Annotated in this window: 59 protein-coding genes, 1 tRNA gene and 2 riboswitches (2 of these 62 cut by a window edge); of the genes, 48 read left to right on the top strand and 12 right to left on the bottom strand. The window is 39.3% G+C overall.

All coding sequences use genetic code 11. From position 1 onward, the window contains the following. A protein-coding gene (locus O3607_RS05595) for a hypothetical protein (RefSeq protein ID WP_371443526.1) crosses the window boundary here: on the bottom strand, positions 1-1,343 show its 5' portion. 40 nt of this gene lie to the left of the window's left edge; the window shows 1,343 of its 1,383 coding nt (coding positions 1-1,343); it begins with the start codon at positions 1,341-1,343; its stop codon lies beyond the left edge, outside the window. Positions 1,344-1,988: 645 nt separating this feature from the next. Here O3607_RS05595 and glmS point away from each other — a divergent pair. From glmS to O3607_RS05640, 9 genes are all read left to right on the top strand, one after another. Continuing rightward, complete coding sequence (glmS, locus tag O3607_RS05600; RefSeq protein ID WP_371443527.1) at positions 1,989-3,821, top strand: glutamine--fructose-6-phosphate transaminase (isomerizing); 1,833 nt, start codon at positions 1,989-1,991, stop codon at positions 3,819-3,821. A gap of 58 nt (positions 3,822-3,879) precedes the next feature. Beyond that, complete coding sequence (gene trpS / locus O3607_RS05605) at positions 3,880-4,866, top strand: tryptophan--tRNA ligase (protein WP_005387758.1); 987 nt, start codon at positions 3,880-3,882, stop codon at positions 4,864-4,866. 36 nt (positions 4,867-4,902) lie between these two features. Then, the gene (locus O3607_RS05610) at positions 4,903-5,379 is read left to right on the top strand and encodes a hypothetical protein (RefSeq protein WP_129823660.1); all 477 of its coding nucleotides are present in this window, start codon (positions 4,903-4,905) and stop codon (positions 5,377-5,379) included. 199 nt (positions 5,380-5,578) lie between these two features. Beyond that, a complete protein-coding gene (locus O3607_RS05615; RefSeq protein ID WP_129823661.1) occupies positions 5,579-6,391 on the top strand; it encodes an amino acid ABC transporter substrate-binding protein in 813 nt (270 codons plus the stop codon). Positions 6,392-6,514: 123 nt separating this feature from the next. Continuing rightward, entirely contained in the window at positions 6,515-7,171 is a 657-nt protein-coding gene (locus O3607_RS05620) for an amino acid ABC transporter permease (RefSeq protein WP_005387763.1), read from the top strand. Positions 7,172-7,284: 113 nt separating this feature from the next. Further along, entirely contained in the window at positions 7,285-8,043 is a 759-nt protein-coding gene (locus O3607_RS05625; protein WP_060923854.1) for an amino acid ABC transporter ATP-binding protein, read from the top strand. Between the two features lie 8 nt (positions 8,044-8,051). Continuing rightward, the gene (locus tag O3607_RS05630; RefSeq protein WP_316067034.1) at positions 8,052-9,323 is read left to right on the top strand and encodes a hypothetical protein; all 1,272 of its coding nucleotides are present in this window, start codon (positions 8,052-8,054) and stop codon (positions 9,321-9,323) included. Positions 9,324-9,492: 169 nt separating this feature from the next. After that, positions 9,493-9,939 carry a universal stress protein gene (locus tag O3607_RS05635; protein ID WP_060923852.1) on the top strand — a complete coding sequence of 149 codons (447 nt, stop codon included), beginning with the start codon at positions 9,493-9,495 and terminating at the stop codon, positions 9,937-9,939. Between the two features lie 182 nt (positions 9,940-10,121). Next, positions 10,122-10,412, top strand: a complete 291-nt coding sequence (locus tag O3607_RS05640) for a metalloregulator ArsR/SmtB family transcription factor (protein WP_005387769.1) — start codon at positions 10,122-10,124, stop codon at positions 10,410-10,412. 74 nt (positions 10,413-10,486) lie between these two features. Here the strand turns inward: O3607_RS05640 and O3607_RS05645 are convergent, their stop codons facing one another. Beyond that, the gene (locus O3607_RS05645) at positions 10,487-11,476 is read right to left on the bottom strand and encodes an AEC family transporter (protein ID WP_178884426.1); all 990 of its coding nucleotides are present in this window, start codon (positions 11,474-11,476) and stop codon (positions 10,487-10,489) included. Between the two features lie 292 nt (positions 11,477-11,768). Between O3607_RS05645 and modA the strand changes: the two genes are divergently transcribed. The 3 genes from modA to O3607_RS05660 all read left to right on the top strand — a co-directional run bounded on the left by modA (position 11,769) and on the right by O3607_RS05660 (position 13,983). Beyond that, positions 11,769-12,557, top strand: a complete 789-nt coding sequence (gene modA / locus O3607_RS05650; RefSeq protein WP_178884428.1) for a molybdate ABC transporter substrate-binding protein — start codon at positions 11,769-11,771, stop codon at positions 12,555-12,557. Between the two features lie 119 nt (positions 12,558-12,676). After that, positions 12,677-13,345, top strand: a complete 669-nt coding sequence (modB, locus tag O3607_RS05655) for a molybdate ABC transporter permease subunit (RefSeq protein WP_129823922.1) — start codon at positions 12,677-12,679, stop codon at positions 13,343-13,345. A gap of 8 nt (positions 13,346-13,353) precedes the next feature. Continuing rightward, positions 13,354-13,983 carry an ATP-binding cassette domain-containing protein gene (locus O3607_RS05660; protein ID WP_178884430.1) on the top strand — a complete coding sequence of 210 codons (630 nt, stop codon included), beginning with the start codon at positions 13,354-13,356 and terminating at the stop codon, positions 13,981-13,983. Between the two features lie 262 nt (positions 13,984-14,245). Here O3607_RS05660 and cytX read toward each other — a convergent pair whose 3' ends face one another. Then, positions 14,246-15,439 carry a putative hydroxymethylpyrimidine transporter CytX gene (gene cytX / locus O3607_RS05665; RefSeq protein ID WP_295232453.1) on the bottom strand — a complete coding sequence of 398 codons (1,194 nt, stop codon included), beginning with the start codon at positions 15,437-15,439 and terminating at the stop codon, positions 14,246-14,248. Between the two features lie 55 nt (positions 15,440-15,494). Next, a riboswitch (TPP riboswitch) is annotated at positions 15,495-15,600 on the bottom strand. A gap of 82 nt (positions 15,601-15,682) precedes the next feature. Next, positions 15,683-15,777, top strand: a riboswitch (TPP riboswitch). A 63-nt stretch (positions 15,778-15,840) separates the two neighbouring features. Here cytX and thiW point away from each other — a divergent pair. The 3 genes from thiW to thiM are packed head-to-tail and all read left to right on the top strand — an operon-like array spanning position 15,841 to position 18,684. Then, positions 15,841-16,320 carry an energy coupling factor transporter S component ThiW gene (gene thiW / locus O3607_RS05670; RefSeq protein ID WP_265138495.1) on the top strand — a complete coding sequence of 160 codons (480 nt, stop codon included), beginning with the start codon at positions 15,841-15,843 and terminating at the stop codon, positions 16,318-16,320. Continuing rightward, positions 16,320-17,162 carry a bifunctional hydroxymethylpyrimidine kinase/phosphomethylpyrimidine kinase gene (thiD, locus tag O3607_RS05675; protein ID WP_287512803.1) on the top strand — a complete coding sequence of 281 codons (843 nt, stop codon included), beginning with the start codon at positions 16,320-16,322 and terminating at the stop codon, positions 17,160-17,162. Before thiW ends, thiD begins: the two co-directional genes overlap by 1 nt. A gap of 4 nt (positions 17,163-17,166) precedes the next feature. Beyond that, positions 17,167-18,684, top strand: coding sequence for a hydroxyethylthiazole kinase (thiM, locus tag O3607_RS05680; RefSeq protein WP_371443528.1), 1,518 nt, complete (start codon positions 17,167-17,169; stop codon positions 18,682-18,684). Positions 18,685-18,940: 256 nt separating this feature from the next. On the opposite strand, the gene rbr is transcribed toward thiM, so the two are convergent. After that, entirely contained in the window at positions 18,941-19,486 is a 546-nt protein-coding gene (gene rbr, locus O3607_RS05685; protein ID WP_060923843.1) for a rubrerythrin, read from the bottom strand. A 603-nt stretch (positions 19,487-20,089) separates the two neighbouring features. Between rbr and O3607_RS05690 the strand changes: the two genes are divergently transcribed. The 7 genes from O3607_RS05690 (at position 20,090) to O3607_RS05720 (ending at position 23,975) form a co-directional block, all read left to right on the top strand. Further along, the gene (locus O3607_RS05690) at positions 20,090-20,293 is read left to right on the top strand and encodes a DUF951 domain-containing protein (RefSeq protein ID WP_060923842.1); all 204 of its coding nucleotides are present in this window, start codon (positions 20,090-20,092) and stop codon (positions 20,291-20,293) included. A gap of 9 nt (positions 20,294-20,302) precedes the next feature. Next, positions 20,303-21,334, top strand: coding sequence for a selenide, water dikinase SelD (gene selD, locus O3607_RS05695; RefSeq protein ID WP_316120429.1), 1,032 nt, complete (start codon positions 20,303-20,305; stop codon positions 21,332-21,334). A 155-nt stretch (positions 21,335-21,489) separates the two neighbouring features. Next, positions 21,490-22,089: a sulfurtransferase-like selenium metabolism protein YedF gene (yedF, locus tag O3607_RS05700; protein ID WP_024064788.1), complete on the top strand. Its 600-nt coding sequence runs from the start codon at positions 21,490-21,492 to the stop codon at positions 22,087-22,089. Between the two features lie 111 nt (positions 22,090-22,200). After that, a complete protein-coding gene (locus O3607_RS05705; protein ID WP_060923933.1) occupies positions 22,201-22,458 on the top strand; it encodes a DUF3343 domain-containing protein in 258 nt (85 codons plus the stop codon). Positions 22,459-22,570: 112 nt separating this feature from the next. Then, complete coding sequence (locus O3607_RS05710) at positions 22,571-23,281, top strand: NAD(P)H-dependent oxidoreductase (protein ID WP_371443530.1); 711 nt, start codon at positions 22,571-22,573, stop codon at positions 23,279-23,281. Between the two features lie 152 nt (positions 23,282-23,433). Next, positions 23,434-23,673 carry a GlsB/YeaQ/YmgE family stress response membrane protein gene (locus tag O3607_RS05715; protein ID WP_060923839.1) on the top strand — a complete coding sequence of 80 codons (240 nt, stop codon included), beginning with the start codon at positions 23,434-23,436 and terminating at the stop codon, positions 23,671-23,673. A gap of 65 nt (positions 23,674-23,738) precedes the next feature. Next, positions 23,739-23,975, top strand: a complete 237-nt coding sequence (locus O3607_RS05720) for a CsbD family protein (RefSeq protein WP_302209551.1) — start codon at positions 23,739-23,741, stop codon at positions 23,973-23,975. 70 nt (positions 23,976-24,045) lie between these two features. Here O3607_RS05720 and ychF read toward each other — a convergent pair whose 3' ends face one another. Next, positions 24,046-25,152 carry a redox-regulated ATPase YchF gene (ychF, locus tag O3607_RS05725; protein ID WP_371443531.1) on the bottom strand — a complete coding sequence of 369 codons (1,107 nt, stop codon included), beginning with the start codon at positions 25,150-25,152 and terminating at the stop codon, positions 24,046-24,048. Positions 25,153-25,343: 191 nt separating this feature from the next. Then, on the bottom strand, positions 25,344-26,318 hold the full coding sequence (locus tag O3607_RS05730) for a diaminopimelate dehydrogenase (protein ID WP_371443532.1): 975 nt from the start codon (positions 26,316-26,318) through the stop codon (positions 25,344-25,346). 282 nt (positions 26,319-26,600) lie between these two features. On the opposite strand from O3607_RS05730, the gene O3607_RS05735 reads away from it, so the two are divergent. Further along, entirely contained in the window at positions 26,601-28,823 is a 2,223-nt protein-coding gene (locus O3607_RS05735) for an autotransporter outer membrane beta-barrel domain-containing protein (protein ID WP_371443533.1), read from the top strand. 163 nt (positions 28,824-28,986) lie between these two features. Here O3607_RS05735 and O3607_RS05740 read toward each other — a convergent pair whose 3' ends face one another. After that, positions 28,987-30,216: an LL-diaminopimelate aminotransferase gene (locus tag O3607_RS05740; RefSeq protein WP_371443534.1), complete on the bottom strand. Its 1,230-nt coding sequence runs from the start codon at positions 30,214-30,216 to the stop codon at positions 28,987-28,989. 335 nt (positions 30,217-30,551) lie between these two features. On the opposite strand from O3607_RS05740, the gene O3607_RS05745 reads away from it, so the two are divergent. The 7 genes from O3607_RS05745 to O3607_RS05775 all read left to right on the top strand — a co-directional run bounded on the left by O3607_RS05745 (position 30,552) and on the right by O3607_RS05775 (position 35,762). Further along, positions 30,552-31,736 (top strand): multidrug effflux MFS transporter, encoded by a 1,185-nt coding sequence (locus O3607_RS05745; protein ID WP_371443535.1) that lies wholly within the window; start codon positions 30,552-30,554, stop codon positions 31,734-31,736. A 142-nt stretch (positions 31,737-31,878) separates the two neighbouring features. Then, positions 31,879-32,163, top strand: coding sequence for a 30S ribosomal protein S6 (gene rpsF, locus O3607_RS05750; protein WP_371443536.1), 285 nt, complete (start codon positions 31,879-31,881; stop codon positions 32,161-32,163). A 19-nt stretch (positions 32,164-32,182) separates the two neighbouring features. Further along, positions 32,183-32,581, top strand: a complete 399-nt coding sequence (locus O3607_RS05755) for a single-stranded DNA-binding protein (RefSeq protein WP_004693797.1) — start codon at positions 32,183-32,185, stop codon at positions 32,579-32,581. A gap of 39 nt (positions 32,582-32,620) precedes the next feature. Beyond that, a complete protein-coding gene (gene rpsR, locus O3607_RS05760) occupies positions 32,621-32,851 on the top strand; it encodes a 30S ribosomal protein S18 (protein ID WP_004693795.1) in 231 nt (76 codons plus the stop codon). A 415-nt stretch (positions 32,852-33,266) separates the two neighbouring features. Next, complete coding sequence (locus tag O3607_RS05765; protein WP_024065963.1) at positions 33,267-34,130, top strand: substrate-binding domain-containing protein; 864 nt, start codon at positions 33,267-33,269, stop codon at positions 34,128-34,130. After that, complete coding sequence (locus O3607_RS05770; protein WP_129823815.1) at positions 34,123-34,929, top strand: 4Fe-4S binding protein; 807 nt, start codon at positions 34,123-34,125, stop codon at positions 34,927-34,929. Before O3607_RS05765 ends, O3607_RS05770 begins: the two co-directional genes overlap by 8 nt. 2 nt (positions 34,930-34,931) lie before the next feature. Further along, entirely contained in the window at positions 34,932-35,762 is an 831-nt protein-coding gene (locus O3607_RS05775) for a radical SAM protein (protein WP_024065965.1), read from the top strand. Between the two features lie 48 nt (positions 35,763-35,810). Here the strand turns inward: O3607_RS05775 and O3607_RS05780 are convergent, their stop codons facing one another. Further along, complete coding sequence (locus tag O3607_RS05780) at positions 35,811-36,968, bottom strand: aminotransferase class V-fold PLP-dependent enzyme (RefSeq protein WP_371443537.1); 1,158 nt, start codon at positions 36,966-36,968, stop codon at positions 35,811-35,813. A 120-nt stretch (positions 36,969-37,088) separates the two neighbouring features. On the opposite strand from O3607_RS05780, the gene yedE reads away from it, so the two are divergent. Beyond that, positions 37,089-38,150, top strand: a complete 1,062-nt coding sequence (gene yedE / locus O3607_RS05785) for a YedE family putative selenium transporter (protein WP_285365116.1) — start codon at positions 37,089-37,091, stop codon at positions 38,148-38,150. A 17-nt stretch (positions 38,151-38,167) separates the two neighbouring features. After that, on the top strand, positions 38,168-38,416 hold the full coding sequence (locus O3607_RS05790; protein ID WP_060923827.1) for a DUF3343 domain-containing protein: 249 nt from the start codon (positions 38,168-38,170) through the stop codon (positions 38,414-38,416). A gap of 95 nt (positions 38,417-38,511) precedes the next feature. On the opposite strand, the gene O3607_RS05795 is transcribed toward O3607_RS05790, so the two are convergent. Beyond that, positions 38,512-39,009 (bottom strand): MerR family transcriptional regulator, encoded by a 498-nt coding sequence (locus O3607_RS05795; RefSeq protein ID WP_024065969.1) that lies wholly within the window; start codon positions 39,007-39,009, stop codon positions 38,512-38,514. Positions 39,010-39,221: 212 nt separating this feature from the next. Between O3607_RS05795 and O3607_RS05800 the strand changes: the two genes are divergently transcribed. The 13 genes from O3607_RS05800 to O3607_RS05860 all read left to right on the top strand — a co-directional run bounded on the left by O3607_RS05800 (position 39,222) and on the right by O3607_RS05860 (position 50,944). Next, on the top strand, positions 39,222-39,380 hold the full coding sequence (locus O3607_RS05800) for a 1-deoxy-D-xylulose-5-phosphate synthase N-terminal domain-containing protein (protein WP_314109368.1): 159 nt from the start codon (positions 39,222-39,224) through the stop codon (positions 39,378-39,380). Then, entirely contained in the window at positions 39,355-39,723 is a 369-nt protein-coding gene (locus O3607_RS05805; RefSeq protein WP_314362331.1) for a hypothetical protein, read from the top strand. The genes O3607_RS05800 and O3607_RS05805 overlap by 26 nt, the downstream gene beginning before the upstream one ends. A gap of 278 nt (positions 39,724-40,001) precedes the next feature. Further along, positions 40,002-40,685 carry a carboxymuconolactone decarboxylase family protein gene (locus tag O3607_RS05810; protein WP_024065972.1) on the top strand — a complete coding sequence of 228 codons (684 nt, stop codon included), beginning with the start codon at positions 40,002-40,004 and terminating at the stop codon, positions 40,683-40,685. A 171-nt stretch (positions 40,686-40,856) separates the two neighbouring features. Beyond that, positions 40,857-41,516, top strand: a complete 660-nt coding sequence (gene trmB, locus O3607_RS05815; protein WP_105085248.1) for a tRNA (guanosine(46)-N7)-methyltransferase TrmB — start codon at positions 40,857-40,859, stop codon at positions 41,514-41,516. A 1-nt stretch (position 41,517) separates the two neighbouring features. Next, positions 41,518-42,861, top strand: a complete 1,344-nt coding sequence (locus O3607_RS05820) for an FtsW/RodA/SpoVE family cell cycle protein (RefSeq protein WP_024065974.1) — start codon at positions 41,518-41,520, stop codon at positions 42,859-42,861. Between the two features lie 110 nt (positions 42,862-42,971). Continuing rightward, positions 42,972-44,255 (top strand): uracil permease, encoded by a 1,284-nt coding sequence (gene uraA / locus O3607_RS05825; protein ID WP_060923823.1) that lies wholly within the window; start codon positions 42,972-42,974, stop codon positions 44,253-44,255. A gap of 239 nt (positions 44,256-44,494) precedes the next feature. Continuing rightward, positions 44,495-44,959 carry an NfeD family protein gene (locus O3607_RS05830; RefSeq protein ID WP_060923822.1) on the top strand — a complete coding sequence of 155 codons (465 nt, stop codon included), beginning with the start codon at positions 44,495-44,497 and terminating at the stop codon, positions 44,957-44,959. A 36-nt stretch (positions 44,960-44,995) separates the two neighbouring features. Then, positions 44,996-45,952, top strand: coding sequence for a flotillin-like protein FloA (gene floA / locus O3607_RS05835; RefSeq protein ID WP_129823811.1), 957 nt, complete (start codon positions 44,996-44,998; stop codon positions 45,950-45,952). Positions 45,953-45,960: 8 nt separating this feature from the next. Continuing rightward, complete coding sequence (locus tag O3607_RS05840) at positions 45,961-46,701, top strand: hypothetical protein (RefSeq protein WP_371443538.1); 741 nt, start codon at positions 45,961-45,963, stop codon at positions 46,699-46,701. A 244-nt stretch (positions 46,702-46,945) separates the two neighbouring features. Then, a complete protein-coding gene (locus O3607_RS05845) occupies positions 46,946-47,677 on the top strand; it encodes a sortase (RefSeq protein ID WP_371443539.1) in 732 nt (243 codons plus the stop codon). Positions 47,678-47,731: 54 nt separating this feature from the next. Then, complete coding sequence (locus tag O3607_RS05850) at positions 47,732-48,670, top strand: hypothetical protein (RefSeq protein ID WP_371443540.1); 939 nt, start codon at positions 47,732-47,734, stop codon at positions 48,668-48,670. 147 nt (positions 48,671-48,817) lie between these two features. Continuing rightward, a complete protein-coding gene (locus O3607_RS05855) occupies positions 48,818-49,411 on the top strand; it encodes a Mug protein (RefSeq protein WP_024065713.1) in 594 nt (197 codons plus the stop codon). Positions 49,412-49,693: 282 nt separating this feature from the next. Further along, positions 49,694-50,944 carry an MFS transporter gene (locus O3607_RS05860; RefSeq protein WP_213467667.1) on the top strand — a complete coding sequence of 417 codons (1,251 nt, stop codon included), beginning with the start codon at positions 49,694-49,696 and terminating at the stop codon, positions 50,942-50,944. A 184-nt stretch (positions 50,945-51,128) separates the two neighbouring features. Here the strand turns inward: O3607_RS05860 and pepT are convergent, their stop codons facing one another. Next, entirely contained in the window at positions 51,129-52,352 is a 1,224-nt protein-coding gene (gene pepT / locus O3607_RS05865; RefSeq protein WP_156719026.1) for a peptidase T, read from the bottom strand. Between the two features lie 244 nt (positions 52,353-52,596). On the opposite strand from pepT, the gene O3607_RS05870 reads away from it, so the two are divergent. The 3 genes from O3607_RS05870 to mmuM all read left to right on the top strand — a co-directional run bounded on the left by O3607_RS05870 (position 52,597) and on the right by mmuM (position 56,790). Beyond that, complete coding sequence (locus O3607_RS05870; RefSeq protein WP_371443541.1) at positions 52,597-54,534, top strand: OPT family oligopeptide transporter; 1,938 nt, start codon at positions 52,597-52,599, stop codon at positions 54,532-54,534. 369 nt (positions 54,535-54,903) lie between these two features. Continuing rightward, complete coding sequence (locus O3607_RS05875; RefSeq protein WP_371443542.1) at positions 54,904-55,689, top strand: basic amino acid ABC transporter substrate-binding protein; 786 nt, start codon at positions 54,904-54,906, stop codon at positions 55,687-55,689. An 87-nt stretch (positions 55,690-55,776) separates the two neighbouring features. Then, the gene (gene mmuM, locus O3607_RS05880; protein WP_371443575.1) at positions 55,777-56,790 is read left to right on the top strand and encodes a homocysteine S-methyltransferase; all 1,014 of its coding nucleotides are present in this window, start codon (positions 55,777-55,779) and stop codon (positions 56,788-56,790) included. A gap of 195 nt (positions 56,791-56,985) precedes the next feature. On the opposite strand, the gene O3607_RS05885 is transcribed toward mmuM, so the two are convergent. Together O3607_RS05885 and O3607_RS05890 are read right to left on the bottom strand one after the other, a co-directional pair. Then, positions 56,986-57,076: transfer RNA gene (locus tag O3607_RS05885), tRNA-Ser, on the bottom strand. A 147-nt stretch (positions 57,077-57,223) separates the two neighbouring features. Further along, positions 57,224-57,671: the end of an FprA family A-type flavoprotein gene (locus tag O3607_RS05890; protein WP_371443543.1), read on the bottom strand. 788 nt of this gene lie beyond the right edge of the window; 448 of the gene's 1,236 nt are visible here — the last part of the coding sequence; its start codon lies beyond the right edge, outside the window — the gene reads right to left on this strand; its stop codon occupies positions 57,224-57,226.

Here is a 57,671-nt window from a genome sequence, read left to right on the forward strand (position 1 = left end):
ATGTTACTGTTTGTTGTGTCTTCGTTTGTTAAGGATTTTACATAGCTGTCGCCTGTGAGTGTCCAGGTAGAGTCTTTGCTGAGTTTCATTGTAATTTCTTTAGCTGTGTTGTTTGTGTTTACAGCGCCAACGAGACTAGATCCATTTGTCATGTCTAGTGAGACAGTGCTGATGGAGTCAGCTACGATGTTACCGTTAAGTTCTTGGTTGGATGCGCGAAGTGTGAGGTGACCACCGTTTTCACCATCTTTACCCCAACGGGAGTCTGCCGCAGCTTTCACCAGTGTAGTAGTGTTTGGCATTAAGATTGTGTTGCCTGTAAGGTCTGCTTCAGTAGTGGTGTTGTTTACATAGATGAACGCACCTGTACCATGAGTTGTAAGTGTGTTATTTTCCGCTTTTAAACGAGCGATACCGCTTTCAGCATCACCGGAGAAACTTTGGTAAAGCATAAAGCCATTATCGTGGTAGCCTGTTACATTAGAGTTGGTAAGGGTAATAGAGTTTTTACCTTCTACGACACCAATTTCACTCTTGTTGGCCACGCCGTTCACATTGTTAGCTGTAATATTGCCAGTGGAGTAGATAACAGGACTGCCTGTGCCAGAGGTTGTAAGCTTAGCTGCTTCTGCAGTAATAGTGCCTTCACCACGGTCTGTAGCAAGGGTTGCGGAGTGAGCACCTTCGGTAGTGATAGTTAGGTTTTTACCGTTTACAGTGCCTTTGTATGTTGCATCTAAGCCGCGAGAGGAATCACCTTTTGTGTGAATATTAGTGTTCTCTACGTTGATAACAGATCCTTCGCCAGTGGCAAATACCGCATTAGATCCAATGCTATTAGATGTAATATTACTATTTTTAATGCTCGTTTGACTGCCTTCGATGCCGAGCACTACTGCGTTTTGTCCGCGAAAGTTACTGTTATCATCATTTGTGGTATTGCCTTGTTTATCAAATACGCTACTATCGATGATAATAGTAGCTTTGTTTTTTCCGATGAAAGCATTTTGGTCGCTTGTAGTATTGTCGAACCGTTGGTGTTCTAATGTTTGACTTTCACTAATCACAGATGTGCCTTTGAAAGTACTAGGATCGCCTTCCTTATGAGGCGTTGGTTCATTAATTTCTCCTGTCTTTACATCATCTGGTCTAGGTACATCGTTTTTAGGTGTATTAGCGTTAGGCACATCAGCCTTAGGGGCAGATATGCTTTGTGTTGGAACATTAGCTTGTATTGGTTCTGCACCAAAGGTAGGGGCGAATGCGAGTGCTGCGAGGGCGCCACCCGCTAAAGCGGGAACGATGAAACGTCTTAAAGTTTTATAATTACGTGAATGTGTCATATATAATAACCTCCAAATATTTATTGCGCGATAAAATCGAATTGTGTAAAATTAAGATTGTAAGAAGTATAGTAATTATCTGTGAAAATAGTATGAATGATACATTGGGTTTATAAACGAATACTAAATATGTAATCTATAGATATATATGAATATTACGTAAGGTTATATAGGTCATAGAATTCATAGATTCCTAGAATTTAATAGTTCATGATATCCATAGGATACTACGGTAGCATATTTATATATGTCGATAAGGATGCCTTGCTTTCATCATTACTTATCACGTATAATATAGATTGGTATATGATGTATACTGTTAAGATCTGCCGTATCTTATAGAAAGGAGTTCCCTAATTCGTAAAGGCGAATAGCGCAAGTACCCGCGAAGGCAGTCGTTAGGGTAGACGAGGTGAAGAGTGATCGAATAATCAGCGGATGCTCTTCCGGCATATTCATGTCGTAACAGATATTAAAAATCCCATCGGTAACAATGGGGACAAAGTATATCTGAATGAATTGTATTCAAATACTATTTGATACATAATTTGAACATTAACTTAGATCGTTAAGTTAGAATAGTAATTTATTAGCCTTAGTTGTTGGCTGGGGCTAGAATGCCCCCAGTAATAGGAGGATATATTTATGTGCGGTATCGTAGGATACATTGGCTTTAATCAAGCATCTGATTTCTTGTTGGACGGTATGGCGAAATTAGAATACCGTGGTTATGACTCTGCAGGTATTGCTGTTATCGGCCCTGAAAATGTGATTAAAATTCAAAAGAAGGTTGGCCGCCTTGCTAATCTTGAGGCGATTGTAAAAGCAGATCCTAATGAAGGGACTATAGGTATTGGTCATACTCGTTGGGCTACTCATGGTCGCCCATCTGATATGAACGCCCATCCTCATGCATCTGAAGATGGTAAATTTGCTGTTGTACACAACGGTATTATTGAAAATTACATGCCTTTAAAAGAAGAGCTCATTGAAAAAGGGTACCATTTCAAATCTGAAACTGATACAGAAGTAGTAGCTCATTTATTAGAAGATATGTATGATGGCGATTTCGTAGGCACAGTACGTCGCATGCTAGCTCGTGTTGATGGTGCGTATGCTCTTGAAATCATCTGCGCTGATGAGCCAGACAAAATCATTTGTACTAAAAAAGAAAACCCATTGGTTATCGGTCTTGGCAAAGGCGAAAACTTTGTAGCATCCGATATTCCAGCTATCATTAACTACACACGCGATACATACATTTTGAGCGATGGTGAATTAGCTATTGTAACTCGTGATAATGTATCCGTATTTGACCGTGAAGGTAATCCTGTTGATAAAGAAGTATTCCACGTTAACTGGAATGCAGAAGCAGCAGAAAAAGGTGGTTATGAACACTTCATGTTGAAAGAAATTCATGACCAACCTAAAGCTGTACGCGATACATTCGGTACACATATCTCCGAAGATGGTAAAACAGCAATTTTTGATGAGTTGAATTGGACTGCTGACGATGTAGCAGCTTTCAATAAAATTCTCATCGTTGCATGTGGTACAGCATACCATGCAGGTCTTGTAACTAAACAATATATTGAAAACTTGGCGCGTATTCCTGTAAATGTGGAAATTGCATCTGAGTACCGTTATAGCAATCCATTGACTGATGACAAAACATTATGTATCGTTATCAGTCAATCCGGTGAAACATCCGATACATTGGCTGCTTTGAAAGAGGCTAAACGTCTTGGCGCTAAATCCTTGGCAATTACAAACGTAGTAGGTTCCAGTATTTCCCGTGAAGCAGATAACACTGTGTACACATGGGCAGGTCCTGAAATCTCTGTAGCGTCTACAAAAGCGTATACTACTCAATTAGTAGCAGGCTTGTTGTTTGCTGTATATCTTGGCCAATTAAATGGTAAAATGGATCCGGCTTTAGGCGGAGAAATCCTTTGCGGTGCTAAAAGCTTGCCTACATTGATTCATGAAATCTTTGAAGTAGACGAAGATATGAAAGCCTTTGCAAAACATTATGGCTTCAAATCTGATGCGTTCTTCTTGGGCCGTGCTATTGACTACGCAGTAGCGATGGAAGGTGCTTTGAAATTGAAAGAAATTTCTTACATCCATGCTGAAGCATATGCTGGTGGCGAGTTAAAACATGGTACATTGGCGCTTATTGAAGAAGGCGTACCTGTTATCGCATTGGCTACACAAGAAGATGTGTACGATAAGATGATTAGCAACATCCGTGAAGTAAAAGCTCGTGAAGCTGTTGTAATCGGTATTGGTATGAAAGGTGACGAAGAATTATCTAAACACGTAGACCATACAATCTATGTGCCTCGTGCAAATAAATTCATCGCTCCAATCCTTGCGGTTGTACCATTGCAATTATTGGCGTACTACGCAGCGATTACTCGCGGCGCAGATGTAGATAAACCACGTAACTTGGCTAAATCTGTAACCGTAGAATAATATATATAACCAACAGTGCTTCGGCACTGTTGGTTTATTTCAATATAGGGAGACTATTATGGCAGTTATATTTTCCGGCATCCAACCAAGTGGGGAATTAACACTTGGTAACTATTTGGGGGCTTTACGTAATTTCTTAGATTATCAAGATACTGATGAATGTTATTATTGCATCGTTAACCAACATGCGATCACTGTACCGCAAGATCCAAAAGAGTTATTCCAAAATACTCGTAATTTGGCTGCGTTATACCTTGCAGTTGGCCTCGATCCTAAAAAGGTAACATTATTTGTGCAATCCGAAGTGCCTGAGCACGTTAAACTCGGTTGGGTTATGCAATCTATCAGTTATGTTGGCGAATTAGAGCGTATGACACAGTACAAAGATAAGTCTCAAAAGCAAGGTGACTCTATTCCTACAGCGTTGCTTACGTATCCACCATTGATGGCGGCAGATATTTTGTTATATGGTACTAACTATGTTCCAGTAGGTGAGGACCAAAAACAACATCTTGAGTTGACTCGTAATTTGGCAGAGCGTTTTAACCGTAGATTTGGCGAAACTTTCGTAGTACCTGATATCAAGGTAGGCGAAGGTGGTGCTCGCGTTATGAGCTTGCAAGAGCCAACTAAGAAAATGAGTAAATCTGATGACAACCAAAATGCTACGATTCGTCTTTTGGATGCACCAGATTTAATTGTGAAAAAATTGAAACGCGCTCAAACTGACTCTGATAACGCGGTGCGTTACGATAAAGAAAACAAACCTGGCATTTCTAACTTGATGGGCATTTACCGTGCTATCACAAAAGACAGCTATGAAGCTATCGAAGAAATGTATGCCGGTAAAGGCTATGGCGTTTTCAAATCCGATATCGCAGACCTATTGGTGGCAACTCTTGAGCCAATTCAACAACGTTACAATGAGTTGATTACAAGCCCTGAACTCGATGTTATTCTCGATGAAGGTGCTGCTAAAGCTCATGCTAAAGCAAGTCAAATGTATCGTAAAGTAGAGCAAGCTATGGGCTTGTGCCGTAAATAAAATCATATAGTAGACTTTCAATTTGTGAGGTAAGCCATGACGAAACAAGAGGCGATGGAACGCTTTTCATCAGGTACCGTACAACAGAGCTTAGAAATACATCGTGGAATTCAGTGGACCGGTCGTATCATCGGTCTATTGGTTTGTGCCTTAATTGTAAAATATATGCCCGCCGATTGGGCTGAGCGTATATGGTATTATCTGTTGTTACTCGTAATATTGTGGACCCTTCATAGATTAGGTGAAAGTCAAGCATTTATCTGTGAAAAGGGCCTCGTGTTAAAGCGAAGGCCTTTTTCTGTGAAAGAATACTTTCACAGCCTCTTTCATGGCGATGAATATTTTGTCTTTGTCGATTATGAGCATATAATTGGATTTACTGAAGGTTGGCGTGAGTTGCAGGCCATGAATGGTCATGGTGGGATTTATGTAATACCATTAGATCTCGCACAGGTAGGGTATAAAGACAAAATGGCCATGATTGAAGCGATTCATAAGCATTCAGATACATAATGTATGCGTATATACAAAGGATTTAGTACTATAATCCTGTATGATCCATGAGAGAACTAAAAAATCCTAAAATTCATCAAATTAGCTATTTACAACTTTAATGAACTAAAGTATAATACAATCATCGGGTATAGACATGAGTTCTGTACAGCATATATTAGCAAGTAGTTAAAGGTGTAATACACCGTGGAGGATAGTTATGAATTGGAAAAAGATGATGGCCGTTGGCCTTGCAGCAGTATCTATGATGGTATTTGTAACGGGTTGTGGTAGTGATACTAAAACTGCTAATAAAGAATTACCTAAAAAAATCGTTATCGGCTTAGATGATAGCTTCCCTCCAATGGGCTTTAAAGATGATAAAGGCGAAATCGTAGGTCTTGATATCGATATGGCTAAAGAAGCAGCTAAACGCGCTGGCATGGATGTGGAATTCAAAGCTATCGACTGGTCTAGTAAAGAAGCTGAGTTGAAATCTAAAAAAATCGACGCTTTATGGAATGGCTTAACAGTTTCTCCGGAACGTGAGAAGAATATCTTGTTCTCCAACACATATATGAAGGATAAACAATACATCGTTGTTCGTAATGAAGATGAATCCATTAAATCTAAAGCAGATCTTGCAGGCAAAGTAGTAGGTGTTCAACAAGCAAGTACTGGTGAATCTGCATTGCAAAACGATCCAAGCGGTAAAACTGTGAAAGAAACTAAATCTTATGCTGATTTTGTAAGTGCTTTCATGGATCTTGGTATTGGACGTGTTGATGCAGTTATCGCAGATGGTGTTATCGCTCGTTATCTCATGACAAAAGAACCTGGTAAATACAAAATCGTAGAAGGTACTGATTACGGTGTTGATAACTTCGCTGTTGGCTTCCGTAAAGATGACACTGCATTGCGTGATAAAATCAATGGTATCTTAGCTGAAATGAAAAAAGATGGTACTGCTGATAAAATCGTTGAAAAATGGTTGGGCTCTAGCGCAGACCTAGATAAGAGCGATGCTAAATAGTACAATTCGTGATATACTAATAGTACTATGGTCAGTTTGTACAACAGATAATTAAAGAACGAAATGTACACTAGAGAAGAGGCCAGATGCCTCTTCTCTAGTCGTGTTTTGAAGGAGTATTCCATGTTAGATTATTTATTGCAGATTATCCCAACCATCGCTGATGGTTTGAAGGTAACAGTATCGCTATTCTGTATTGTATGGATTTTATCCATTCCTGGCGGTATCTTACTTGCTTTGGTACGTTTATCTAAATTTACAGTGCTCGACAAAATCGTTGAAGCCTTTGTATATTTGATGCGCGGTACACCATTAATGCTACAAATTTTATTCGTATATTATGCATTACCTATCATTACAGATGGTGCAGTCCAAATGGATGATGCTACAGCCGCAGTGCTTACATTCGTATTAAACTACGCAGCGTATTTATGTGAAATTTTCCGCGGTGGTATTCAATCCATTTCTCGTGGTCAGTACGAAGGGGCAAAGGTTCTTGGTTTTACCTATGCACAAACAATGCGTAAGATCATCTTGCCACAAATGTTTAAACGCGTATTGCCTCCACTTGCGAATGAGACAATTAACTTGTTGAAAGATACTTCTCTTGTATACGTATTGGCTATGAACGATATCTTGCGTATTACAAAATCTATCGTACAACGTGACTTTGACATCTCTGCCTTCTTGGTGGCAGCTTTGTTCTACTTGATCTTTACCTTTATTTTGACAAATATCTTCAACTACTTAGAAAGAAGATTTGCTGTATACGAAGATTAATCTATTCTGTAGTTGCTTGTCGTATTTTACATCCAATTATTGTTCATATAGCGGACTAATACTTAATGATTAGTATGTTTAGATAAAAGGATGCGACGATTTAAGAGGTACTTATGACATTTGTAAATATGGAGCGTATTGAAAAACGCTTTAACAATCAAACTGTATTGCGCGATGTATCGCTCAAAATGAATAGAGGGGAAATCGTTTCTATTATCGGTCCTTCTGGGTCTGGTAAATCTACATTCTTGCGCTGTTTAGGTCAATTAGAGACTATCGACGGTGGTTCTATTACTGTAGATGGCACTGTTCTTGCTAGTACTGATGCTAATGGCACTGTAAACTATGCAAGCCAAGAAACACAACATGACTTGCTATTACGCATGGGCATGGTGTTCCAATCTTTCAATTTATTCCCTCATATGACAGTGCTCGATAATATTATGATCGCACCGCGTATGGTAAAAGGCATGAAAGATGATGAGATTTTACCGATTGCAGAGCGATTACTTAATAAAGTTGGCCTATGGGAAAAGCGCGATATGTATCCATCCCGTTTATCTGGGGGCCAACAACAACGTGTGGCCATCGCTCGTGCATTAGCGATGAATCCAGAAATCATGCTCTTTGATGAACCAACATCTGCTCTTGACCCAGAGTTAACAGGTGAGGTTCTAAAGACTATTAAACAATTGGCCGATGATCACATGACGATGATTATCGTAACTCATGAAATGAACTTTGCTCGTGAAGTATCTGATCGTGTCATCTTCATGGCCGACGGTGTCATCCAAGAGGAAGGCACACCAGAGCAAATTTTCAATAATCCACAGAACGATAGAACGAAAGCGTTCTTGGAGAATATGTTATAGGAGGTCTTATGAAGTTACGTTTTATTGCTGCTACGTTAGCTGTAATGGCTATGGGCACGACCTCTATTATGGCGGAAGGTTTGCAGGGGACGCCTAGCACACCAATAGCTATTGTAGACTCACAAAAAGACTCTGCATCTATCTTGCCAGATCAATATAAGTCCTATGCTACTACGATGAATACAGTGGTTAAGGATTATAAAAATGGCTATACCTTTACGCTTCCTTGGCGTGTAGCAGATGGTGTTAAACTGGATATGGATGTGCGCAGTGAAAGTGAGCATATTCAAGGCTATTCTTTCAATTTAGCAGGTCCTACACAAGATGATTCCTATACTGTGTCTTTTACAAAGCGCAATAATACACCGCAAGATGGGGTGTCTCAAAAGGAATGGAATACGACTTGGTATGGCGTACCAATCAAGGGTATGTCTGATGAAGAATACTTGAGCATTTGGCGTCAACATAGTAATGCCTTTGAAAATAATGATATCGTTGGTGGCTTCTTTAACAAGAAAGGGGCTATATCAGCGCGTTGGGATAAGACGACACCAAAATCGTATGCTGAAATGACCTCTACAGAGCCTGTTCAATCCGTATTTGAAGCGGAATTCATCATGGATAAGGACCCAACACATCGCTATAATTTAGCGAGTACTTATGCTCCTATTCAAGGGGAGTTTATGGAACAAGGCTTGATGGAACATACGATTCCGTCCTTTGAATTATTAAATAAAACTGGTTCTAGTACGATTAAAGGTGTTAAACAATTTATCTCTGGCACTAGTGACATTAGCGTAGCTGAAGGCATCAAATTTAATTATCCAAAAGGATTTACCCGTCTTAATGAAAAGGGGAAAATTGCTTTCACTAAGCATAATGTACGCCTTGATATTGAATCTTTTACAATTCCAGTACAAGCAGTTAGCACAGGCATGCCTACGATGATGGGCAAACAAATGCTAGGTGATTACTATCTTAAACAATTGGTTGAGGTGAATAAGGCAACCATCACTCGATACGAAACGCATATCATCGATGGTAATGTTATGTTCTACTTGGCAGGTCATATGAAGAATCCTAATACAGCTGATACATCTGCAGCGGCACCGGTATCCTTCGCAGCTACTATTATCTTAGGTAATGAAGGCAATGTAGCTGTGGCTCGTATGATTGGCCCAGCAGGCACAAGCCTTAGCACACCAGAGCTTATCGATGTGCTCGATGGATTCAAGTTGACTACTACATTGAATACGAACCAATCTTCGCAAGTGTTGTAATATACACATAATATTCTTTTATTTGTATAATTCTGTATAATTTGTGCTATAATAAAAGAAATCCTCTAGAAAAAGAGGAGTTTTCCTTGATGGTCTAGAATATAATAATATAGGCTAAACGATCTTTGATCATATCCCCTTTGAGGGATTAGAAATAGGAGGGGTTATTATGGTTACCTACAAAACTATTGTCGTACCTACTGATGGTTCTGAAAATGCTAAACGTGCGTTGGAACATGCTCTCGCTGTAGCGGACCGCAACCATGCTGAATTGATTATTGTTCACGTTGCAAATATTGTGTCTGCTATTTCCAATTTCGATCAAACACCAATTTCCGGTGGCTACGTATCTGAACAAATTGCGGAAGATATGGAAGAAACTGGTAAAGAAATTCTTAACGATGTAGTGAAAGAAATTCCTACAGGTGTAAAAGTTAAAAGCGTATTCGAAGTTGGCTCCCCTGGCCCTGCATTGTTGGCAGTAGCTAAAAAATACAATGCTGATCTTATCGTAATGGGTAGCCGTGGCCTTGGTCCATTGAAAGGCTTGTTCATGGGTAGCGTAAGTAGCTATGTAACTAGTCACTCCACTTGCCCTGTATTAATCATTAAATAATTCATATCCTGTATAGATATGATATAAAAAGAGACTTTGTTTAAACAAAGTCTCTTTTTTAATATAATAAAAATGATATAATATTTATATATATGCCCCACGGGGTTACAAATGAGTAAGAACATAAGTAATATAAGAATGATACATAAACATGAATAGTGATTTAAGATATGGGGGATTATATGAGCGACAAACAAGAAGCATTGCTAAAGCTAGCAGAACTGTTTAAAATCTTGGGAGATCCTACGCGCCTTAAAATAGTAGAATTATTATTAGAAAATGAAATGTGTGTTAATCATATTGCAGAAACAATGGGAATGGGTCAATCTGCTATTTCACACCAATTACGTGTATTACGTCAAGCACGCCTTGTAACCTATCGTAAGGAAGGGAAAACTGCATACTACTCTCTAAACGATGATCATGTAGAAGGTCTCGTAAGAATGGGTATGGAACACGTATCTCATCAGTAAGTAATACGATAATTGTTTAAAGTGTACAAAAGGAGCCCTTTAAAAGGGCTCCTTTTTGTATAGGTATACTAGTATCAATATAATGGGAAAAGGTAATAGGCGATTGTAATAAATAGCGGCATAGTTACTGCCGATAGAATTGTGGTGCCCATAACGATTTGCGTAGCATATTCAGGATTATTCTTCATTTCAATAGCGATGAGTGCCATATTAATAGCTGTTGGGACACTGTAGGTAATGACTATAGTCTGTGCTGCTATTGGATGCATTGGGCCATAGAACATAATAAAGAGTATCGTAATAACTGCTGCGATAAGAGGGCTTACGATGAGTCGTAAGGATGTAGCGAGCATAACATCGGCCTTAAAGAAGTTTAATGGTGTTCTATTAATTTGAACCCCTAAGGCAATCATCGCAACACCAACAAAGGCATTAGCAAAAATCTTAAGAGGTGCAAAGAAGAAGAGGCCATGTAAATCAAAAGGCAAAAGCTGACAAAGTAATGCTAGAGGGATAGCGTATACCATTGGCATATGGAATACTACGTTTAAGGCATCTTTTGTGCTCAATCGGCCAGCACCAGCTTGGTAGAAACCATAGGTATTACTCGTAATGGTTTGTATAATCATGATAGATACAACGCTAACGAGGCCTAAGTCAGCATAGGGGGTTGCGCCATCAATGATATAAGGCACATTCGTAAATACGAAGATGGCAAGAGCAATACCCATATTTCCAACGTTATTAAACATGACGCAGTTTTTTAATGTTGCAATTTTGGCCACGTCATAGCCTTGGATTTTACCGACTATACCAGAAAGTATAGAGTTTAGGATGAGTACAACTAGTGCACAAAATACAATTTCTAGTGTGCTAGATGTAAATTTTGCTTCATACATGGCTCTGAATACAAAGGTTGGTAGTAGTATATAGAAATTCAATTTACTCAATGTATAGAGGTCAAGTTTGAATTTCCTATCTAGTATAAATCCTACGCCGATGAGTATGAAGATTGGGATCATAGAATTCATAAATATATGACCAATTAATTCAAATATATTCATTGTCTCACCTGGAGTTTCTCATTAATTATTAGAGTATCATTATATAGTATTTATAGTATTATCATACCATAGGATGTATTGTTTTGGGGCTTAAAAGTTGATTCATTATGATTACTTATCATATTCATCAGAAATATATATACAAATGTGAGCTTTTACATACATAATAATTAACAAATGTATAGTATAATGTGAATATATTGTATATTTAGTTTGTTCTTTGATGGTGTCTCTGCGGTTAGTAATCATAGCTTTCACAGTGTGGAGTCCAAAGGGATGCACAGGAGGAATTATGAAACGAATTCTATTAGTATTAATGAGCGTTTTCATGCTTGCTTTTCTAGTAGGCTGTGGTAACGATGCAAGCAAACCGGCAGAAACAGGTAAACCAAGCACATCTGAAAAGATTACTGTACAAGCTGCTGCCAGTCTTAAAGGGGCTCTTACAGAACTCGCTGATGCTTACAAAAAAAGCCATAATTTAGCAGATGATCAAATTGCTATTAACTTTGCTGGTTCTGGTACATTGCGTCAACAAATTGAACAAGGTGCACCAGCTAGCTTATTTATCTCTGCTGACGAAAAAAATATGAAAATGTTACAAGAGAAAGACCTTGTAACTGATGTTAAACCTTTCGTAACTAATGAGTTAGTTCTTGTAGTTCCAAAAGGGCAACCTAAAATTGAATTAAATCAAATTGCTTCTGTTAAACGTATCGTTTTAGGTAATCCTGAAACAGTACCAGCTGGTAATTATGGTAAACAAGTATTAACAAAATTAGGTGTTTGGGAACAAGTTGAACCAAATGTAGTATATGCTAAAGACGTAAAAGCTGTAACAGCATCTATTAGCCAAGGTGCTGGTGATGCGGGCTTCATCTACAAAACTGATGCCATTGCAGCAGGTGATGCCGTTCAAATTTCTGCAGTAACACCTGCAGACTCTCATGATCCAGTTGTCTATCCAATCGGTATTATTAAAAAATATGACAATGCATTGGCAAAAGATTTCTACCAATATGTAATGAGCCCAGAGGGACAAAAAGTATTAGAGAAATACGGTTTCTCCACTTCTAAATAAGGGTAAAACGCTAGCTCTCATGGCTAGCGTTTTCTTATGATACAATATATATATTATTATTGTTAGTCCTAGCTGGAAATATATGATTTCAGCATTATTAAATAGAAAGGGGGTATAGCATGAGTCCATTCTGGCTATCGCTGTGGGTGGCGAGCATTGCTCTCGTTATTGTTATCTTAAGTGGCTTAGCCGTTTGCTACTGGATGAATCGCTGTAAATGGGGCGGCATTGCTATTCTTGATGCTCTTATTACATTGCCACTAGTATTACCGCCAGTAGTCGTTGGTTTTGCGCTGCTTATGGTATTTACACCGGGCTATGCCTTTGGGGCTTGGCTTGAAGCTCATGGCATGAGTGTCGTCTTTGCCGCTTCTGGTGCTGTCATAGCCTCTTCTGTTATTGCATTTCCACTGTTTTATCAAACAGTACGTTCTGCATTGCAGTCCGTAGATCATAATATGGAGGATGTAGCTCGAACATTAGGTGCTTCAGAGCTACGCATTTTCTTTACCATATCTGTACCGCTCGCATGGAAAGGTATTTTAACAGGTAGTATTTTAGCGTTCTGCCGTGCCATGGGCGAATTTGGTGCGACCATCTTGATTGCTGGTAATATTCCAAAGGTAACACGCACTATGCCATTAGCTATCTACTCCTATGTAGAGGCCGGGCAGTACATGGATGCCTTTGAGCTCGTTATTTATATTTGTGTTCTTACATTGGCGTTACTGAGCGGGATTCATCTTATTACAAAAGGTTCCTTGTTCCGCCATACAGATAATAATTAGGAGGTTCTATGATTACATTTTCTTTTACTGTAGCTAGACCTTCTGTAACTGTGAAAGCTGAGGGTACATTGACTTCTGGGATTACTGTATTGACTGGACAGTCCGGTAGTGGTAAAAGTACGTTCATCAAATGTATTGCAGGCCTCGTAAAACCCACAACTGGCAGTATTCAATGTGATGAAACAACGTGGGTTGATCGGGATAAAAAAATCTGGGTACCTGCTCAAGACCGTCAAGTAGGCTATATGCCACAAGGTAATATCGTATTTCCTCACTTGTCCGTAGAAAATAATATTACCTACAGTAAGCGCGGTACACCTGAGATGTGCGATACGCTATTACAACGTTTAGGTTTAGAAAAATACCGCCATACTAAGGCGGGTAGCTTATCTGGTGGTGAGCAACAACGGGTTGCATTAGGTCGTGCGCTCTACTCTAAACCGACTATTTTGCTCCTCGATGAGCCTTTATCTGCACTCGATTGGAACTTGAGAAAGCAAGTTCGTGAGGATCTCGTATCTATCATCCGTGAATGGGATGTACCTTGCGTATGGGTTACCCATGATGAAAGCGAAGCAGAAAGCGTAGGAGATAGACACTGGACCTGTGAAAACGGGCTTATTACGATTGCTGAATGATGATAAACATTTAAACCATATGGTTTTGATACAGTGATAAAATACTTTAAAATTAAATAGAGATACATAAAACACCTTCATAATCCTATGAACTACATGCCAAAAATTGGACACAATTTTGAGATGTATAGTTCAGTAACTAGTGGATTGTGAAGGTGTTTTCTTTTTAGATAGTTGATAGCAATGATAGCAGTGTACTTACTATTATCTTTAATCTTTAGTATTGAATTAGTACGTTTATAATAGATGTTACTTGCTAATGCTACTTAATTTCTGTTGATATGTGCGCTGTTTTACTTATAAATCCAACGATAGTTGTAACGACAAATGCCATTGTAAAGGCTGGTAATGTAGAACCTATTGTGCTTTCACTATGTAACATATAGTGGTATAAACCAACGGATACCGCCCAGATTAGTCCTCGTACGAGATAGGCTGAAAGTGTTTGTACTTGTTGGCGATTGATAAAGTAGTCCGCCAATAAGATGGCAATCATCGGCGCAAATACAGAGCCGATGAGGTATAGGAAGTCTGTAATATCATCCATTGGATAGAGAATAGCTGCAATAGTGCCCACAATAGTAACGATGACGGCGATACCTTTACTAGAGGCACCATTATAGATAGTTGTACTAGATACGCCTGCAGAGTAAGCGTCCATAAAGGTTGTAGTAACGGTAGAGAAGATGATAACGATGAGGCCCGCAATGCCAAGTCCTGCATTCATCATGATAGTAATGATGGAGTCGCCACCGCCAAAGATTGCGGCACTAAGACCTAAGGTGTACATAACGATACTTGTTACAGTGTAGACTGTAGCACTTGTAAGTGATGCGGAGAAAGGTTTTTTACTTTCTCGGGTATAATCACTGATGAGAGGTAGCCAAGATAGTGGCATGGCAATAGATAATTCAAGGGCAGCGATGAAACTCATATTTCCGCTAGTTAGAAGGCTAGCCTCACTAGGCCACTGCGATATCATGTGAGCGCCCATGTAGAGGGTGAGTCCTAGCAATAGAACAGATACGATGGCTTGAATATAGCCCGTATTGTGGAGGCCGATGAAAAGCCATAGGATGACAAGTGCTCCAATAGCTATCGTCCAAATCATAGGGGATAGAGGTGCTAGCTCTTGTAAGGCTAGCATAGCATCGTAGATCATGATGCTAGTCCAGCCGATAAGTTGAAGCATATTTAAAAAGGCAAAGCCTTTAGCTCCTAGTGGTCCAAAGCTGAAAGCGGTAGTATTCATACTGCCTTGCCGTAAACGTCCACCGATGAGGCCCGCTCCAAAGAGCAATATACCGCCGATGATATGCCCTAGTATGATGGCATATAGACCTTGGGTGAGCCCTAAGGGTGCCAAATAAGTTCCTGTCATAATTTCCGCTATAGATAGAGCGGCGCCAAACCATATCATGGCGAACTGTGGTTGTGTAATGTATGTATCTTTCATACGTCCTCCTTGCCTGGAAGTCATAGAAAAAGCCGAGTCCCAAAAAGGAACTCGGCTATTAATCCTCTATGTTCCCTACGTTGGCATTATCCAAATCAGGTTATGGGTTAAAGCGATAGCTTACTCTCAGCCCACTCTTGTGAGCACCCCGTTATGGCTTCATTATATGCGGATAATAGGAAACCGTCAATTCTTTTTGTTGCATAGATTGTATAATGATGTTATAACTAGAGTATAAAAATATATTGCCACTAGGGGTGCTTTTGCTGAGATTGACCATTCAAAACCCTAGACCTGATCCAGATAATACCGGCGTAGGGAAGTGGAGTGCAACATAATACTAAACTATTACGAGACCATTCCATTTGGAGTGGTCTTGTTTTTATATGTTTGGAGGTATTATGAAAAAACTGATTATTGCTAGCATATGTGTGGCCTTAGGTGTAGTATTATCTACTACATCAATTCCTGTTGGGCCGGCTCGTATTTTTCCGTTTCAACATATGATTAATGTTATCTTAGCCGTTGTGGTGGGGGCAAGATTTTCCGTAGGTGCAGCCTTTAGTACATCTTGTTTACGGAATGTATTGGCACTAGGTTCTCCTTTAGCCTTTCCTGGCAGCATGATTGGCGCTTGGTTATCGGCTTATTTATATAAGAAATATAACGCTCTATGGGCGGCAGCTCTAGGCGAAATCATTGGTACCGGCCTTATCGGTGCTCTTGTGAGTTATCCTATAGCCAATTTCTTGTTAGGTAAACCTTTGGCATTGTTGACTTTGATTACATCCTTCGCCATGAGCTCTGTAGCAGGTGCTTGCATTGGTTTTATAGTATTACAAATCTTATCTCGTCGTCATCTATTACATAAGGAGGCATAATGAAACTACATACTGCATTGACAATTGCTGGCACTGATCCTAGTGGTGGTGCTGGTATTATGGCCGATTTGAAATCCTTCCAAAGTCGTCACGTATACGGCATGGCTGTTGTTACCTCTGTGGTAGCCCAAAATACGACGGGCGTACATCATGTAGAACATCTGTCGCTAGAGAGTATTGACCTCCAATTACACGATGTGTATTCTGACATTGAACCTCAAGCCGTTAAGACGGGCATGATTGCCTTGCCGGAGATGATGGACCTTATCTATCCTTATGTGAGTAAACCAATTCCTTATGTAATGGATCCCGTTATGATTGCTACTAGCGGTGACCGACTCGTATCAGATGAGGCAGTAAATTTCTTAAAATCTAAACTTATTCCGACGGCTACAGTGATTACACCTAACCGCAGTGAGGCTGAGGTCTTAGCGGACATGTCTATTGATTGTGAAAGTGACATAACAACTGCGGCGAATCGTATCTTACAGGACTTAGGACCTCAAGTAGTTATCATTAAAGGCGGTCACATCGGCGAAGATGCAACGGATTATGCTTTCACTAAAGATGGTAGCGTCCGTACTTGGACAAGCCCTAAATATGATACGGTACATACTCATGGTACAGGCTGTACCTTCTCTGCAGTGATTACGGCGGAGCTTGCAAAGGGCCGTGATGTAATGGATGCCATTGGTATTGCCAAGGACTATATTGCACTCGCCATTAAGCACAATCCCGGGCTAGGAAATGGCTGTGGTCCCGTTAATCATATGGCTTATGGACTTTTATCTAATGGACCTGAAACGATGGATGAGCTCTTGAAAAATGACGAGAGGAGATAGTGATATGACCTATGAAAATCCATATATGAATGGTCAAATTTGGCCTGAACTCAATATATTAGAAATCTTGCGCCAGAGAAACCCTCTCGTTATTTGTATTACCAATGATGTGGTGAGGACCTTTACAGCTAATGGTTTACTCGCCATTGGCGCATCGCCTGTGATGAGTGAGTGTAGTGAAGATTTAAAAGATCTTATCGTTCATGCATCGGCGCTACTCATTAATATTGGTACTCTTACCCCAGACAAAGTTAGTTACTACAAAGATGCCATAGCACTGGCGAAGAAACATGAGGTTCCTATCGTTTTAGATCCTGTAGGTTGTCATGCTGGTGCTTATCGTTTATCTGTGGTGTTAGATTTGATTAAGATTGGCAACATCTCTCTATTACGAGGTAACCAAAGTGAAATCAAAGCTATTTATGATGCGTTAAGTCCCGATGATACGGCTAATAATTCTACTGTAGGCAAAGGTGTAGATGGAGCACAAGTTGAGGATAGTGCTGTTATTGCTTATCGACTCGCACGTCTTATCAACTGCCCCGTTGTAGCAACTGGCGAAGAGGATTATGTTTCTGATGGAGCTCGGGTGTTTGCCGTACCGCATGGTCATCCTATTATGACAGCTGTAACGGGAACAGGTTGTCTATTAGGAGCTGTTTTGGCGGCTTTCTTTAGCGCTTATTATCCATATAAAAACAGACTATCTATCGGTGAGTTTCTCGCCTATGCATTGGCTTACTATGGTTTGGCCGGTGAAAGTGTAGTGCAGGTAAGTGGCGTGCAACCTGGTAGCTTTAGTGTAGCCTTTATGGATAGCTTATATACACTCGATGATGCAGTGCTTATGTCTGAAAATCGTATACGCCCTATAGTTGTGCCAGATCAATTAGAAGTATATTTCATCAGTGGTACGCAAGATGTGGAACTGAATGAAAATCGTTTGCTCTCTATCGTAGAGGACGCTTGTCGAGGCGGTGTGACTTGTTTCCAATTTAGAGAAAAGGGCGTAGGTACCTTAGTGGGGCAACAGAAACTAGAGTTAGCCCAACAGTTAAAACAAATTTGTGCAAGGTACAATGTACTCTATGTTATCAACGATGATGTAGACTTGGCAGTAGCTGTTAATGCTGATGGCGTTCACGTAGGACAAGAGGATATGAGCCTAGAAGCAGTTCGTAATCTTGTAGGACATAAAGTAGTTGGTATTTCTATTCACTCTGTGGAGGAACTTCATAAGACTGATGTAATCTACGCTGACTGTGTAGGCGTAGGACCTATGTACGCCACAAGTAGTAAGCCTGATGCACAAGAGCCATGTGGACCGGAGCGTGTCGCTGAACTACAAGCAGAAGGCTTGACCTTACCATGTGTTGGTATTGGGGGAATAACTTTAGACAATGCGAAGCCTATACTAGAAGCAGGAGCCTGTGGTGTTGCCATCATATCTGCTATTGCTCATGCAGATAACCCTTATGAGGCGGTACAACAGTTTAAGCATTTAGTGGATAGTACTAAATAGTTGCTATTACTATAAGATAATTTATGGATTATTACGCTCTATTAGCAATATAAACACGGCATATAATCAAATAAAACACAACCAAAATATAACCTTAATAGCGAATAGAACACAAAAAAAGACGATGACCTAAGTCATCGTCTTTTTGTTAAGGAAGTTGTTAGTACTTACTGTAAGATTATATTGTACTTACAGGTGTGTTTAATTTAAATCTGTACTTACAGGTTGTTAGTTTAGTTAGTGTCGTATTTACAGATTAGAAGGATTCAACCAAACGTTGGAAGAAAGCTTGTGGGTGAGCACATACTGGGCAAACTTTAGGAGCTTCTTCACCAATGTGTACATAGCCACAGTTAGCGCAGATCCAAGCTACTGGTTCGTCGTTAGTGAATACTTTGTTACCAGATACTCGAGCTGCTAATGCAAGGTAACGAGCTTCATGACGAGCTTCGATTTTACCAACTTCGCGCATTTGGTAAGCGATTTTTGCAAAGCCTTCTTTTTCAGCTTCGTCAGCGAAATCTTTGTACATTGTAGTGTGTTCGTAGTTTTCGCCAGCTGCTGCATCACGAAGGTTAGCTTCGATATCGGAAGATACGTCGCCACCATGAAGAGCTTTGAACCACAATTTAGCATGTGCGGATTCGTTGTGAGCTGTTTCTTCGAAATAATCAGCGATTTCGTTCATGCCAGCTTTACGAGCTGCTGCTGCGTAGAAAGTATATTTTTGGAATGCTTGGGATTCGCCAGCGAATGCTGCTTGAAGATTTTTTTCAGTGTTAGAACCTTTTAATTCTGCCATTTTAATACTCCTTTGTACTTACGATAATTTTCAAATTTGTTACTTAACTTATATATTCATAACCACTTGGTTGTGAATTCAAATAATAGAATACTTATTCTACAATTTTCGTGTGCGACTTCGCCTTAGTAAGAAAACTTATTCTTAGATTAAATAGACACTTGCCTAACTCTTAAAATAGTACTTACCGATTTTTGTTTTTTCGGCACTTGCCGTCTTAACAGTTTTATATACAATGGGATATCCGTATACTTAACGAATAATCATTGTTGACTATATTGTAACATACTAAATGAGAAATGCAAGTGTTTTTGTAAAATTTATTTCGAAAATTTTCTAAATGATAAATATTATCAATGTAGTAAAAATGCGGTTTTTTAAAGGTTGAATAGTACAGGGTTTATAAAATAAGTTCATTTTGATATTGAGAATGATAACTAAATGAAAAATCATTATTGATTACGTATTAATAATCTTTTGTTAAATGTACTAATAACTCCCCATAAAATAACTATATAACTATAGAATTCTGATATGTTTATAGAACATTGTATTTTTTGTATAATAAGTATATAAATACTGAACGATATAAAAGGAGGCGCTATGGCATTTGTTAGATATTATATAGGCGATGTGGTAAAAATGAAAAAGTCACATCCCTGTGGCAGTGATGAATGGGAAGTTAAGCGGATTGGTACAGACTTTCTCATCGTATGTAATGGTTGTGGTCATCAACTCTTGATGCCGCGCCCAAAATTTGAAAAGGCAGTTAAGAAAATCGTATCTCGATTGCCTGAGAATGAATAAGGAGGACGGATGGTACGACTCACTGATTACGTAACAAGTGGGGGCTGTGCGTGTAAGATTGGGCCTCATATATTAAATCGTGTATTAAAAGCAGTGACACCTGTTACCAATGAACACGTACTGGCAGATATGACAGGTGCTGACGATGCAGGGGTATATAAACTTTCAGATACACTAGCATTAGTGCAAACATTAGATTTCTTTACGCCCATGGTTAATGATCCTATTTTATTTGGTAAAATTGCGGCTGCTAATGCTTTGAGTGATGTATATGCTATGGGCGGTACGCCTTTAACGGCTATGAATATTGTGGGGTTCCCTGTGCCTCTTGTTGAACAAGGTATATTAACAGATGTATTAAACGGAGCGGGATCCATCGTGGCTGAATCTGGTGCTGCCATCGTTGGTGGTCACAGCATTGAAAATAAAGAGCCTATCTTCGGTATGTCTGTAACAGGGCAAGTGAATCCAAATCGAATTTGGAAAAATAAAGGGGCTCAAGTAGGGGATGTGCTGATATTAACTAAGCGAATTGGTACAGGGATTATGAATAATGCTCTAAAAGGTGATTTGTTTCCTGTAGGTACTGAGCAGGCCGTCGCTAGCATGAGTACGTTAAATCGGGTGGGGGCAGAGGTAGCGCATAACTTTACCGTTCATGCTTGTACTGATGTGACTGGTTTTAGTCTCATGGGGCACTCCGTAGAAATGGCTAGTGCCTCCGATGTGACAATACATATCAAGGCTTACGACATTCCTCTCTTTGATGATGTCATCGAAGCGGCTCAAATGGGATTAGTACCAGCTGCATCCTATGGGAATCAAAAAGCTATAACAGACGTTCAAGTAGATCAGGCTTTGGACCCTGTATGGACGGATATTCTCTTTGATCCCCAAACCTCGGGTGGCTTACTCTTCTCTGTGCCTGCTAGTGAAGGTAATAAATTGGTTGAGGCCTTACACGAATCTGGCATTGACTGTGCTAGTATTGTTGGTACTGTTGAAAGTTTCAGTGGCCTAGCGGTACGTGTTACAGAATAGATTTATAAAAAATAGGTTTTCTACTATTGGCTATCGATATTTAATTACAATATCATTAGCTGATAGCTGATAGCTGATAGCTGATAGCTGATAGCTGATAGCTGATAGGTAATACTTTTACAAAACATATAATGTATATAATATAGAGGTGTATGATGAGCAATACAAATGAATTAACTGTAGATGTACGTGGTAGCTTGTGTCCAAAACCTGTGATTGAAACTAAGAAGGTTAGCGATGCGAATCCAGATGCTGTTATTACTACTATTGTAGATAATGAAGTGAGTCGCGATAATGTAGAAAAGTTTGGCAAGTCTCGTGGTTATGGTGTGGCAATCCGCCAAGATGGTAAGGATTTCTACCTCACTATGACCCCTAATGCAAATCCTGTTACAGAAGCGAGTTGCGAACCGATGAACTATGGTAACCGAGTTATCTTGATGACAAAAGATTATCTTGGTGAAGGTAGTGAAGAGCTTGGTAGAAATCTGATGAAAACCTTCTGGGTGTGCATGGTAGAAGCAGATGTGAAACCATCTAAGATCTATTTCATTAATAGCAGTGTTAAGATGGTAACTAAGGATTCTGTTCATTTGGAAAATATTAAAAAACTAGCTGACGCAGGTGTTGAAATCGCAGCCTGTGGCATTTGTCTCGATTACTTTGGCGTAAAAGAAGAGCTTGGTGTAGGTAGTATCACAAATATGTACGCTATTACGGACTCTATCCTTGGGGAGAATGTAGTTAAGTTATAATTCTTAGCACTATCATTTTAACGGACCGATTTAGACGAGACGCCTTAGCTTTAAATGGATAGTCAATGTTATAACAATGTAATGGTATATGCTGTGGTAGGAGGTGAGGCCTTGGAAAATAAAAAATTGTTAGTCGTCTTTACGTCCTATTATTTTGGCGATAAAGCAGACAAGATACTAACAGAATTAGAGGTGCCTCATCAATTGATGGCTACACCTCCAGAGCTTTACGATATGTGTGGTTTATCTGTGCAAATAGATCCAAGTATTGTAGAGCAGGTTCAGACTATTTTAAAAGAACATAAGATCAGTACATCTGGCCTCTTTTGGTATGAAAAAGGTGAGCTGGCAGTACCATATAAAGCCTAGACATCGTCTAGGCTTTTTCTTGTTTTTTATTAAAATTTGGATCCTTATATAATTTAACGGCTAACTATGATACTATAGATATATGATATTTTTTATCATTATGGAGGTATATATGAGCAAGTATGAAATAGAAAATGTAAAATTAACCGCTCCAAAATTGGATCGTAACGATTTAGAATATGCTATGACCTATCGTTATGCATGTAAAAAGTTTGATAGCAATAAGAAAATCTCTGAAGAAGACTGGAATGCTATTCTTAATGCGGCACGTTTGTCTCCTACATCCCTTGGCTTTGAGGCTTACCAATTGTTGGTGATTCAAAATCCAGAAATTCGCGAAAAAATGAAAGCTCATGGCTGGGGGATTTTAGCAGGTCTTGAAGCTAGTCATGTAGTAGTTATCTTGGCGCGTAAAAAAGTTGATCTTGAATTCGATTCTCCATATATTCGTCATATTCAAGAAGAGGTTAAACAATTACCTGCTGAAGTTGATGCAGCATACCGTGAGAAATATGCTCAATTTACTACAAGTGACTTTAAAACCTTTGAGTCTGAACGTGCTGCTTTTGACTGGGCTTCAAAACAAGCGTATATCGTTATGGCGAATATGATGACTATGGCGGCGTATGAAGGCTTAGATTCTTGTCCATTAGAAGGCTTCAATCAAGATGACATGACCGCACTCTTAGGTGATGAACTTGGTCTGTTCGATACTAAACACTTTGGCATTGCTGTAATGGCTGCCTTTGGTTACCGTGATGAAGAACCACATCGCAATAAAACGCGTCGTACAATGGATGAAATTGTAACAGTAGTTGAGTAGATCATATATGTAGAACTAAATCGAAATTCTTCATTTAATCTTTAGAATTGAATGTTATATTATAAATATACACAAACTCTAAAATATTTATAAATACTGTATTATTTGATAGGATTTATGAATATTTTGATTGAATAGGAAGGAGTGATTATATGTTATGGTCAATTATTGTTGGTGGTTTTATTGGGTTCCTAGCTGGTGCCATCACTAACAAAGGCGGTGCAATGGGCATTATCGCTAACGTTGTTGCTGGTTTAATTGGCTCGTCCGTAGGTCAGTCCCTATTTGGTACCTGGGGTCCTAGCTTAGCAGGAATGTCCTTAATTCCATCTGTATTGGGTGCAGTCATTGTTGTTGCTGTAGTCTCATTTTTCTTCGGAAAAAAAGGATAGCCCTCTACTTGTAACAGTAGATTTTATATGGTTAAACGTGATTTTACATGAAAGGAGTCACAATTATGGCATTAGAAGATAAATTAGATCAAGTTAAAGGTGCAGTAAAAGAAAATGCAGGTAAATTAACTGATGACAAACAAATGCAAACAGAAGGCGCTGTTGAAAATACAGTAGCAAAAGTAAAAGATGCTGCTGATAGTGTTGTTAATGATATCAAAAAAACTGCTGATGATGCTAAAGACGCTGTAGAAGGTGCGATTAGTGGCCTTAAAAATGCATTGGGCAATGATGACAAATAAAGCTATTTTTAGCATTAAAAAAACCAGTAAATCGATCGATTTACTGGTTTTTTATTGTTATTAATTTGTATTATACGTTGAAGCGGAAGTGTGTTACGTCGCCGTCTTTCATAACGTAGTCTTTACCTTCTAGGCGTACAAGGCCTTTTTCTTTAGCCGCATTTTGGCTACCGCAAGCTTGTAAGTCATCGAAGGATACGATTTCAGCACGGATAAAGCCTTTTTCTATATCGGAGTGGATTTTACCAGCCGCTTGAGGTGCTTTTGTGCCGTTTACGATTGTCCAAGCACGAGCTTCCATTTCGCCAGCTGTGAAGTAGTTGATAAGACCTAAGAGTGCATAACTTGCCTTGATAAGTTTAGTTAAGCCAGATTCTTCAAGGCCAAGATCTTCAAGGAATGCAGCGGATTCTTCTTCAGATAACTCTGCAATTTCGGACTCGATACGAGCAGAAACAACAACGATGCCAGCGCCTTCGTTTTTCGCATATTCCTCTACGCGTTTTACATATTCATTACCGGAGTAATCAGATACTTCATCTTCAGAAATGTTAGCTACATAAAGAGATGGTTTTGCTGTAAGCAATGTTAACTCTTTGATCATTTCTAATTCTTCTTCTTCGAGACCTTGTGCACGAACTGGTTTTGCTTCACCTAAACCTTCGATGATGCGTTCCAGCAATGGTAACTCCGCACGCGCATCTTTGTCGCCGGATTTAGCGATTTTTTCAATACGTTGTTTACGTTTTTCAACGGACTCAAGGTCTGCAAGGCAAAGTTCAGTATTGATGATTTCGATGTCGCGGATTGGATCGATAGAACCTGCAACGTGAGTAATATTAGGATCCTCGAAGCAACGGATAACTTGAGCAATGGCGTCTACTTGGCGGATGTGGCTAAGGAATTTATTGCCTAAACCTTCGCCTTTGGATGCGCCTTCTACGAGGCCTGCAATATCTACAAAGCGCATAGCTGCAGGAAGGATGCGTTTGGAGCCGAACATTTCAGCCAATACAGCTAAACGATTGTCTGGAACATCAACGACACCTACGTTTGGCTCGATTGTACAGAATGGATAGTTGGCAGCTTCAGCGCCTGCTTTTGTAATAGCGTTGAATAATGTACTTTTACCAACATTTGGAAGGCCTACGATGCCTACTTCTAAATTTGTGCTCATGGTACCACCTTTTATTAACTAATTGATTTCGTTCTTTGTGAAAGCTTCCGTAGAAACTCTATCAAATAAATATTATATCATATAGAAGCTATAAATTTGTACTAAAAAAGTGACACTACTAGTCACATAGGTGACTAGTAGTATCACTAAACAAAATCCCACACACTAGTGTGGGATTTTTGTTATATATCTTATAGAGAGTGAGCTCGTAATTCTTCAGCAGAATGAGTGGAAATCCAAGCTGGTGGAATGTCGAATACTGTGTAGCAACCTGTGCCGCCGTGTTTAGCAAGACGGTAGATACCACGTGCATAAGCAATAAGTGCAGAGCCAGTGAATTCAGGGTTGGAGTCAAGTTTCAAGGAGTACTCAATAACATGACGTGTGCCGTCAGTGCTTTCACCAGAGCGAAGAACGAAGCCACCATGTGGAATACCTTTATGGTTGCGATCAAGTTCTTCTTGAGAAATGAAGTTTACTACTGTTTCATAACCTACGAAGTAGTTTTCCATAGTTTTGATTTCGTTTTCAATTTTAGCTTTGTCAGCATCAGGAGCAGCTACTACATAGCACTCACGAAGGTGACCTTTGTAGCCATCAACGTCTGGAGTTTCACCATTGCGGATTGCTTCAAGGTATTGTTCTTTAGGAACAGTGTATTGACGAGCATCAAGAACACCATCGATACGACGAATAGCATCGGAGTGACCTTGGGAAACACCACGGCCCCAGAATGTATAAGATTTACCTTGAGGCAAGATGCTTTCAGCATATACACGTTGTAAAGAGAACATGCCTGGGTCCCAACCGCAAGAAATCAATGTAGCAGTTTTAGCTTCTTTAGCTACTTTGTCTACATTAGCAAAATGCTCAGGAATACGTGCATGTGTATCGAAGGAATCGATACAGTTGAAGTATTTAGTTACCATTGGAGTTTGTTCGATAAGGTCTGTTGCAGAACCACCACAAAGAACCATAACATCGATTTTACCTTTGAAGTTTGGTAGATCCTCCATAGTATATGTAGGAACACCAGAAACTGTTTCTAAACCTTTACGTCGAGAGAATACACCAACAAGCTCCATATCAGGTTGTAATTTTACGGATGCTTCAACACCACGACCTAAGTTGCCGTAGCCAACGATACCAATACGAATTTTGCTCATATTAGCCTCCTATATAAATCGAGAAATTTAATTATTAACATTCTTATTATAGCACAAAATAAATGTATTTGATATTTTTCTATAGAATTTATTGCGGTGGATTAGAGAAGCACTTAATACATAGAGTGGGACATCGATTTTGGTACAACTATATCGATACATTGCGTGTTGTTATAAGGGGCAAACTAAAAATCATATGAGTAAAAATTGACACATATACCCTCGGTCTAGATACAATTGAATTAGCTCTATTTATAGTTTGAAAGTTAGAGAAGGTATGAGATGATAAGAAAGGTAAACGCTGCTGTTATAGCGGCATTGATCGTAACAGGTGCAAGTGCTTTTACCATGGTATCCGCTACGACTGTTGAAAGTCATACAGATGGCAAATCTATCGGTCTTAATTTGTGGGGGGAAAATAAACACTTTACAGATGACTTAACTGTCAATGTATCTGGTCTTGGTGTGAATGGTAAAAAATACCATAACAATGTGACTGGGATTTATGCACTTGATGGTACACAAGTAGCTATCGACAAGAATGTAACCGTGAAAATTACGAATCCAGCACCGGCGGAAAGCGGAGAAAAACGCAGACCTGATTTGGCACATTATTACATGAGTGGTATCTATGCTGGGTATGGCGGTTTAACCAGTGATGGTGACAATGATGATACGCGTGTAACTGTAAAAGGCAATGCAAATATCGATGTAGTCGGTGTTGGTTTGCAAGCTAATAAAGACGGTTATATCCGTGTGCTGGGTGGGGCCGATATAAAAACAAATCCACTTGATACATCTGATACGTATTCTGCTTTATCTGAAGAAGGATTTGTCTATGTAAATACTGGTATGGATGGCTTAGAACCAGGCACTAATGATGTGAAAATGTATGGTAATGTGGGTTTTTTAGATAAAAATTATGGTATAGAGAAAAATCCTCATAACCATGGTTCTGAAATTTCATTAGGCTTAACGACACCCAATTCTAAATTAGTAGGGGGTGTGCTTAACGAATTTGATGAAAGCAATAATAATCCGTATCATGGTGGTTTGCGATTATATTTACAAAATGGTGCTACATGGCGCAATGAATGGTTAGGTGCTGAGCGCGTATATCCTACGCAAGGTCGCCCAGATAATGCAAACTATTTATATACTGGTAGCCGTGTAGAACATTTCATAGGTGGTAAAGATGCAGCTAGCAAAGGTATTATCCAAGCTGTAGACGCTCGTCCTATTACAATTAATAACTATGCTGGTCATACAGCTATCGATTACGAAAAGGGTGCTCCTGCATCTGCACAAGGTAAAGGCCAAGTAGTTATCAATCATGCTGAAAAAGGCTCATCTGTAACTATGCACAGTTCTGCAGAGGCCCTTAAAGGTTATGCAAATATTAATAATCCTAGAGGTACATTGCACCAATTAGCAAATAAGTTAACATACACTAACTTTAATAAAGGGGAACGTAATTTAGGTGTAAATGTACAGGTTGATAGTGGCCTTATTAGTCCTACATACTCTACTAATCTAGGTACAGAAAGCTTTGCTATCGATGGAAAAGCTAGCGTTACGGATCAAGCTGTGATAACAACTCGTGAAAGTGAACTTGTATCTGGCGCTAAGAGTGCACTGGCTGCCTCTATGATGCAAATGAAAGCAGATACAAATGATTTACAACGCCGCCTCGGTGATGTGCGTCTTAATTCTGATAAACATGGTGTATGGGGTAAATACATTGGTGGTAAGTCTAAAATTACAGATGATGCCTATGTAAATCAAACGTACAACATGGCGCAAGTCGGTTATGATACATTGCGTGGTGACTGGACTGTTGGTGGAGCTTTACTATACGGCACAAGCAATAATGATTACGCTCTCGGTTCTGGCTCCGGCAAGACGGCTGGCTTAGCTGTATACGGTGCTAAACAATTTAAGGATGGCCGTTATTTAGACATAATTGGCAAAGTGAACCGTTTGAAAAATGATTTCACTGTACGCAATACCTTAGGCACTACGTTGAGTGGTGATTATCGTAATACAGGGGCGTCCTTAAGTGTTGAATACGGTAAACGTATTAAAAAGGACAATGGCTTTTATATCGATCCTAATGCGGAATTGACGTTCAGCCGTTTGTCTGGTGAAAGCTTTGATGCACGTACCAATACAGGCAGCACAGTACATATTGATTCTGATGCAGTAAATTCTGTTATTGGTCGCATTGGCGTAGGGATTGGCAAGGAAAGTAAAAACAGTAATGTATTCCTTAAAGCTGCGTTAGCTCATGAGTTCTCAGGTAAAATGAATGCTACGTACAGCATGACTGGTGAGCCAACTACAGGTAGCGAAGTGAACCTAAAAGATACATGGCTTGACCTTGAACTCGGTGGTTCTTGGAGCGTACGTCCTAATACATATATTTATGGTACTTTCACTAAAAACTTTGGTGCTACTGTAGATAACTCCTATCGTATTGATGCAGGCATTCGCCATAACTTTTAATAGATAGATGATAGTACTCATAATAAGGTTCTAGCAATTGGGGCTACTATTAACATATCTACTATTAATTATAAAAACTAAATAATCATATATATTAAGGCATAGAAAAGACCGATTACCTTCCTATTATAGGATTGTAATCGGTCTTTTAGTTTTATAGGTATTAGAATTGTAACGTTTTAATTCTTTCAACGGCGCGAATTGTATTTTCACGGCTACCGAAAGCTGTTAAACGTAGGTATCCTTCACCGTGAGGGCCAAAGCCAGAGCCTGGTGTAGATACGATTTGAACTTGTTCGAGCAAGATGTCGAATAATTCCCAACTAGTCATGTTGCCAGGAGTTTTTAGCCAAATGTATGGAGCGTCAACGCCACCGTATACAGTAAGGCCGATAGATTCGAGACCTTCTTTGATGATGCGAGCATTTTCTTTGTAGTATGCAATGTTAGCACGAGTTTGTTCGCGGCCTTCTTTTGTGTATACTGCTTCAGCACCACGTTGGATGATGTAAGGAACACCATTGAATTTAGTGCATTGGCGACGGTTCCACATAGGGTTTAGTGGTTGGCGTTCACCGGATTTAGTTTTGCCAGTTACTTCCTTAGGCACTACAGCATAAGCACAACGTGTACCTGTGAAACCAGCAGTTTTGGAGAAGGAACGGAATTCGATAGCTACTTCGCGAGCACCTTCGATTTCATAGATGGATTTTACAGTGTCTTTTGTACTGATGAAAGCTTCGTAAGCGGAGTCGAACATCAAAATCGCATCATTATCTTTACACCATTTAATCCATTCTGCTAAACGAGCACGGCTTAAAACAGTACCAGTTGGATTGTTAGGGGAGCAAAGATATACGATATCTACACGTTCAGAAGGAAATTCTGGAGAGAAATTGTTTTCTGCGTAAGTAGGAAGGTAGACAACCTTTTGGAAGATACCATCTACAGCTTCGCCAGTACGACCGCCCATAACGTTAGAGTCTAAGTATACTGGGTACACTGGATCAGTAATAGCGATGATGTTATCTTCGCTGAATAATTCTTGGATGTTACCAACATCAGATTTTGCACCATCGGAAACAAATACTTCATCAATCGCAATGTCTACACCTAATGGTTTGTAGTCGCCATCAACAATAGCTTGACGTAAGAAGTCATAACCTTGCTCAGGGCCGTAACCACGGAATGTTTCTGCTTTGCCCATTTCTTGGACAGCCTTGCTCATAGCGTCGATAATTGCTGGAACAAGTGGTAATGTAACATCGCCGATACCAAGACGAATGATATCTGCATCTGGATGCGCTACTTGATAGTCTGCAACCTTTTTAGCAATATTTGCAAATAAATAAGAACCTTGTAGGTTTAAATAGTTTTCATTAATATTAGCCATGATGACTCCTTTTTATAATCAGATTTCTCTATATATAGTAAATTATATAGAATAATGACGCAAGGATTTTCTATAGAATTTCTAATTTATATAAATATTGTTTTAGTTTATCACTATAAAAGGGCGTATTATGGAGAATTTATTACTCGAAACCATTTATTTTATAATTCCTTTTAGAAATTTCATTTATGATGTATAATAAACAAAATTTTGCGTAGTATTTTACTACGCTTTTTTGTTGAAAAATATCAAAACTATATAGCATTAACATTGTTTTTGATATAATTTAAATACATACATATTATAGTGCGATTTTACATGAAAGTGGTGTCTTTATGCTGACGATTAGCAATAAAGGATGGCTTTTTACTTCTATATTAAGTGCATTGATGGCGTTTACGTCATTGTCGACGGATATTTATTTACCTGCCATGCCTGAGATGGGGCGAGATCTTAATGGTGATGCGGAGCTAACGTTGACTGGTTTCTTAATAGGTTTTGCGCTAGCCCAACTTTTCTGGGGCGCCGTTAGCGATAAAATTGGACGTAAGAAGCCACTGATTATGGGGGTAGTTTTATTTATCATTGGTTCTGTGGGTTGTGCATTGAGTTCATCCATGATGGAGTTGCTGGCTTGGCGCGTGTTCCAAGCATTTGGTGCTTGCGTAGGACCTATGTTATCACGGGCTATGATTCGCGACTTATACGGTCGGACTGAAGCTGCTAAAATGTTATCTACCTTAGCTATTGTTATGGCCATAGCGCCTATTGCAGGGCCGATGCTAGCAGGGCATCTACTTGTATGGTATACATGGCATGCCATATTCTGGCTATTGGTCGCTATCGGTATTCTGATGCTCGTTGCCGTATTAGTCATTCCTGAAACACATCCTGTAGAGAAGCGTAGTAAAAAGTCGATAAGTCATACCTATAATAATTATTGGATTTTATTACGTAATAAAGGCTTTATGAAATATACGCTATGTGTTAGCTCTTTTTATATTGCTATCTATGCGTTCCTAACGGGTTCTCCTTATGTATATATTGATGTTTATGGAGTTCCTAAGGAATACTTTGGCTATCTCTTTTCTGTCAACATTATTGGCGTAATGTTACTAAGTGCTATTAATCGTCGTATTGTAAGCGCTATACGACTCGATAGGTTGTTGCGATATGCCACATTATTCGCTGCCATTTGTGTATCTGTTGTAATGGGCTTAATGATTGTGGGCTATCATTCCCTGTGGTTAATCGTTATTGGCTGTTTCTTATTCTTCTCCATGAATGGTATCATTGCAGCTGTAACAAATGCCTTAGCATTAGATCGGGCAGGTAGAATGGCAGGTTCTGGGGCAGCACTCCTAGGTGCCATGCAATATGGTAGTGGCATTATATCATCGTTGATCCTTACCTTTTTACCAAATGATACGGCAGACCCTATGATGGGTGTAATTGCAATATTTGTAATTATTTGTGCTATTATCGCTTTTCCTGAAGATGAAAAATATAATCGCATATAATAGTGGTGAAAGCAAGGGCTTAAATTTGAGCTCTTGCTTTCATTCTTTTTTTAGGTTATAATAGTAAGGCTTATTGATGGTAAGCACTTCCTACCCCTATGTGTCGATAGGGGCATTAGTCCGAAAGAGGAGGTGATTTTGTATGAACAAATACGAAGTCATGTTTATTGTGAAACCAGCTGATGAGGAAGCAACTAACGCTGTTATTGAAAAAGTAGAAGCTTTAATTGCTCGTGTAGGCGGCACAGTAGAAAAGGTAGATCGTTGGGGCAAGCGTCGTCTTGCTTACGCTGTGAAGAAATTCACTGACGGTTTCTATGTATTGATCAACTTTGAAGCAGCACCTGCTGAAATCAAAGAAATCGATCGTGTATTGAAAATCAACGATGAAGTCCTAAGACATCTAATTGTTAAACACGAAGCATAATTAAAGCCTGGAGGAAAACATGAACTCTGTACAAATTCTAGGTAATTTAGCTCGTGATCCTGAAGTACGCTATACCAAAACTGGTCGTGCGGTAGCAACTTTCACAGTAGCTGCAACTAACACCTATATTGATTCCACAACAAATGAGACGAAAGAACAAACTGCTTTCATCAACTGTGTTGCATGGGGTAAACTTGGTGAAGCGGCAGGCAATCTTCGTAAAGGCAGTCGTTGCTTTGTAGAAGGTCGTTTGCAAACTCGTTCTTACGAGACTCAGGACGGTCAAAAACGTTACGTTACTGAAGTAGTAGCGAACTTTGTGGGCCAATCCCTTGATATGAATACTAATTCTTTCGAAGGTGGGTCCAATTTTGATAGTTTCAGTACAGGCGGCGATGACGAAAACATCCCGTTCTAGTGTCAGGGACTCCTACTAATTCGAAAAGGAGGATTCGCAATGAGAAGAGATAGAGGCAGAAAGCCAAGAAGAAAAGTATGCGTTTTCTGTGCAGACCATATCGATCAAATCGACTATAAAGATGTTGCTAAACTTCGTCGTTTTACGACTGAACGCGGCAAAATCTTACCTCGTCGTATTTCCGGTACTTGCGCAAAACATCAACGCAAATTGACTACATCTATCAAACGTGCACGTGCAATCGCTTTATTGCCATTCACTGCTGAATAATTGATGAATCAAGGCGGTACAACCATTTGGTTGTACCGCCTTTTTGCGTTCTTTTTGCAATATTGTCTTATAGTGAATTTTAATCTTAAATGGCAATAGGTGCTGCAAAGAGTCTAATATAGTCTATAGAGCTGATTATCCTTGTTTACTATGCACTGAGCGTATAGCGGGATTTTAACTTCATTAAACCTAAAAAATAGCATATTCATCATATGCAATAAATATTCAATAATATAGATATGGAGAGGATATCTTAAAATTTTATAATAATACCTTTAAAAACAGTATTTACATGACTAATCTGTATAATTAAATTAATTAAACTTATACATATCATCATCAAAACTTATGGTTTTTATACTATAATATGAGCATATGCTTAGTACTGTAAAGTTCAGTGAAAGGTGGTAAGTACATGGGATTTTTGAAAAAGGATATATCCCGTCGCCAGTTTATTGGTGGTGCTTTAGCTTTAGCAGCTGCATCAGCGGTGCCGTCGTTTATACGAGGCGCTTACAAGCCAACACAGTCTGACTCATTGCAAGTGTGGACTTGTGGCGGTTTATCGGAAGCGTTCCTTGATTTAAACCAAGTTTATACAATGCACACGGGGCACAATATTCAGTATACTGGTGCCTTTGCAGGGGCTATTGGTAAATCCTTGTTGGCTGAGAAGAGTCGCACAGAAGTCTTTGGGGCTCGCGGTTTAGATCTAGCGAAAAATATGCGCAAAAAAGGCGTAAGTATTGCTTTTGAACCATTATGTTTTACGGATTACGTTATCGTTACACCTAAGGGGAATCCCGCAGGGATTCGAGACTTGAAGGATATGGCCGAGCCTGGTGTACGCGTTATGTTGCCCCTAGGTGCATCTCCCCCTGGTAGTGCATCTGTAAAAGGAATCATGAAATTATCTGGTTTGACCGATGGTATTATGAAAAACTTAATGGCTGAAAATGCTTGTGTAATTTCCATGATGTGTGACCTCGTAGAAGGTAAAGCCGATGTATCCATCATTGAAAAACGCCTTACCACACATGATCGGTTCAAGGATCGTATAGAGTACTTCTCCATACCTGCACAATTTGTGCCACCTGCACCGCTCACTTTCACTATTAATACAATGAAATATGTACAAGATCGTGCGTTGGCTGCCGATTATATTGAATTTACACGGTCCCAAGAAGGACAACAAATCTTAGAAAATCACGGGTTCACATCCGTTCATAGTGCGAGAGGTCTCGATTTGATAGAAAGGTTTGGTGTAAAAGATGTGTAATCAATGTCCGTCATCTACAACCTATGGAACTCAAGTTAGTTCTGGTGTATCTGGGAAACAAGCCCCTAAGAATTTAACGCTTTGGCGTCGTATTGTACAGTTTATCTTCCTCTTCATTATGGGAAAATGGGTATACTATGGCATATTCCGATGTCCTTATATTGTTCCCTTTGTGAACTGTGAAAGCTGTTCTATAATTACCTGTTGGGGCCGCATCACGACGTACTTTTATGCGTGGTGGATTATCTTGCCGATTATGGTCATCTTCTTTGGACGTGCTTTCTGTAGCTGGTTCTGTCCAAGTGGTTGGGTTAACCAAATGCTGGGAAAAATATCTATGGGACCACTAAGAAATCGTAAAAATTATATGCGATTCCTTCAACTCGGCATGGTAGCAACTATAATTTTAGGGCTTGTAGTATATTTTAAATTTGGTAATCCTCGCATTATGATTCCAATTCGGACGAGCGATGAATATTTTAATGCTGTTATTTTATCTATGCAGTTCTCCGAATGGTATTGGGCGGCTCGTACTATAACGGTCGTCTCTATTATTGCTGGTTCCCTTATTATCGCCAATGCTTGGTGCCGCTTTGTATGTCCTTTTGGGGGCGTAATGGAGTTGCTTCGCAAAATTTCTATTTTTAGAATTTTTAAAACAAATGATTGCGATAACTGTGATGCGTGCTTGCGCGTATGTGAAATGGGAACACGACCAAATGAAATGAATTGCACCAACTGTGGTGATTGCTTACATGTTTGCCATAAAGATGCTATTAGATTTGGTCGGAAAGGTTAATTATGAAAGAAATTCAAGGACAAAGTTTCCTACAAAATCATCCTTGTTACAACAAGGCCGCTTCTGCTAATTGGGGTCGTTTACATTTACCAGTAGCGCCGAATTGTAATATTCAATGTAATTATTGTAATCGTAAGTACGACTGTGCGAATGAAAATAGACCAGGCGTGACGCAGCATGTCTATACGCCACAAGAGGCAGCTGCCTTTGTGCGCAAGGTGTTTGATGCTCGTCAGGATATCTCTGTAGTAGGTATTGCAGGTCCTGGGGATCCTATGTGTGATGCAGACAAGACACTTGAAACCTTCCGCCTCGTGAAAAAGGATTTTCCTCATGTCATGCTTTGTTTATCTAGTAATGGTTTGGCAGTGCCTGATTATGTTAATGACATTGCTGACTTAGGAATTACGCATGTAACGATTACGGTTAATGCTATTGATCCTGAGATTGCAAAACATGTATATTCCATGGTTCGCTATGAGGGTAATATCTACAAGGGAATCGATGGGGCCCGTATTTTATTAGAACGTCAGGCTGAAAGTATCCGGAAGTTAAAGGAAAAGAACATCATTGTTAAGATTAACACCGTAGTAGTGCCTGATGTAAATATGGACCATGTACCAGCTATCGCTAAACAAGCGGAATCATGGGGTGTCGATTTGATGAACTGTATTGCTATGATTCCGGTTCATGATACGGCCTTTGAAAATCATAGGGGCCCGACTTCAGAAGAAATCGATAACATGCGTCAATTTATTGGTCACTATGTGCCGCAAATGACACACTGCAAACGCTGCAGAGCTGATGCTATCGGTCGTTTGTGTGAAGCGTAGAAGTATAAAAGGCTATATACCGAAGTATATAGCCTTAATGGTTAAGTATTATTTAGTATTTTTAAGGATTCTATGTAGCGCAGATAATGCGGATACCACATCTTCATGTGTGTTAGCATAGCCAAAGGAGAATCGCACAGTTCCTTCTGGATAGGTTCCTAGTGTTTGGTGTGCTCGTGGGGCACAGTGGAGACCAACACGCGTCATGATGTGATAGGTGGATTCTAGTTCGTAAGCAATACTTGCTGGGTCCATACCATCAATTGTGATGGATACGACGGCAGTTCTATCTTGGATATTCTGCTTACCAACGATGTTAATACCATCTATTGATTGCAATCCTTCGAGGAAGGATTGTGTTAACGCTAGCTCATGGTTATGAATATTTTCCATTCCTTGTGACTCAATATAGGCGAGGCCTTCATTGAGTCCAATGATGCCAGGTAGATTCAACGTACCTGCTTCAAAGGCGTCGGGCATATGGGTAGGCATCGTTTCTAAATGTGAGAAGCTGCCTGTACCACCAGCAATAAGAGGGGTCAAGGTCTGAGCCATTTCTTTGGTCAATATAATGCCACCAATACCTTGAGGTCCCAATAATCCTTTATGACCTGTAAAGCAAAGTGCATCAATATGACATGCTTTCACATCAATAGGAATAACACCTGCCGTTTGGGCTGCGTCTACAATAAATTGTAGATTATGAGCCTTGCAGATCGGGCCAATTGATTCGAGCGGTTGAATGGTCCCACATACATTGGAAGCGTGATTGATAATCATAGCCACTGTATTTGGACGAATGAGACTATCCATGCTTTCAAGTTGAATGGAACCGGTCTTGTCACAAGGGATAATGTCAAAGGTAATGCCTTTATCTAGTAGTTGTGTGAGCGGTCTCATAACTGCGTTGTGCTCCATTGAGCTAACGAGCACATGATCACCGGCTTTTAATAGGCCCTTGATGACCATGTTTAAGCTCATCGTCACATTTTGTGTAAAGACGACATGAGATGGATCATGACCGTTGAATAAGGTGTTTAGTCGTTGTCTCGTTGTATAGATAGTGTCCTCTACATCATAGGCGAGAGCATAGGAGCCGCGGTTGATATTGATACCCCGGTTCGTTATATAGTCGGACATAGCGGTGGCGACTGTTGGTGCTTTAGGAAACGAAGTGCTCGCATTGTCTAAATAGATATAGTCCATAGATAATCTCCATAAATAACAATGTATATTTATGGCTATTATATCATGAGTAGCATGCTACTTAGAATCGGAGCATGTACTCATAGAGTTTTTGTGTTTGTAGTTTGAAAGGAGTTTACTATGAGTGGGTCTCATGAAAAACGGAATTTAATTATTGCAGGCCTTATTATTGGTGCTATCGCAGGATTCCTCGTATTAGCTGGAAATCCAGGTAATATGGGCTTTTGTATTGCGTGCTTTGTTCGCGATACTGTCGGTGGTCTAGGTCTACATCGTGCCGCACCTGTACAGTACATTCGCCCAGAAATTATCGGTCTTATATTAGGGGCTTATCTATTGTCCATGATTCGTGGCGAACACCAAAGTAAAGGTGGTTCATCTCCAATTATTCGATTTATTCTTGGCTTCTTTGTTATGATTGGTGCTTTGATGTTCCTTGGCTGTCCAATTCGTATGATTTTGCGACTTGGCGGTGGTGACTTAAATGCTTTGTTCGGCATTGCCGGCTTTGCAGGTGGTATTGGATTTGGTACTATATTCTTGAAAAAAGGCTATTCTTTACAACGCACTTATGCATTGAGCAAATTAGAATCTGCTATGATGCCTGCTATTCAAGTAGGCTTGCTCGTACTTGTTGTAACAGCACCAGCATTTATCTTCTTTAGCCAAAAAGGTCCTGGCGCTATGCATGCTCCATGGCTCATTTCTTTGGCGGCTGGCCTTGTAGTAGGTGGCTTATCTCAATTTAGCCGACTTTGTACGGTTGGGGGCTTTAGAGATTTATTCTTGTTTAAAAAATCTATTCTTATCTTTGGCTATTTAGCAGTTCTCATTGGTGTATTCGTTGTAAATATTAGCTTTGGTAACTTCCATCTAGGCTTTGAAAACCAACCGATTGCACATACAGATGGATTGTGGAACTTCCTAGGTATGGCGCTTGCAGGTTTCTGTAGCGTATTGCTTGGTGGTTGTCCATTGCGTCAGTTGATTATGACTGGTGAAGGTAATTCTGATTCTGCGGTTACAGTACTTGGCCTTGCAGCTGGTGCGGCGTTCGCTCATAACTTTGGTTTAGCTGCCACTGGTGCTGGTCCTACACTAAATGGTGAAATTGCTGTAGGTGTTGGCTTTGTAGTGGCTCTTATCATTGCTATCCTTAATACAAAACGTGTAAATGCGTAGGCTAGAAATGAGTGATTATGAAGTATATTGCAACATTTTACTCTCACTTTGGCGCGATTCGCTTCAAGCGTGAAGCCCCTGAAGGGGTAATCAATATAGAACTCCGACCGGTGCCCCGCGATTTGAGTTCCTCTTGTGGAACGAGTGCATCTTTTGATGCTAGTGAAAGTTTTACTTTCACAGAGGATCCAACAGAGGAGATTGAACAAATCGTAGCTGTAACAGAGGGCGGTTATACAACTATATATGAAAGTCCCAATAAATAAGGCCTAAAGCCTATTTAGAGCTGTTAATGTAAACAGTTCTCCAATTATTATGTCATGTAAAAGAGGAGCTATCCGTTGAGATAGCTCCTTTTGGTTTATATAGCTCTATATTTTTTAGGTGGTTCACCATTTTCGGCGGCTTCTTTATCAGCGCGCCATTTGCGTTCAAAGTATTTATGATACTCTACAGGAACGTCATCAGGTGTTAAGCTTTCATAAAAGCTAGTAGTTCCATTAGCCTTAGCTTGTTCGTAAAACCATGTTTTAAATTCTAGCATGGACAAGCGTGCTTGTAGGTGTTCGATTTCTACTAATACGCGATCTCGTTGATTTCTAATAATAGATAATCTTTCATTAATGCGACTATCGCCTTCGACGCAGTAGTCGATAAAATGTTTTATTTCTTTAATAGGCATGCCTGTATGCTTCATGCATTCAATCAATTCTAACCAATCCATATCCTCGTCATGGAATACACGGATACCACCAACAGAACGTTCTACGAAGGGCAATAAGCCTTCTTTATCATAATAACGTAATGTAGAAGGTGCCACATTTAGTTTTTTTGCGATTTCGCCAACAGTATATGTCATAGGACCTCCTTTTGGGTTCATATTACATTTGTAAATGGATTTAGTTTCAGGAGTAATATATTTAGTATATAATCTATGTATATGATTAAAGGTTAGATTTAAATTTTACGTTTTTTTCTTGACTTAAAACTAACTTTAAGTTTTATACTTGTTACATGCTGGACATACAGTATAGCACGGTTAGTAACACAAAACAAATAGGAAGGAAACTTATGAATTTAATTGATATAAAATCTCCAGCCGATTTAAAAGGCTTATCCCTTGCTGAATTAACAGATTTAACGGCACAAGCTCGTCAAGCCCTCATGACAAAGGTATCTGAACACGGCGGTCATTATCAATCATATGGCATCTGTATATGGTATGAATGATGTCACTCATTTAGGGTTCTTTGACATACCTATGCTTACAAGCATTCCTGATTTAGTATACTTAGCACCTACAAATAAGGAAGAATTGTTGGCTATGACTAAATATGCCGTGCATCAACAGGATCATCCTGTAGCCATTCGTGTTCCTGTAGGTGAGTTTGTATCTACTGGTGTGGTTGATACGACAGATTATAGTATTTTACATAAATCTCAAGTAACTCGCCGTGGTGAAGGTATTGCTAAAGAGTTCCACGATCGTTATGATGCAACTGAACTGTTAAAAGAAAATGGTGTTTCTTTAGAACAAATTGTGGCTGATGCTAAACAAATTTTATCCGTTTAGTTTGATAAAATATTAAAAAAATAATTCTCTCTATAAATGCAGTAGAAATCTAGTGAATTTCCGATTTCTACTGCATTATTTTAATGTCATATTTTATAAAAATATAAAAAATGTTAAAAGATTATAGATTTTTTTCGAATAGGACTATAAAAATTAGATGAAGTATTATATAATATTATCTACAGTATGTATTACAGTAGAACAAGTTTGTTGTTAATGTACAGAAATATCACAGTATTATATAAGTAAGTATTAATGAAAAGGGAGATTCTAAGACGTTGAAAAAAGTATTAACCTTAACATTAGCCGTGGCCATCGTCGCCGGTGGCTATATGTCTGAGGCTAATGGGGCGGGAGAACAGCCTTCTAAGCAGGCACCGTCTATATCTGAGATAAATATATATACGCCTAAAGAACTCAATGCACGTCAAAAAGACTTAGTTGATATCGGTCGCTATACAGCGTCCGGTGATCAAGGTGCGTTGAAAAGTGCAATCGCTTCTGCTATTGAGCGAGGTACGTTGACACCGCAAGAGGTGAGTATTGCGATACGTCAACTTTACTCTGCTGCTGGATTGAAGCAAATGAATGCAGCTTTAGCTACATTCGATCAATTGCGTGAAGAGCGCCCTGAGTTTGGTGCTGATTACGAAAAAATGGTTCCAAAGCAAACAGGACTTAGTGCTTTATTGGGGAATGGCACTAATGGGGCTGCTTTAACAAAGCAGAAGCCTGAGGACGCTAAGGAAGGGGTTCAATATAATACATTCCGTATGAAGAAGCCGAAACCACAAAATCGCAATCGTTCTCGCCTAGGTAAATTGGACCGTGAATTGGTCGCTGCCGCAGCTTTAGGTACGCGTGTAGGTAAAAATAATCTATTCGCTGCATCTGAAAAGAGTTTATCTGAGCTTGGCCTCAGCAAATATCAAATTGAAAATCTTGAAACTTTGATTTTCTAATACCATCTAGACCTACTTCTTCGGAGGTAGGTCTTTTTATGTTCTAAATCATATGTAGAAAAGGGAAATATAATTGACGTTTAACGCCCCCTTTTCTATAATTAATAAGATAGGTATATGACCTGTAATAATAGATATAATTAATAATTAATATAGATGTAAGGAGAAAGTATGCGCCTTCGTAGGAAACCGTGGATTGATGAAGCTATCCACGAATATGACTCTCATATTATTTTATCTGGTCAAGAGCAGTATAAGGGTAAATGGCGTGAGTTGTTTGCACATCCTGAACGACCATTATATATGGAGCTTGGTACAGGTAAGGGACGCTTTATTGCGGGTATGGCCGAAGCGTATCCAGATGCTAACTTCGTAGGATTTGAAGTGCAAATTGGGGTAATCTATTACGCAGCACAAAAAATCTTTGAAGCAGAACGAGATAATGCTAAGGTATCTCTTTTTGATATCGCTGGTATTGAAGAGATTGTTGCGCCAGGTGAAGTAGATCGCTTCTATATCAACTTCTGTGATCCATGGCCTAAGGCAAAGCATGCTAAGCGTCGCCTCACATATCATACATTCCTCGATCGTTATGCTCGTCTTTTAAAAGACGGTGGTGAGGTTCACTTTAAAACTGATAATGAAGGTTTATTTATGTTCTCTCTTGAAGAATTCAAAGAATGCGGATGGGAACTTAAAAATGTAACCTATGATTTACATAGTACAGACCTTCCAAATGTAAAAACTGAGTATGAAGAAAAGTTTAGTGCTAAAGGGCAACCTATTTTCCGCTTAGAAGCAATTAAGCCGAAAGTACAAAAGGAGGCTTAACATGGAAACACCGAATAAGGGGGATAGTCGGTGGGGCTTACTCTTTAAAAATGATTTACAAGGAATGCTCTTACCTATAGTACTCATCACGATTATAGGTAGTGTGAATATCTTCAGTGCCACCTATATTAGCTCTATTTACGAAAATACAGGGCTTTTAGGGTACTTTTCAAAACATATAGGTTTCCTATTTCTTTCAATGGCAATAGGTGTTATCTTATATCGGTATGATTATAGACAACTACAAAAGCCACATATGTTGCAACGCATAATGATTGCAACCCTAATAGGTATGGTGTTAGTTCTTGTGGCGGGCTCTGTCATTAATGGTGCGCGTCGGTGGATCGTTATTGGTCCCGTATCGATACAGCCGTCGGAATTTGCCAAATTAGCTGCCATAATATGGACATCCGCTAAATTGAGTACCATGAGAAAATGGGGAAAATCAAGATATAATAATCCACTCACAAACTTACAAGGTTATGTGAGTGAGCGCGTAGGTTATATGTTGCCAATGTTAGTTTGGCCTATAATCTTTGCAGTGTTAACGATCTTGCAACCAGATATGGGGACCACTGTGCTAATCTTTGGGTTCTCCTTCATATTAATTTATTTAGCAGGTTTTGATGGTCGATTCTTTGGTGGTGCTTTTGCTGTAGCTGGCGTGATAGGCTTTATTGCAGCTCGTATGTCACCGTATCGTTGGGAACGGATTCAGTCTTGGTTCGACCCTTGGCCTCATGCTCAAGATATGGGCTATCAAACGGTGCAAGGCCTTTTGGCCGTAGGTTCTGGCGGTATTCTTGGAGAAGGCTTTATGCAAGGTACATCTAAGTACTTTTACTTGCCAGAAGCACACACAGACTTTGCATTCGCCGTGTGGGCTCAAGAAATGGGCTTTATCGGAGCTGTCTTTGTAGTTCTTTTGGTGGCAGCCTTTACATTCTTTGGATTCCGCATTGCTAATCGATCTCGCGATGAATTTGGCAAATGGTTAGCGATGGGGATAACCTTGCTCATTAGTGGACAAGCATTATTTAACATTGCCATGGTTTGTGGCATTATGCCTGTAACAGGTGTACCTTTGCCATTTATTAGTTATGGTGGTTCCTCACTGTTGATGAACTTTATGGCTATAGGCTTGTTAGCAAGCGTTGGTCGTCGCAATGTAGAAGGTGTAAAACAAGTTGGTACTGCTGAGGCTTTGCCATCTTTACGTGAGGAAACGCAAAGCCGATTTAAACCGGCTGCTCCGAAGAGTCCTCAAAAAACGGAAATGCCTGGTCCATTCAGACCGAGAGAGACTAAAAAGCCTACTCGTAGACGACCTAGGTCTGAACGTTGATATTTAACTTATGTAGTATAAGGTGAATATATTTAGTGTGGATTTATATAGCATCTCTTAAGAGGTGCTGTATAAATGCAACGTACTTGTATTGTGTGTGAGGAGAAAAAATGAAGGATTATATTGATATCCAAGAACGCCCGTCCTGGGGTCGAATGTTGCCACTTAGTTTTCAACATTTATTTGCTATGTTTGGTTCAACTGTATTGGTACCATATTTGTTAAAAGTAGATCCGGCAACAGCTTTATTTATGAATGGTATCGGTACATTACTGTATTTATTTGTTTGTAAAGGTAAAATCCCTGCATATCTCGGATCTAGCTTTGCTTTCATTGCTCCTGTAGCAGGCGTATTATCTGCAGGTCTTGGTTATGAGGCTGCAAAGGGGGCCTTCGTTGTATTTGGTCTATCCTTTGTGATTTTATCTATTCTCGTTCGTTATATTGGTACTCGTTGGATTGATAAGTTATTCCCTCCAGCAGCAATGGGAGCTATCGTAGCTATTATCGGTTTGGAATTAGCGCCAGTAGCAATGAGTATGTCTGGCCTTATTGGCAATCAAGATTTAGGCATGAGCCACAGCCAAGCTATTTTTATCTCTATGTTTTCCTTAGTTGTTACCTTGCTTGGTACTGTTGTGTTCCGTGGCTTCTTAGCTGTAATCCCTGTTTTGATTGGCGTTGTTTCCGGCTATATCTTGTCTGCCTTCATGGGAGTTGTTGATTTCTCTGCTGTAGAGGCTGCTCCTTGGTTCTCTTTACCACAGTTCTATGGCATGCCTGTATTTGATATCAATGCCATTATTATGATTATGCCAGCACTCTTTGTAGTATTTGCTGAGCACGTAGGTCACTTAGTTGTAACGAGCAACATTGTATCAAAAGACTTGATGAAAGAACCAGGTCTACAACGTTCCTTGCTAGGTGATGGCCTTGCGAACATCCTTTCTGGTTTCTTTGGTGCCACACCAAATACGACATACGGTGAAAATATTGGTGTCCTCGCTATTACTCGTTGCTTTAGCGTATGGGTAATTGGTGGTGCTGCAGTTCTTGCGATGATTATCTCCTTTGTAGGTAAAGTAGCAGCTCTTATTCATGCCATTCCAGTTCCAGTTATGGGTGGTGTATCCATTCTCTTATTCGGTATCATTGCAGCATCTGGTTTGCGCATGCTTGTAGAACGCAAGGTAGATTATACAAACCCTGTTAACATGATCTTAACATCTGTTATCCTCGTTGTAGGTCTTAGCGGTGCAGAACTTGCTGTAGGTCCTGTTGTATTGAAAGGCATGGGGCTTGCTACTGTAGTAGGCATGGCAATGAGTATTATCTTATTGATCCTTCAAAAAACAGGCGTTGGTAATGACCAATTGAAAAAAACAGAAGTATAATTTAATTCAAGTCTATTAATGAAATAGTATCTTAAGATGATAACTTCTAATAGAGGACAACTTCTAATAGAGGATAACTACAACATTAAAACTTTGAACTAATATACTTTATAAACAACGACTACTGAATCAGGTGTAATCTGTGAAAGTAGTCGTTTTCATTTTTCTTTATAATTTATTCTTTATATTGTATAATGAATATATAAGTTGTATAAAATTAATTATAGAGAGGAGGGCCTATGGAGTTTTTAATTTGGATGGCTATAGGGATCGCCCTGATGGCGGTAGAACTCGTTGTACCGGGCGGTATTTTAGGACTCATCGGTTATTGTGCATTTCTTTGGGGCGTTTTTGTAGCTCTTGGAGAAGGAACGGTAGCGCTGTATGCAGTACTAGGATTAACGGCCTTACTAATTGTCCTTATCATCGTGTTCTTTAATCACTTTGAAAAGACTTGGATAGGCAAATTGTTTACCTTAGGGCAACGATCTACGACAAAAGCTGGCTATGTATCTAATGATGTATTAGATGACTTAGTTGGTAAAGAAGGCGTAGCTCATACTACACTGCGCCCTGCAGGTATTGCTAAAATTGATGGTAATTTGGTGGATGTTGTGACCGAAGGGGACTTCATCGATGCCGGTTCACCTATTGTGGTGCTTCGTGTTGTAGGCGGCCGCAATATTGTTAGAAAGCGCGATTAAGCTTTCACCACATCGTCGTATATAATGGAGGTTATTATGGATGTAGGTATTTTAGTTTTGATTCCCATTCTACTGATTGGGATTATGGTGTTCTTGTATGTTGTGCCATTAGGCCTTTGGGTATCTGCTCTTGCAGCGGGCGTTAATGTTGGTATCTTTACACTCGTAGGTATGCGCTTGCGTCGTGTAAATCCATCCCAAATCGTAATGCCTTTGATTAAAGCTAATAAAGCAGGTCTTGATGTTAATGTAAATCAGCTTGAAGCGCATTACCTTGCAGGTGGTGACGTTGACCGCGTTGTAGATGCTTTAATCGCCGCTGAACGCGCATCTATTCCTTTGACATTTGAACGTTCCGCAGCTATCGACCTTGCAGGTCGCGATGTATTGGAAGCGGTACAAATGTCCGTTAATCCTAAAGTGATTGAAACACCAATTATCTCTGCAGTAGCGAAAAACGGTATCGAACTCAAGGTTCGTGCTCGTGTAACTGTACGTGCTAATATTGACCGTCTCGTTGGTGGTGCTGGTGAAGCGACAATCATCGCCCGTGTTGGTGAAGGTATCGTAACAACTGTAGGTTCCTCTGAAGAGCATACAGATGTACTAGAAAATCCAGATCACATCTCTCGTACTGTATTGGGTAAAGGTCTTGATGCGGGTACTGCATTCGAAATCTTGTCCATCGATATTGCTGACGTAGACGTAGGACGTAACATCGGTGCTCAATTGCAAACAGATCAAGCGGAAGCGGACAAGAAAATCGCTCAAGCTCGTGCGGAAGAACGCCGTGCCATGGCTGTTGCTACAGAACAAGAAATGCGTGCGAAAACACAAGACATGCAAGCTAAGGTTGTGGAAGCACAAGCTGAAGTTCCTAAAGCATTGGCAGAAGCTTTCAGAAACGGTAATCTTGGAGTTATGGATTACTACAATATGAACAATATTATTGCAGACACTAAAATGCGTGAAAATTTAGCAGATAGTGAATAGGAGTAGCTATGGACTCTATTTTGTCTTCCGTGCTATCCATCTTTTCGAATAATCCTATATTTGTTCTAGCTATCATCGCGTATATTGCTTTTTCGATTATAAAAAGTAAGAATACAGAAGAGTCTGATGACTATGATAACTATGAAAGTTCGAGTTCTGGCCAGACTTGGGAGGATATGGAGCGTGAATATGGTATCTCCATAGAGAAAAAGCCTGTAGAACCTTCACCTGAGGATTTGTTGTATGATGATGATTTTTATCGAGATATTTTTAAAAATAGACCGATTGAGAATCAGCATCCTGAGGCCCCTTTACGAAAAAAGGGCGGAAGACTGTTTCAATATGATGATACGGAGACATCTGAAAAACATGTTGAAGTGCATCCAAGTAATGATAAAACTCAAACAGTTTTAGCTTCCGAGAATCATTACGATGAAGCGTCTACAACGCAACAAGGTACTCATGGTTCATCCAAGAAAACCTCAATTAAATCAACTAGCTTTAGTACTAATACGACTCGTTCGACTCGAGAATCTGTTACAGGTCCTTCTTTAAATGAGCGTTTGGCTGAGTTTAAACGCGATAAAGCATCTAAAGAGGGTCGTGTTCTTCTTGAGAATATAGACGTTACGACTGCCCCAGCTGTAACCTCAACAGGTAAACGAAAAGCTAATCATGCCTTGAAAGAGGGGATGAAGTGGTCTATCATTTTAGGCAAGCCAAAAGCTCTAGAGCGGAGATATCGCTAATTAGAATGCTAACAATAAGCTCTACTAGAAGGTTGTTAGGCCATAGAATATGAATGGTTTATGCCGGATATTGTGATAGCAACTAAAATTATATCTATCGTATGTGGTGCATATAATTACATATGGAAAGAGGTTCCTATTGGTCACCTATGTGACTATTAGGAACCTTTTTTGTATTGTTTTTTCTTGATGGAGCTTTCACAATAATAGAGAAAGGAGTTCGTCTATAAGGAAAGGTGATATTATGTATCGTAATGTGCGCGTTATACCTAGACAGCTATTGGAACAACTATATGTAGAAAAACAGTGGAGTGTTAGAGAGGTAGCAGAGTATTTTCAGTGTAGTGTAGACACTATTATTCGACGCATGAAGCAGTATGACATTGAGCGAAGACCTTTAAAAAAGGATATCAATATGGTTCATGTACAAGCTCTATACGAAACTGGTAAGTGGTCTCTACACTCGTTAGCAAAGCGTTATGATGTGTCTATTACGACAATGGCAAGCCGTATGAAGGAATATGGACTGGCTTGTCAACGATCCACGAAGAATGTATCTATCGATCCAGTACGTATTTGTAGGGCTTATAAAAGTGGAAATACTTCGGATTCTATTGCTCGCATGTACGGCATATCCCGATGGAAAGTACATCATGTGTTGAGGCATATGGGAATGTGTACAACACCGAAGGTACAAAATCATCGAAAGGTAGAGGAGATGGCTTACTTATATATTCATCATCATATGAGTACAGATGACATAGGTTTAGCCTATGGTATACAAGGATCTACGGTGGCTATTTATCTACGGGAACAAGGCATAGAAATTCGTACCAATACTTTACAGTTAGATGAAAATAACATAAAAAAACTACGGGCAAAAGGGTATGGTGTTGCTAAAATAGCGCAGATAATGGGATGCTCTGCTTCGGCGGTGAGAAAGCGACTAGCTATGAAAAAATATATCTCTCCTTGATGTAGTGTAGTAGATACTATATACTTAAATTTATACAATGATGGGAGGAATATTATGTTCGAAATTATCTCTGCTTTAATACCGTTTTTCTTACTTGGCATAGTTGCCGCTGGTTTATCCCGTGTATCTGGGGTGGCCTTGTCAATGATTATAGTACCAACTCTATTGATTTGGGGTGCTAATGCCATTGATGTCATCGCTTTCATGTTGCTCTTTGTAGTGTATAACAACTTTACAATGGAGACACAAGACGTTCGTTTAGATTATAAAGATCTTGTATTATTCCCTAAATGGCGCTTGTGCATTCCCTTTATTTTGACCATTGTTACGGCCTTCTTTGTACCGGCTGCGGGCATTGCAGTCTTTATGGCTTGCTTTGTATTAGAACTATTGGCTACCGTGTATAAACGGATTCCTGAAAATAAACGTCCTCGTTTACACCGCGTTATCGTTACATCAGTTTTAAGTGCTGTTGTAACGGCTGTAGGTGCTTATGCAGGTCCAAAAATTCCTGGCGAATACTACTTCATCTGTGCTGGTTTAGCAATCTTAGTTATTACTGGCTTTGCATGGTATGTAGGTAACCATCGAGATGCTTTTAGAGGTGCGTGGGAAACGATTTGGGCTGACTTTAATCTATTCTTGGGGATGTTTGGTGTAGAAGCATCTTACTACCCAGCAGCGCTAACTCGTTCTATTCCAAATCCAATGGATCGTATGTTACCAATGATTACTGTAGTAGGTGGTTATGCAGGTCTCATGGTGGTGTTTGGGCTGTATAATATCTTTTCCATACCATCCTTGATTACTGCTATTGGTGCGGCCATCGGTATTCGTCTATTTGGTTTGTACGAGTTTCCACGTCATGGCAGCTTCTCCTACTTGGCTATTGGCTTTGCTGTAGCTGCTGTTGTGTGCTTGTACCTCGTATCTCCAACACCAGTAGGTTTTGATTATATCAATACATTGGTATCTCAACCTATCGTTCAATAATGGTTGATCTTATAATCGTTGCTATATCTTTTTGTTAATATTGCTAATGGCTCACATGGTAGATAATTGAATTTGAATATGTGACATAGTTCATATATTGTGTTGAAAGTTGAGTCCATACTAGATTGTGAAAGGAGTTGATGCTCTGTGGCAGAAACAATTGAAACGAGACCATTTCCGCCATTCTTACCAAAGAATACGACGGTAATGATGATGGGAACATTCCCACCAACTTCCGAAAAGCGATCTATGGAATTTCATTATCCTAACTTTCAAAATGATATGTGGCGCGTGTATGGCTTAGTATTCTTTGACGATAAGGAACACTTTAGAAAAGGTGAGGAAAAAGCCTTTGATGCGGATAAGATCAAAGCGTTCTTATCTGAAGCGGGGATTGCTTCTTGTCCTACTGTTTTGAAAGCTATACGCGAAAAGGGCAATGCATCGGATGCATTTCTTAAGGTCGTTGAACCTGTACCGCTTGCAGAGGTATTGGACCGAATTCCACACTGTAAACATATTGGTACCACAGGTGGTAAGGCCACAGAAATTTTGTTAAGCCTTTTGCCAGAAAAGGTTAAACTACCTAAAACAGGGGAGACAATTCCCTTTGTGTTTAACGGTCGTGAATTGACGTTAACACGATTGCCATCTACATCTCGTGCATATCCATTAAGCCTTGCCAAAAAGGCTGAAGCCTATAAAAATTTCTTTAAGGCTTGTGGATTACAAACGAAATAATCTTGATAAGTAAACTAATTTAATATGTATAAATAACACCTTTGTTGTTATATTGTATTTTTAATGATGCCATATAAACAGTCAAAGGTGTTTTTGTTATCAAAAATTAATGTGAATTAGAAAAATGGATATAACTGTATTATGATTGGCTATGTATATATTGTTATAAATAAAATTAATGATGTATATAACATTTTAATTCTTGATTTTTAGAGTGAGAGGTTTATAATTAATCGTTGTTGCAAATGGTTGACAATAGTTTAAGAAAATGGAGTTGATATTATGGATAAGGCTAAAGAGGCCTTATGGACAAGATCCTTTGTCCTTGATACTTTGATTAATTTCTTAGTATTTTTGATTTATTATTTATTAATCGTTATTATTGCGGTAGTAGCAAAGGATAATCTTCATGCCACAGCAAGTCAAGCTGGCTTGGCCGTTGGTATTTATATTATTGGTACTGTTGTTGCTCGTTTGTTAGCAGGACGGTTTATTAGTATCTTAGGCTGTCGTAAGATGTTGTACTTAGGTTTGTTGATTTACTTAATTTCAACAGCTATGTACTTCTACACACCTAATTTATTGATGCTCGACAGTGTTCGTTTCTTAAATGGTTTTGCTTACGGTATTACATCTACAGCTACAAGTACAATCGTAGCCGCTATTATTCCTATGTCACGTCGTGGTGAAGGGATTAACTACTATGGTTTGTCTACATCTCTTGCCGCTGCAGTAGGTCCGTTTTTGGGTATTTTGATGCTTCATAGCCTTGGCTATGACTTTATCATCGCCTTCTGTGTTGCTCTTATCATTCTTTGTGGTATCGGTTCCGTTATCATGAAATTTGATGAACCTAAGCTCGATATTGATTCTGAAGAACATAAAGGTATTAAAATTTCTGATTATATCGAACCACGTATGAATTCTATTAGTCTTGTTTCTATACTAGTAGGTTTTGCATACTCTGGTGTTATTGGTTTTATGGCAGCTTATACAAAAGATTTAAACCTTATCTTAGCAGGTACATTCTTCTTCGTTGTATATGCTGTAGTTATTACGATAACAAGACCATTACTTGGTATTGTATTTGATATGAAAGGGGAAAACTTCGTTCTTTACCCTTGCTTCATATCTTTAGCACTTGGTATTTTCTTGTTGTCTATCGCTCACTCTACATGGCTTATACTCTTATCTGCTGTGTTTGTTGGTCTTGGTTACGGTACATTTATGTCAAACGGCCAAGCAGTAACTGTTAAAATCGTTCCTGTTCACCGCATTGGTGTTGCCACATCTACATACTTCATTGCCTTGGATATGGGCTTAGGTTTTGGTCCATACATTTTAGGTGCTATTAAAGAGGTAGTCGGTTATACAAGTATGTTCCATGTTACTGTTGTAGTAGCACTTCTTGCATTCGTTGCTTATTATTTCCTCTATGGCCGTTATGTAGGTACTGAAAAAGATCTTTCTTTGAAAGCTCGCGCTGAAGAAGAACAAATCAGAAATCGTAAACGTAATGGAAAATTAGCATAACATTAGCTATATTACTTACAATCACATAACATATAAAAAGGACTATACGAGATATCTCGTATAGTCCTTTTTATTGTTAAGGTATCTTAGGATTCCATTGTATTCTATACTACTAGTTTAGTATTTAAATATCCTTCAAATACCATCTAGTAGTATAGGTGCATGAGAAGTTACATCTAACCTATTATTTCTCAATATTAACGATGTTTACGATAATTTCTACGGCTTTTTTCATGTCATCAATACATGCGAATTCGTGACGACCATGTAGATTTTCTACGCCTGTAAAGATATTAGGGGTAGGGATGCCCATGAAAGAAATTTTAGAACCATCTGTACCGCCACGGATAGGGTCGCAAATAGGAGTAATCCCTGCTTTTTCCATAGCTGCTTTAGCTACGTTAACGCATTCCATGTTGTCTTTGATGATATCGTACATATTGTAATATTGATCTTTTACGGATACTTCACATACTTCGCGGCCATAGATTTCGTTTAATGTTTGACCCGCTTGTAAGAAGAATGCTTTTTTCGCTTCGAACAATTCTTTGTCATGGTCGCGGATGATGTAGTTCATTTTACCAGTATCTACTTGTGTTTCCATGCTCATGAGCATAAAGAAACCTTGACGACCACATGTGTGTTCAGGAACGGCAGCACCTGGTAATAGGGCATCAAATTGCATTGCTAATTTAGCACAGTTAATCATAATGCCTTTGGCAGTGCCTGTATGAACAGATACACCTTTGAGGGTTACTGTACCGCCAGCAGCATTGAATGTTTCGTATTCAAGTTGACCAAGGCTTTCACCATCAATCGTATAAGCAAAATCAACAGGAAATTCTTTGACATCAAAGTGATCTGCACCGGTACCGATTTCTTCATCTGGGCCAAAGGCACACATGATTTTACCATGCTTGATTTCTGGATGAGCAACGAGGTAGGCAAGGGCTTCCATAATTTCACAGATACCAGCCTTATCATCGCCGCCGAGAAGGGTGAGACCATCTGTGACAACTAAGGATTTACCGATGTAATTTTTTAGATTAGGGAAATCTGCACGACGTGTGTAGATTTGATGTTCTTCGTTGAGGCAAATATCACTACCATCATAGTTTTCTACAATGCGAGGCTTAATATTTTCTGCGTTGTAGTCGGCTGTATCCATGTGAGCGATGAAGCCTATAGCAGGTGCTTTTTCATCTGTATTAGCATTTAATGTGCCGATGACAAAACCATTTTCACGGTTGTAAATAACTTCATCTAAACCGATTGCTTTTAAATCAGGAACGAGCACATTAGTAGCAAAGTCTACTTGAGTTTGAGTACTAGGAATTGTTGTACTTTCCTCGTTAGACCGTGTATTTATGCTTGTATAGCGTACAAAACGTTCGACCATTGATTCCATAATGAGCCTCCTCGTAAGTAAACATACATCTTATACATACTGGTATAAAAACTGTATATAATAGAGATTCTTAATATACCTTCATTGTAGAACAGGGGCGGTGAAAATGCAAAATAAATATTTATGGAACGTGTGATATTTTATTCGCATAATGCATAGAAAACCATTGAACCATATATAGTGCCGTGTTAGTATAAAGGTGAATAGTTATACGTTTGTACATTTTCTGTGAGGAGGTTTTACCATGTCGGACGAAACTCGTTCTATCCCGCCCGTAGAACCCGTATTGGATCCTAAGAAGGATTACGTAGAGATTAACTCGTATGTAGTATTCTGGGGCCTATTCTATGCGGCAATTTTCACACTGGCTGTAGGGTATTTATGTTTGAAAATCGGTCAAACTGTAGATGCCTTTGCTCCAGTATCTGTACTTGCTATGGGTACAGCAGTTATTTTGAAACGGCAAAATGCTTTTGCCGAAACGGTTCACATTCAGGCTATCGCTAGCTCTAGTACGAACACATTAGCTGGTGCGATGTTCTTCTTACCAGCTCTATACATTTGGAATGTTACAGATGTAACCTTTGTACAAATGGCGATTCCTATTATCCTTGGTGGCGTACTTGGTGTTCTATTATGCGTTATGTTCCGTCGCTACTTTGTTGAGGAAATGCACTATGTGTATCCGTTCCCAAGCGGTCGTGCTGCTGCTGAAGTACTAATGAGTAATGAAGGTAGCAAAGCGAAACTCATGCTTGGTTCTGGTCTTATCGCTCTTGTATATGACTTTATTCTTAACAGCCTTGGTTGGTGGGAAGAGGTTATCCGTACTACCGCATTTAAATGGGGCACTGCTTTGGCAGATCAAACTAAATTAAATGCTGCTGTAGATACAGATGCTGCATTGCTTGGCCTTGGTTACTTTACAGGCTTGCGTTATGCAGCTATTATCGCAGCTGGTTCCTTCTTCTCTTGGTTCGTATGTATTCCAATCGTATACTATTTAGCTCCGGAACATATCATGCAAATCAATGGGCATGCAGTTCCACTTGCAGAAGCTCCTATTCGTAAAGTATTCTTAGACTATGTTCGCCATATTGGTATCGGTATGCTTGCTATGGCAGGTATCATCGGATTGCTTAATATGTCTAAGGTAGTGGCTAGTGTTGTTAAAAATGCAGTACTTGATATTTTCAGTTCCAAAACAGTTGATGTTAACTTGCTTCGTACACAACGCGACGTTCCTACATCTTGGATTGGCGCTGGCATCTTATTATGTACAGTTCTATTTGCAGCATATTTCCACTTTATGTATGCTGAAAGCTTCTCCCAAACAATCGTAGCATTCTTAATCGTTCTAATTATGTCCTTCCTATTATCTGTAGTAGGTATCAGCTCCATTGCTTATACAGGTACAGAACCAGTATCTGGTATGACAATCTTCATGATTATCATCTCCGCTGTATGCTTAACAGCTGCAGGTATGACTGGTAAAGTAGGTATGATTGCACTCCTCATGATGGCTTCCTTCATTGGTACAACCATCGGTATGGCTGGTAACTTCATGTCTGAGCTTAAAGTGGCTCATATGACAGGTGCTACACCTAAGAAAATGGAACAATGGCAAATCGTTGGTACCATTCTTTGTGCCGTACTTTCTGTAGGTGTTATGATCCTATTGAACGATGCATATGGCTTCGTAGGGGACCATGCATTAAATGCTCCACAAGCGAATGCTATGGCTGCTATCATTGAGCCAATGATGACTGGTGGTAGTGCTCAATGGCCTCTATACATGGCTGGTGCATTATTCGCTATTATCTTGTGGATGGTAAAAGTTCCACCATTGGCATTTGCACTTGGTACGTACTTGCCAATGGAAATCAACACACCATTACTTATCGGTGGTTTGATTGCATACTTCGTACAAAATAGTACAAAAGATAAAGAATTGGCAGATCTTCGCTTCTCTAAAGGTAGCACAATTGCATCTGGTCTCGTAGCTGGTGGTGCTATTGGTTCTCTATTCAGTGCTGTACTTCGTATTGCAGGTGTTGATGTATTCGCTCAAGACTGGGTTGAAACACCGGAAGCAACATACCTCAGTATTGTAATGTACTTGTTACTCTGTGTATTCTTGTACAAAGTGGCTATGTACGTAAAAGCTAAAAAAGCTAAATAATGTGAGTATGATAGCTTTTCAATGAAGTAAAAATCTATCTATTCTATAAAATGCTAGGAATTCTCCTCCCTGGAGATGGCCGCCTTCATCAAGTTAGGGTTTAGCTTGGTGAAGGCGGCCTTTTTGTAATTATGACTATTTAGGTTTTCTAGATAAATAGTATGTTTGGTATAACCTTAAGCTATGTTTGGGTAATACCTATTGATATAGTCGGATTAATTGACCCTAACTATATCGAATGTTATGATTATACTAGAATACCTTTATAGGTATTATTTTTATTATGCTCATACTGTAAGTATAGATAGATTCATTCGTATATAGAAAGAAAACTTTACATAGAACTGTAAGGTTAGAGTAAGGTCAATTATGAAATTTAAGAAAATAGCAGCTCTTTTAGGGGCTTTTACCATTGCCAGTAGCTTGTTTATAGCTGGCTGTGGCAATACAGGCACTAGTCAAAAAACATGGCGCGTTGGTACAGATGCGACCTATGCACCATTTGGATTTAAAGATAAAGACAGTGGAAAATTAGCTGGCTTTGATATCGATATTATTAATGCTATCGCAAAGGAAGAGGGTATTGAAGCAGATGTTCAAAACTTGAACTTTGATGCACTTTTACCTGCATTACAAAGTAATACTATCGATATTGCTATCTCTGATATGACTATCTCTGAAGATCGAGCAAAATCTGTTGATTTTAGTAAGCCTTACTATATAGCTGGTAATGGTCTTGTAGTTAATATTGATAATACTACAATTAATAGCTTTAAAGATTTAGAAGGGAAGCGGATCGGTGTATCTATTGGATCTACTGGTGCAGAAATTGCTAGCAAGATTCCTAATGCCGATGTGCGTCAATTCAACCTCATCGTCGATGCGTTCTTAGAATTGCAAAATAGAGGTGTAGATGTAGTTATTAACGATACACCAGTAAACGAATATTATGTTAACGGCAAGGGCAAAGGTATCGCAAAGGTTACTGGAGAGGACTATGATGCGGCGCCGCTTGGTATTGCTGTAAAGAAAGGCAATACAGAGCTTCTTAATAAAGTTAACGATGGTTTGGCTAAGATTAAAGCCAATGGCAAATATGCGGAGATTTATAAAAAATGGTTTGGAAAGGAGCCACCAGCAGAGGATTTAAAATAGTTTGTAGATAGTACCAAGGCGTATTATTTGTTATAATACGTTTAGTAAACCTCAAATGGTATGAGGTAGTATAGAATAGGTGATATGATGGTTAAGCGACGTGCATTTTTAGATATAATTAAAGAGAAGGGCGCCCTCGTTTTAGATGGTGGGTTAGGATCAGAGTTAGAGCGTTATGGCTGTAACCTTCAGCATAAATTATGGTCTGCTAAGATTCTTATGGACCAACCGGATATCATCAAAAAAATACATATTTCGTACTTAGCGGCTGGGGCGGATATCATTCAAAGTTCTGGGTATCAAGCAACGGTAGCTGGCTTTAAAGGCCTAGGATTTGGTACAGAAGAGGCTATTGAACTTGTAAAACTATCTGTTCGCTTGGCAGTACAAGCTCGCAATGAGTTTGTAGAGGCTAAGGCGAGTGGGGCACTTACATTGCGTGGTATTACACTGGGAGAAGAGACTACTGATGGTGTTAGATATTTCTCTGAAGGGGCTTTACCTAAACCGTTAGTGGCTGCTTCTGTAGGCCCATATGGAGCTTTTTTGGCGGATGGCTCTGAGTACCGTGGATATCCTGGTGTACAAACTGAATATCTTGAGGTATTCCATATTCCTCGGCTAGCATTATTCTGTGAAGAAAATCCTGATATACTATCTTTTGAAACAATACCGTCTTATGATGAAGCCATTGCTATTGCTCGAGCTATGTCTGATCCATATACATCAAGAGGGATTCCTGGTTGGATTGCTTTCTCTTGTAAGGATGAACATCATGTTTCTAGTGGGGAAACTATCAGTAAATGTGCAGAAATGATTGACAAGGTTAGACCTATAACTGGTATTGGCATCAATTGTACGAAACCAGAGTATGTAGAGTCCTTGATCAAGGATATTCGTACTGTTACGGATAAACCAATTGCTGTATACCCTAATCTTGGTGAAAGCTATGATAGTGAAACTAAAACTTGGTATGGTGACCCTGGATCCTTTATTGGTTATGTAGATGCATGGCGCGAGGCTGGTGCTAATATTATAGGTGGGTGCTGTCGAACAACACCTGAAATCATTAGAGATATAGCTAGAAAAATTCATAAATAGTAATATAAACTAATGATATAAATAAAGAAGGCTATCGATGTTAAGTCGATAGCCTTCTTCTTTTTAGCCGTTTGGCAGTAGTAAAATGTAATACTTTAAAGTTTGATATAAGAGATATAAAAAGAGGTGATACATTAGGTATCACCTCTTAATGTTAGATAATAAAAAAGCAGTGCATAAGCACTGCTTTTACTATGGCGGAGAGACAGGGATTTGAACCCTGGGTACGGGATAACCGCACACATGATTTCCAATCATGCTCCTTCAGCCGCTCGGACACCTCTCCATGTATTCTGTTGTCTAACAGGTACTTGTATAGTATATGAAAAAGTTAGATTTATGTCAAGCAAAAAATAGTGAAAATCTTAGACTTTCATAAGACTTTTAAAGTATAAGAAAAAGCCGCCTTTTCAGGCGGCTTTTAGTGTTAGTATTATAATACTTCTTTGATTTCAGCTGCATCGATGGATGCTTTGATATCGTCTGCCATTTTTTCGATTTTTGGAAGATCTTCTGGTTTTAAAGAGGATTTGATATCAAGTGGTTCGGATACGATTTCAATGTCTTTGAAGTCGTTTTCAAAGTGAGCAACCATTGTTTTCATTGCAGCAGATGCCCAAGAGTGGTTACCAATGATGGATACCTTATGGTTTTGGAAGTTAAGTGCTTTCAATTCATGAATGAAGTTTTCCATAGTAAGGTATAGGTTCAAATTGTATGTAGGTGCAATTGTTACCAAGTTAGTGTATTTCCAAGCATCAGCGATGATGTAGGAAGCATTAGTTTTGGAAACATCGTAGATTTTGATATCTGTGACGCCGCGTTTGGACAATTGCTTAGCCAATTGTTGTGCAATAGCACGAGTGTTACCATACATAGAA

The sequence above is a fragment of the Veillonella sp. 20925_1_51 genome (genome assembly GCF_041431445.1).
GTDB lineage: Bacteria > Bacillota > Negativicutes > Veillonellales > Veillonellaceae > Veillonella > Veillonella nakazawae.

Coding starts and splice junctions, on each gene's coding strand:
- O3607_RS05820 (WP_024065974.1), top strand. CDS start 41,518: ATGGAAACACCGAATAAGGGGGATAGTCGGTGGGGCTTACTCTTTAAA.
- uraA (WP_060923823.1), top strand. CDS start 42,972: ATGAAGGATTATATTGATATCCAAGAACGCCCGTCCTGGGGTCGAATG.
- yedE (WP_285365116.1), top strand. CDS start 37,089: ATGAGTGGGTCTCATGAAAAACGGAATTTAATTATTGCAGGCCTTATT.
- O3607_RS05860 (WP_213467667.1), top strand. CDS start 49,694: ATGGATAAGGCTAAAGAGGCCTTATGGACAAGATCCTTTGTCCTTGAT.
- O3607_RS05800 (WP_314109368.1), top strand. CDS start 39,222: ATGAATTTAATTGATATAAAATCTCCAGCCGATTTAAAAGGCTTATCC.
- rpsF (WP_371443536.1), top strand. CDS start 31,879: ATGAACAAATACGAAGTCATGTTTATTGTGAAACCAGCTGATGAGGAA.
- O3607_RS05690 (WP_060923842.1), top strand. CDS start 20,090: ATGGCATTTGTTAGATATTATATAGGCGATGTGGTAAAAATGAAAAAG.
- trmB (WP_105085248.1), top strand. CDS start 40,857: ATGCGCCTTCGTAGGAAACCGTGGATTGATGAAGCTATCCACGAATAT.
- rpsR (WP_004693795.1), top strand. CDS start 32,621: ATGAGAAGAGATAGAGGCAGAAAGCCAAGAAGAAAAGTATGCGTTTTC.
- O3607_RS05870 (WP_371443541.1), top strand. CDS start 52,597: ATGTCGGACGAAACTCGTTCTATCCCGCCCGTAGAACCCGTATTGGAT.
- O3607_RS05630 (WP_316067034.1), top strand. CDS start 8,052: ATGAAGTTACGTTTTATTGCTGCTACGTTAGCTGTAATGGCTATGGGC.
- O3607_RS05730 (WP_371443532.1), bottom strand. CDS start 26,318: ATGAGCAAAATTCGTATTGGTATCGTTGGCTACGGCAACTTAGGTCGT.
- O3607_RS05790 (WP_060923827.1), top strand. CDS start 38,168: ATGAAGTATATTGCAACATTTTACTCTCACTTTGGCGCGATTCGCTTC.
- O3607_RS05735 (WP_371443533.1), top strand. CDS start 26,601: ATGATAAGAAAGGTAAACGCTGCTGTTATAGCGGCATTGATCGTAACA.
- O3607_RS05710 (WP_371443530.1), top strand. CDS start 22,571: ATGAGCAAGTATGAAATAGAAAATGTAAAATTAACCGCTCCAAAATTG.
- O3607_RS05615 (WP_129823661.1), top strand. CDS start 5,579: ATGAATTGGAAAAAGATGATGGCCGTTGGCCTTGCAGCAGTATCTATG.
- ychF (WP_371443531.1), bottom strand. CDS start 25,152: ATGAGCACAAATTTAGAAGTAGGCATCGTAGGCCTTCCAAATGTTGGT.
- O3607_RS05640 (WP_005387769.1), top strand. CDS start 10,122: ATGAGCGACAAACAAGAAGCATTGCTAAAGCTAGCAGAACTGTTTAAA.
- O3607_RS05845 (WP_371443539.1), top strand. CDS start 46,946: ATGTATCGTAATGTGCGCGTTATACCTAGACAGCTATTGGAACAACTA.
- O3607_RS05715 (WP_060923839.1), top strand. CDS start 23,434: ATGTTATGGTCAATTATTGTTGGTGGTTTTATTGGGTTCCTAGCTGGT.
- trpS (WP_005387758.1), top strand. CDS start 3,880: ATGGCAGTTATATTTTCCGGCATCCAACCAAGTGGGGAATTAACACTT.
- O3607_RS05740 (WP_371443534.1), bottom strand. CDS start 30,216: ATGGCTAATATTAATGAAAACTATTTAAACCTACAAGGTTCTTATTTA.
- O3607_RS05620 (WP_005387763.1), top strand. CDS start 6,515: ATGTTAGATTATTTATTGCAGATTATCCCAACCATCGCTGATGGTTTG.
- modB (WP_129823922.1), top strand. CDS start 12,677: ATGAGTCCATTCTGGCTATCGCTGTGGGTGGCGAGCATTGCTCTCGTT.
- O3607_RS05720 (WP_302209551.1), top strand. CDS start 23,739: ATGGCATTAGAAGATAAATTAGATCAAGTTAAAGGTGCAGTAAAAGAA.
- O3607_RS05840 (WP_371443538.1), top strand. CDS start 45,961: ATGGACTCTATTTTGTCTTCCGTGCTATCCATCTTTTCGAATAATCCT.
- O3607_RS05850 (WP_371443540.1), top strand. CDS start 47,732: ATGTTCGAAATTATCTCTGCTTTAATACCGTTTTTCTTACTTGGCATA.
- O3607_RS05635 (WP_060923852.1), top strand. CDS start 9,493: ATGGTTACCTACAAAACTATTGTCGTACCTACTGATGGTTCTGAAAAT.
- yedF (WP_024064788.1), top strand. CDS start 21,490: ATGAGCAATACAAATGAATTAACTGTAGATGTACGTGGTAGCTTGTGT.
- modA (WP_178884428.1), top strand. CDS start 11,769: ATGAAACGAATTCTATTAGTATTAATGAGCGTTTTCATGCTTGCTTTT.
- O3607_RS05780 (WP_371443537.1), bottom strand. CDS start 36,968: ATGGACTATATCTATTTAGACAATGCGAGCACTTCGTTTCCTAAAGCA.
- O3607_RS05830 (WP_060923822.1), top strand. CDS start 44,495: ATGGAGTTTTTAATTTGGATGGCTATAGGGATCGCCCTGATGGCGGTA.
- O3607_RS05660 (WP_178884430.1), top strand. CDS start 13,354: ATGATTACATTTTCTTTTACTGTAGCTAGACCTTCTGTAACTGTGAAA.
- O3607_RS05875 (WP_371443542.1), top strand. CDS start 54,904: ATGAAATTTAAGAAAATAGCAGCTCTTTTAGGGGCTTTTACCATTGCC.
- thiW (WP_265138495.1), top strand. CDS start 15,841: ATGAAAAAACTGATTATTGCTAGCATATGTGTGGCCTTAGGTGTAGTA.
- O3607_RS05770 (WP_129823815.1), top strand. CDS start 34,123: ATGTGTAATCAATGTCCGTCATCTACAACCTATGGAACTCAAGTTAGT.
- O3607_RS05755 (WP_004693797.1), top strand. CDS start 32,183: ATGAACTCTGTACAAATTCTAGGTAATTTAGCTCGTGATCCTGAAGTA.
- selD (WP_316120429.1), top strand. CDS start 20,303: ATGGTACGACTCACTGATTACGTAACAAGTGGGGGCTGTGCGTGTAAG.
- O3607_RS05765 (WP_024065963.1), top strand. CDS start 33,267: ATGGGATTTTTGAAAAAGGATATATCCCGTCGCCAGTTTATTGGTGGT.
- O3607_RS05645 (WP_178884426.1), bottom strand. CDS start 11,476: ATGAATATATTTGAATTAATTGGTCATATATTTATGAATTCTATGATC.
- O3607_RS05625 (WP_060923854.1), top strand. CDS start 7,285: ATGACATTTGTAAATATGGAGCGTATTGAAAAACGCTTTAACAATCAA.
- O3607_RS05805 (WP_314362331.1), top strand. CDS start 39,355: ATGGCATCTGTATATGGTATGAATGATGTCACTCATTTAGGGTTCTTT.
- rbr (WP_060923843.1), bottom strand. CDS start 19,486: ATGGCAGAATTAAAAGGTTCTAACACTGAAAAAAATCTTCAAGCAGCA.
- floA (WP_129823811.1), top strand. CDS start 44,996: ATGGATGTAGGTATTTTAGTTTTGATTCCCATTCTACTGATTGGGATT.
- pepT (WP_156719026.1), bottom strand. CDS start 52,352: ATGGAATCAATGGTCGAACGTTTTGTACGCTATACAAGCATAAATACA.
- O3607_RS05795 (WP_024065969.1), bottom strand. CDS start 39,009: ATGACATATACTGTTGGCGAAATCGCAAAAAAACTAAATGTGGCACCT.
- thiM (WP_371443528.1), top strand. CDS start 17,167: ATGACCTATGAAAATCCATATATGAATGGTCAAATTTGGCCTGAACTC.
- thiD (WP_287512803.1), top strand. CDS start 16,320: ATGAAACTACATACTGCATTGACAATTGCTGGCACTGATCCTAGTGGT.
- mmuM (WP_371443575.1), top strand. CDS start 55,777: ATGGTTAAGCGACGTGCATTTTTAGATATAATTAAAGAGAAGGGCGCC.
- O3607_RS05610 (WP_129823660.1), top strand. CDS start 4,903: ATGACGAAACAAGAGGCGATGGAACGCTTTTCATCAGGTACCGTACAA.
- cytX (WP_295232453.1), bottom strand. CDS start 15,439: ATGAAAGATACATACATTACACAACCACAGTTCGCCATGATATGGTTT.
- glmS (WP_371443527.1), top strand. CDS start 1,989: ATGTGCGGTATCGTAGGATACATTGGCTTTAATCAAGCATCTGATTTC.
- O3607_RS05745 (WP_371443535.1), top strand. CDS start 30,552: ATGCTGACGATTAGCAATAAAGGATGGCTTTTTACTTCTATATTAAGT.
- O3607_RS05775 (WP_024065965.1), top strand. CDS start 34,932: ATGAAAGAAATTCAAGGACAAAGTTTCCTACAAAATCATCCTTGTTAC.